Origin of the sequence: Curtobacterium flaccumfaciens UCD-AKU (assembly GCF_000349565.1) — a bacterium.
In the GTDB taxonomy this organism is placed as follows: domain Bacteria; phylum Actinomycetota; class Actinomycetes; order Actinomycetales; family Microbacteriaceae; genus Curtobacterium; species Curtobacterium poinsettiae.
Map to the genome: position 1 here is coordinate 145,648 of NZ_KB714607.1, position 57,157 is coordinate 202,804.

Here is a 57,157-nt window from a genome sequence, read left to right on the forward strand (position 1 = left end):
AGGTCGCCGACAGCCTCCGCCTGCACACCGAGATGCGTGCGGCCGAGCGCGTGGACGCCGTGCGTGCTGCCCTGGCCGCGGTGGGCCTCGACCCGGACACCGCGACCGACGGCCGGCTCGCCGGGACACTGTCCGGTGGGATGCGACAGCGTGCCCTCATCGCCGCGGCCACCGTCGGGTCCCCCGCGCTGCTGGTCGCCGACGAACCGACGACGGCGCTCGACGCCGGGGTCGCCGTCACCGTGATGGAGCAGTTGCGGGCAGCGCAGAGGCGGGGCGCCGGACTGCTCGTCATCACGCACGACCTGGGGCTCGTCGCGGGGTGGGCCGACCGGGTCGCCGTCGTGCACGAGGGCCGGATCGTCGAGCAGGGTGCGGTCACCGGGGTCTTCACGGCGCCGCAGCACCCCTCGACACGGGCGCTGGTGCGCGCTGCCGGTGCTGCCGGTGCTGCCGCGGCGGAGCCGGCGCCACCGCACGGTGCCGATCTTGCCGGGCGGTGCGAGGTCGATGGCTCCGTGCAGTCCTCTGACGATGCACCGAGCGGCCGACCTCGCACCGGCCGCACGACTCCGTACCGTGCGCCGATCGGCAACCGCGACACCGAGCGCGCATCCTCGCACGGTGCGAGGGACGTGCTCGCGGCGCAGGGGCTCTCGCGGGAGTACGGCGGGCTGCTCGCGGTGGATGACGTGTCGTTCGGGCTCGAGCGGGGCCGGGTGCTCGGGGTGATCGGCGCCTCGGGCTCGGGCAAGACGACGCTGGCGCGGATGCTCCTCGGCCTCGAGACGCCCGACGCCGGCACGGTCACGCTCGACGGCGAACCCTGGGTCCCGCTGCCCGAGCGCGAGCGACGCCCCCGACGGCACCGGCTCGCAGCCGTCGTGCAGGACCCCGGCGTGACGTTCGACGAACGGTGGAACGTCGAACGGGTCCTCGCGGACGCGTTCTCACGCGGTGACGAACGGCGGGCGCGCGGAGTGCTCGGCGAACGGGTCGACGCGGCACTGCGACGGGTCGACCTCGACCCCGTGCTGCGGTCCCGCTCCCCCCGCACCCTGTCCGGCGGGCAACGGCAGCGGCTCGCGATCGCCCGCACGCTGGCGACCGAGCCCGAGGTGATCGTGCTCGACGAGCCGGTGACCGCCCTCGACGCCACGGTGCAGCACGCCGTGCTCCGGTTGCTCGAACGGCTCCGCGACGAGACCGGGGTGGCGATGGTGTTCGTGTCGCACGACCTGCGGGCGGTCCGGCGGATGGCGGACGACGTGCTCGTGGTGCACGCCGGCGCGGTCGTCGAGCACGGCCCCGCCGCCGAGGTCTTCGCGCGCCCCGCCCACCCGGTGACCGCGCGGCTGCTGCACGCCGCGGAGCGGCTGGCAGCGGGTCCCGCCGCGGATCCAGCCACGGGGACCGCGGCCGACTCCACGGGCTGAGCGACGGTCCACACGGTGCCGCGCCCGCGGACTGTCACTGCGCGCGTGACGTCGCCAACGGCTCGGAACGGCCAGGAGGCCCGGCGCGCGTTCCGAGACGGAACGTGCGCCGGGCCTCCTGGCCGGGTTGCCGCGGGGCGGCTGGGTCCTCAGGAGCCGGAGGGCTCCTTCGATGCGGCCTCGGCCGAGATGATCGGGATCTCGCTCGTCGAGAACTCCTTCGCCCAGTCGGACTGCGCGAGCTCCGACGTCGGGTCGTTGTAGTCCTCGATCACGCCGGCGACCTCGTCCTCGGACCCGACCGTCGGACCGGAGCCCATCAGCGGGCTCGCGGCGGTCTCCTTGGTGAAGTACACCGCGACCAGGCCGATGACGGCGGCGAGCATCAGGTAGAACGCGGGGATGTCCTCGGCCCAGCCGTACCCGGCGTCCTTCGCGGCGTTGATGAGCGCGGCGGTGGCGAGCGGGGTGGTCCCACCGAAGAGCGACACCGACACGTTGAACGCGATCGCCAGGGCGCCGTAGCGGATGATCGTCGGGAACAGCGCGGGCAGCGTCGACGGCATGGTCGAGGTGAACGTGACGAGCACGACGCCGAGGATCAGCAGGCCGGCGAACACGCCGACGCCGGTGCCGGTCTGGACGAGTTTCAGGGCCGGCCAGGACAGCAGGATGAAGCCGATGCAGCCGGCGGCGAGCACCGGACGGCGCCCGAACTTGTCGGACAGGCGACCGCCGAAGGTGATGACGACCATCATGAGCAGCATGACGATGACGATGAGGATCAGGCCGAACGTGGCGTTCTGGCCGAGGTTCTGCTCGAGGTAGGTCGGCATGTACGAGAGCAGCATGTAGTCGGTCACGTTGAAGACCAGGACCAGGCCGATGCAGATGATGAGCGAGCGCCAGTTCTCGGCGAAGAGCTTGAGGAACGGGGTCTTCTGCCCCTCGCGCTCAGCGGCCTGCTCCTGCTGCTTCTGGAACGCCGGGGTCTCTTCCAGCTTGAGGCGCAGGTAGAGACCGATCAGGCCGAGCGGGCCCGCGACGATGAACGGGATGCGCCAGCCCCAGCTGAGCAGGGCGTCCTCGGACAGGCCGAACTGCAGGCCGGTGACGATCGAGGCGCCGAGCACGTAGCCGGCGAGCGTGCCGAACTCGAGCCACGAGCCCATGAACCCGCGGCGCTTGTCGGGCGAGTACTCGGCGATGAAGGTCGCGGCGCCGCCGTACTCACCACCGGTCGAGAAGCCCTGCACGAAGCGGGCGACGAGCAGCAGGACGGGAGCCCAGAAGCCGATCGTGTCGTACGACGGGATCAGGCCGATCATGAGCGTGCCGGCGGCCATCAGGATCATCGTCAGCGCGAGGACCTTCTGTCGGCCGATCTTGTCGCCGATCGGGCCGAACACGGCACCGCCGATCGGGCGCACGATGAACGCGGCGGCGAAGAAGCCGAACGTGGCGACGATGTTCGCGGCCGGGTCGCCCTGCGGCAGGAACACCTGCGAGATGGTGACCGTCAGGTACGCGAAGATGCCGAAGTCGAACCACTCCATGGCGTTGCCGAGCGCGGCAGCCGCGACGGCACGCTTGAGCAGCGACTCCTCGACGACGGTGACGTCGTCCTTCGTGAGATCGCGACGAGCGCGCTTCACGGCGCCCTTCGTGCGCAACGGCCGATCGCCGTGCGGTTGGGGTGCGTTGTTCGGTGCCAAGTCGTTCCTCCGGGGTGCGGTGCTTCCTTCGGGCGTCCGGCGGACGGCGACGTTGCAGCTCCTGCGAACCCTGCGTTCGCCGGACAAACTCCGACAGACTAGCAGGCTCTTGGCGTGTCCGACAGGTCGGTGTGGTAGGTACCGGTCGGCAGCGGGCCGCGGACGCCCCGCTGCTCGGCTCAGGACGCGTGCGCGGCCGCTACGATTGGGGCACCGCGCGTCAGGCGCGCAACACTCAGGCACCTCATCACGGACTCGGTGCCGCACACACGGACGGAAGGCGCACCATGACCAAACCCATGCCCGAGAAGCCCAGCGTCGACGGACTGGAGCAGGTCTGGGGGCCCGTCTGGGAGCAGGACGGCACGTACCGCTTCGACCGCGACGCCGCCGGTCACCGCGACGCCGTCTGGTCGATCGACACCCCGCCGCCGACCGCCTCCGGTTCGCTGCACATCGGGCACGTGTTCTCGTACACGCACACCGACCTCAAGGCCCGGTTCGAGCGGATGCGCGGCAAGCACGTCTTCTACCCGATGGGCTGGGACGACAACGGCCTGCCGACCGAGCGTCGCGTGCAGAACTACTACGGCGTCCGCTGCGACCCGACCCTGCCGTACGACCCCGACTTCACGCCGCCGTTCGAGGGCGGTGACGGCAAGTCCTCGAAGGCCGCCGACCAGCTGCCCGTGTCGCGCCGCAACTTCATCGAGCTGTGCGAGCGCCTGACCGTGCAGGACGAGCAGCAGTTCGAGGAGCTCTTCCGCACGCTCGGCCTGTCGGTCGACTGGACCCAGTCGTACCGCACCATCGACGACACCTCGCGGGCGAGCGCCCAGCGCGCCTTCCTGCGCAACCTCGAGCGCGGCGAGGCCTACCAGGCCGACGCCCCGACCCTGTGGGACGTCACGTTCCGCACCGCGGTCGCGCAGGCCGAGCTCGAGGACAAGGAGATGCCCGGCGCGTACCACGGCATCGCCTTCCACCGCACCGACGGTGGGGACGACGTCGTCATCCAGACCACCCGCCCGGAGCTCCTGCCGGCCTGCGTCGCCCTGGTGGCACACCCGGACGACGAGCGGTTCCAGGACCTCTTCGGCACCACGGTCCGCTCCCCCCTGTTCGACGTCGAGGTCCCGGTGCTCGCACACCACCTGGCGCAGAAGGACAAGGGCGCCGGCATCGCGATGGTCTGCACCTTCGGTGACACCACCGACGTCGTGTGGTGGCGCGAGCTGCAGCTGCCGAACCGCGCGATCATCGGCTTCGACGGCCGCGTGCGCTCCGACGAGCCCGCATGGATCGAGTCCGCGGAGGGCCAGGAGCTCTACGCCGAGATGGCCGGCAAGACCGTGTTCTCGGCCAAGAAGGTCGTCGTCGACGCGCTCACCGAGTCGGGCGAGCTGATCGGTGACGTCAAGACCATCCAGCACCCGGTGAAGTTCTTCGAGAAGGGCGACAAGCCCCTCGAGATCGTGTCGACCCGCCAGTGGTACATCGTCAACGGTGCGCGCGACGAGCAGCTGAAGAGCACGCTCCGCCAGCGCGGCGAGGAGATCGCGTTCCACCCGGACTTCATGCGCGTCCGCTACGACAACTGGGTCGGTGGCCTGTCCGGTGACTGGCTCATCTCGCGCCAGCGTTTCTTCGGTGTGCCGCTGCCGGTCTGGTACCCGCTCGACGCCGACGGCAACCCGGTGTTCGACCAGCCGATCGTGCCGACCGAGGCGCAGCTGCCCGTCGACCCGGCCTCCGAGCCCGCCCCCGGCTTCACCGAGGACCAGCGCGGCGTCGCCGGCGGGTTCCAGGGTGAGCTCGACGTCATGGACACCTGGGCGACCTCGTCGCTGACCCCGCAGCTCGCGGGCAAGTGGGAGACCGACCCGGCGCTCTACGACCTGGTGTACCCGTACGACGTCCGCCCGCAGGCGCAGGACATCATCCGCACGTGGCTGTTCACGACCGTGCTCCGCAGCCAGCTCGAGGCCGACGTGGTGCCGTGGAAGCACGCCAGCATCTCCGGCTTCATCGTCGACCCCGACCGCAAGAAGATGTCGAAGTCGAAGGGCAACGTCGTCACGCCGCTGTCCATCCTCGAGCAGCACGGTGCCGACGCGGTCCGCTACTGGGCGGCCTCGTCCAAGCTCGGCACCGACGCGGCGTTCGACCCGCAGAACCCGAAGCAGATCAAGGTCGGTCGTCGTCTGGCGATCAAGGTGCTCAACGCGGCGAAGTTCGTCTACGGCTTCCCGCTGCCCGAGGGCGCCACGAGCGTCACCGAGGCCCTCGACGTCGACATGCTCGCCGAGCTCGGCGCGGTCGTCGAGCAGGCCACCGCCGCGTTCGACGGGTTCGACCACGCCCGTGCCCTCGAGATCACCGAGCGCTTCTTCTGGACGTTCTGCGACGACTACCTCGAGCTCGTGAAGGAGCGCGCCTACGGCACCGCGTCCGACGCGACGCACGAGACGCAGGCGAGCGCGGTGCTGGCGCTGCGCGGCGCGATCGACGTGCTGCTCCGACTGCTGGCACCGTTCCTGCCGTACGCGACGGAAGAGGTGTGGGCCTGGACCCACGACACCAGCGTGCACCGGGCCTCCTGGCCGACCGCTGCCGACCTGCCCACCGACGCGGCCCCCACCGGGCTGCTCGCGGCCGTCGGACAGGCGCTCATCGGGATCCGCGGTGCGAAGACGGCGGCGAAGGCGTCCCAGAAGACGCCCGTGACGCGTGCGGTCGTCGCGGCGCCCGCCGAGACGCGGGTGCTCATCGAGCGCGCAGCGGTCGACCTGGCGGCCGTCGGCCGCATCGAGAACCTGTCGTTCGTCGACGGCGACGAGCTCGCCGTCACTGAGATCGAGCTCGCGGAGCAGCAGGCGTAACGTCGGTCATCCGGGTCGGGTCGCCTCGGCGACCCGGCCCGTCCACCACCGGACAGGAGGCACGGATGCAGTTGGGCACACGCTGGAACGTGGGTGGGGAGCCGCCTGCGCGACTGCCCGAGGCGATGGTCGTCGCCGTGCGGGGCGTCGAGGACGAGCTGGCGGCGGAGTCCGTCGACACGGCGACGTGGGGGTGGACCCTGACGTTCCTGGAGGGCAACCCGATCGTCGAGCTCGACGACGGCACCTCGATCCACCTCGACGACGCCGGGCACGCCCAGGTCACGAACCCCGACGACGCGGGCGAAGAGGACTAGCGCGGCCGCGTGCTGCGCGGCGCCGCAGTTCGCTTGGTGAGCAGGAATGGTCGGGTCCCCACCGGGGACCCGACCATTTCTGCTCACGATGCGGGCGCCCCCACCGGGGAGCGCCCGCGTGATCGCCGAGGGATCAGGACTCGGCGAGCCAGGTGGCGAGGACCTCGTTCACCTCGGCGGTGTGCGTGGTGAGCAGGCCGTGCGGGGCGCCCTCGATCTCGACGTACTCCGCAGCGGGCAGGGCCTTCGTGAAGCGTCGGCCGGTGGCGTCGATCGGGAGGATGTTGTCCGACGTGCCGTGCACGATCAGGGCGGGGACGGTGACCTTCGGGATGTCCTGGCGGAAGTCGGTCGGCCAGGTCAGGGGTGCCGCCGCGGACGCGGTCGAACCGGAACCGGCCGCGACGTTCCAGGCGTTCCGCACCTGCTCCTCGGAGATGCGGGTGCCGAGGTTCTCCGACAGGTTGAAGAAGTCCTGGTAGAAGTTCGTGAAGTAGGCGTAGCGGTCCTTCGTCACGTCGGCGGCGATGCCCTCGAAGAACGACATCGGGCCGGCGCCGTCGGGGTTGTCGTCGGTGATGGCGAGGAACGGCTCGAGCGAGGCGAGGAACGCGACCTTGGCGATCCGGTCCTCACCGTGGCGGCCGATGTAGCGGGCGATCTCGCCCGTGCCCATCGAGAAGCCGACCAGGATCACGTCGCGCAGGTCGAGGGTCTCGAGGACGGTGTGCAGGTCGTCGGCGAAGGTGTCGTAGTCGTAGCCGGTGGACGGCTGCGAGGACCGGCCGAAGCCACGGCGGTCGTACGTGATGACGCGGTAGCCGGCCTCGAGGAGCATCGGGACCTGCCCCTCCCACGAGTTGCCGTCGAGGGGGAACCCGTGGATCAGCACGATCGGCTGCCCCTGGCCCTTGTCCTCGTAGTGGAGCTCGATGTCGACGCTGTTCTCGGTTCCGACGGTGATGGCACCCATGGTCGTTCCTTCCCTGAACTTCGCAGAGAACGATCGTTCTCTGCCGATGTGGACTACAGTAGAGAACGCCCGTTCCCGCCGCAACTCGAGAACGGTGAACACTCAGGGAACGGGGTACACATGGCCGCCAGCACCGTCGAACCGGACGTCCGAGCGCACATCGTCGAGGTCGCGGACGAGCTGTTCTACACGCGCGGGATCCAGTCGGTGGGGATGGACGAGATCCGCACGGGCGCAGGCGTCTCGCTGAAGAAGCTCTACGCGGCGTTCCCCGGCAAGGAGCAGCTCATCGCCGCGGTGCTCGCCGGTCGGCACGACATGTGGGAGCAGGGCGTGCACGGTGCGGTCGAGGCCGCCGCCAGCCCGCGCGACAAGCTGCTCGCGGTCTACGACTTCCTGGAGTCGTGGTTCGGCGACGACACCTTCCGCGGCTGCGGGTTCATCAACGCCTTCGGTGAACTCGGCGCGACCTCGCCCGCGGTCGCCGAGATCGCGCGTGAGCACAAGGACTCGTTCCAGCGGTTCGTGCAGCAGCTCACCACCGAGGTCGTCGCCGACCCCGAGCACGCCGAGGAACTCGCCGCCCAGCTCGCGCTGCTCGCCGAGGGCGCGCAGACCACCGCCGCCATCGCGGGCACCACGGTGCCCGCCGCGCACGCGCGCCGCGCCGCGGTGACCCTGATCGACGCCGCGATGCGCTGACACGCGACCGCACCGACACGGCGGACGGGAGGCACGGGGCCAGCCCGCCACGGGCCTCCCGTCCGCCCCGTTGCGGCGCGACGTCCGTAGGGTGGTTGCCATGGCAACCCCGTTCGACGTCCCGAGCACCCTCCCCTACGCCCTGCCGCCCTTCGGCGACGTGCGACTCGAGCACTACCGACCGGCGTTCGAAGCCGGCATGGCCGAGCAGCGCGCCGAGGTCGAGGCCATCGCCACCGACCCCCACGCCCCGACGGTCGAGAACACCCTGATCGCACTCGAGCGGTCGGGGCAGCTGCTGGCCCGCGTCAGCCACGTGTTCTTCACGCTGTCGTCGGCCGACTCGACCCCGGAGCTGCACGACCTCGAGGCCGAGATCTCACCGCTCCTCGCCGCCCACCGCGACGCGATCACGCTCGACGCACGCCTGTACGCACGGGTGCAGGAGGTGCTCGACGGTGCCGTGGCCGCCGGACTGACCGGTGAGGCGCTCCGCCTGGTCGAGCGGACCCACGCCGAGATGACCCTGGCGGGCGCCGGGCTCGACGACGCGGGCAAGGCACGTCTGACCACGATAAACCAGGAACTCTCGACCCTCACGACGACCTTCGAGCGGAACCTGCTCGAGGACACCAACGAGTCCGCCGTGCACGTGACGAGCGAGGACGAGCTCGAGGGGCTCGACGACGGCGCGAAGTCAGCCGCTGCCGGAGCCGCCGCCGACCGTGGCCTGGACGGCTGGCTCATCACGCTGCCGCTGTACACCGGACACCCGTGGCTGTCGTCGCTGGCGAACCGTGCCCTGCGCGAGCGGATCATGCGGGCCTCACTCGCCCGCGGTCGTCGGGGCAACCAGTACGACAACCGCGACGTGCTGCTCCGGATCGTCCGGCTCCGTGCCGAACGCGCCGAGCTGCTCGGGTTCCCGAACCACGCCGCCGTCGTCACCGCTGACGAGACCGCCAAGACCCCCGAAGCCGTCGACGGCCTGCTGTCCTCGCTCGTCGGTGCCGCCGCCCGGAACGCCGACGACGAACGGGCCGTCCGTTCCCGCACGGTCGGCTTCGACGTCGAGTCGTGGGACTGGGCGTACGCGACCGAGATCCTGCGCGGGGAGCAGTTCGCCGCGGACAGCACCGCACTCCGCCCGTACTTCGAGGCGGACCGGGTCCTGCACGACGGGGTCTTCCACGCCGCCGGCGCCCTGTACGGCCTGACCTTCACGGAGCGCCCGGACCTGCACGGCTACAACGACGAGGTCCGGGTCTTCGAGGTCACCGGCGACGACGACGAGCCCGTCGGCCTGTACCTGCTCGACCTGTACACACGCGACGGCAAGCGCGGCGGCGCGTGGATGAACCCGGTCGTCGAGCAGTCCGAGCTCCTCGGCACCCTGCCCGTCGTGGTGAACAACCTCAACGTCGCGAAGCCCGCTGCCGGCTCCCCCACGCTGCTCATCCAGGACGAGGTGCAGACGCTCTTCCACGAGTTCGGGCACGCCCTGCACGGCCTCATCGCCCGCACCACCTACCCGCGGTTCTCCGGCACCAACGTCGAGCGGGACTTCGTCGAGTTCCCGAGCCAGGTGAACGAGATGTGGGTGTCGTGGCCGTCGGTGCTGGCGAACTACGCGAAGCACCACGAGACCGGGGCTCCCCTGCCGCCCGAGCTGGTCCTGGGGCTCAGCGAGTCCGAGGGGTTCAACGAGGGATTCGGCACGACCGAGTACCTGGCCGCCGCGCTGCTCGACCAGGCGTGGCACCGACTGTCGGCTGCCGAGGCGGCCGCGGTGACGGACGTCGAGGCGTTCGAGCGGGACGCCTTGGCAGCCGCCGGCATCGCCGTCGAGGCCGTGCCACCGCGGTACTCCTCGACGTACTTCGCCCACACGTTCTCGGGTGGGTACGACGCCGGCTACTACGGGTACATCTGGTCCGAGGTGCTCGACGCCGACACGGTGGAGTGGTTCCGCGACAACGGCGGGTTGGACCGTGCGGCCGGTCGACGCTTCGCGGAACGGCTGCTCGGGGTCGGCGGCGCGAAGGACCCGCTCGAGGCCTACCGGGACTTCCGCGGCCGCGACGCCGAGGTCGGCCCGCTGCTGCGGCGCCGCGGGCTCGAGTAGGGCGCTGCGGGACCGAGCGCTTCCGGGCGTACCGCGACGAATCGGGCGTACCCGGTCGGAACTCCCGACCAGGTACGCCCGATCTCGCTTTCCATCGCAGCCGTCATGGGAAGAACCAGACGTCGATCCGGGGGCCGCGCCGACCGGCAGACCACGACGAAGCCCCGCACCGATCCGGTGCGGGGCTTCGTTGCGAACGGAGCGCTACGCCGACTTCTCGACGCGCTTGGCCCGGGGCCGCGGCACGATCGTCGGGGCGGCGTTCTCGAGCACGGACTCGCGGGTGATGACCACGCGGGCGACGTCGTCGTCGGACGGGACGTCGAACATCACCGGGCCGAGGACCTCTTCGAGGATCGCGCGGAGCCCGCGGGCACCCGTCTGGCGCAGCACCGCGAGGTCCGCGATGGCCTCGAGCGCACCCTGGTCGAACTCGAGCTCGACGCCGTCGATCTGGAACATCCGCTGGTACTGCTTGACCAGCGCGTTCTTCGGCTCGGTCAGGATCTGCATGAGCGCCGCCTGGTCGAGCTGCGACACCGTGGTGACGACGGGAAGACGACCGATGAACTCGGGGATCAGGCCGAACTTGTGCAGGTCTTCCGGCAGGACCTCGGAGTACAGGTCCTGGTGGTCGGTCGCACTGTGCAGAGGCGCCCCGAAGCCGATCCCGCGCTTGCCGACGCGCGAGGACACGATGTCCTCGAGCCCGGCGAAGGCACCGGCCACGATGAACAGCACGTTCGTCGTGTCGATCTGGATGAACTCCTGGTGCGGGTGCTTGCGACCGCCCTGCGGCGGGACCGAGGCGACCGTCCCCTCGAGGATCTTGAGCAGCGCCTGCTGCACGCCTTCGCCCGAGACGTCGCGGGTGATCGACGGGTTCTCGGCCTTGCGGGCGATCTTGTCGACCTCGTCGATGTAGATGATGCCGGTCTCGGCACGCTTCACGTCGTAGTCGGCGGCCTGGATCAGCTTGAGGAGGATGTTCTCGACGTCTTCACCGACGTAGCCGGCCTCGGTCAGGGCGGTGGCGTCGGCGACGGCGAACGGCACGTTGAGGCGCTTGGCCAGGGTCTGCGCCAGGTACGTCTTGCCACAGCCGGTCGGGCCGATGAGCAGGATGTTCGACTTGGCGATCTCGATGTCGTCGCGGTCTTCGGCGGCGGTGATCTGCCCCTGCGCCCGGATGCGCTTGTAGTGGTTGTAGACGGCCACGGCGAGGGCGCGCTTCGCCGGGTCCTGCCCGATGACGTACTCCTGCAGGAAGTCGAAGATCTCCCGCGGCTTGGGCAGTTCGAAGTCCCCGCTCGAGGTGTCCTCGCCGGCTTCGGCCAGACGTTCCTCGATGATCTCGTTGCAGAGCTCGACGCACTCGTCGCAGATGTAGACGCCCGGTCCGGCGATGAGCTGCTGGACCTGCTTCTGGCTCTTGCCGCAGAACGAGCACTTGAGGAGATCGCCGCTCTCTCCGATGCGTGCCATTCCCGTGCCTCCCTGATTGGACATGCCGGCCGCGCTGTCGCACCACCGCTGGTGCACCGCTGCTGGTGGGCACCTCGTCGTGGACACGAGCCTAACCGCAACCGGTGACACCGACCGCGATGCCCCTCCGCAATCGCGCAGCGCGTTCGCCCAGGGCGTGCGAGCCTGCTACGGTGATCCGGACTTCTCTACAACTTGTAGAACAGCACGTGCAGAACCACCCCGGAAGGAACCCCATGCAGAAGCGTCTCGCCGCCGGCGGCGCCGTCACCCTCGGCGTCGCAGCCGTCATCGTCCTCGGCAGTGCCACGGCGGCCAGCGCGCACGTGTCCGCGACGGCCACGTCGACCGCCGCGAACTCGTACACCACGGCGACCTTCTCGGTCCCGCACGGCTGCGACGGCTCCCCCACCACGAAGATCGAGTTCCAGGTGCCGGAGTCCGTCATCGAGGTCACGCCCACCGTGAACCCGAACTGGAAGATCACGAAGGCGACCGAGCCCTACACCGACCCGTCGGCCTCGGCTTCGGCCTCCGACGAGGACCACGCCGAGACGGCCGCCGAGCGCGTCACGAGCGTCACGTACACCGCGAAGACCCCGCTGCCCGCCGACGAGCGCGACACCTTCGCGCTCTCGTTCTCGCTGCCGGACGGCAAGGCCGGCGACCTGGTCGAGTTCCCCGCGATCCAGACCTGCGAGAAGGGCAGCGTCGAGTGGAACCAGGAGCAGCAGGCCGGCGAAGCCGAGCCCGAGCACCCGGCGCCCTCGATCACCCTGACCGCCGCCGAGCCGACGGACGACGACGGCGACCCGATCGCCGCGACCCCGACGACCGAGGCTGCCAGCACGACCGCCTCGAGCGACCCCGACCTGGTCGGTCGCTTCCTCGGCCTCGGCGGCCTGGTGCTCGGCGCCGTCGCCCTGGTCGTCGCCGTCGCCGGCACGCGTCGTCGGAGCTCCACCAAGTGACGCAGCGCGGCCCGCGTCGGTCCCGCCAGCGGTCCTCTGCCCGGAGGCTCGTGGCCGGGACCGCCGCGGCCGTCGCGATCGCCGGTGGTGCGGTCCTCGGGCTCGCCGGTCCCGCCAGCGCGCACAACTACCTGATCTCGTCCGACCCGGAGGTCCGCGGCACGCTCACCGAGCTGCCCGAGAACTTCGACATCACGACGAACGACAAGCTGCTCGACATCGGCGGATCGGGGTCGGGCTTCGCGTTCCGCATCGTCGGGCCCGACGGCCGGTACTACGAGGACGGCTGCGTCGACGTCGAGGGGCCGTCGATGACCACGGCCGCCGCACTCGGCGACTCCGGCAAGTACACCGTCGAGTGGCAGATCGTCTCCGCCGACGGCCACACCGTGTCCGACGAGTACCCCTTCACGTGGAAGGCACCGTCGGGCTTCACCCCGGCGTCGGGCGCGGCGAAACCCCCGACCTGCGCCACCGCGGGTGACGACGACGGCGGATCGGACACCACGACCGGTACGGCCTCGGGGTCGAGCGACTCGGCCGCGTCCGACGCGATCTGGATCGGCGCGGGTGGCATCGTGCTCGTCGGCGTGGTCGTCGCGGTGTTGCTGCTCCTGCGCCGCAAGCCGGCCCCGGAGTCCGACGACACCGACGACTAGACACGACGCAACGACCAGCCCCGTCGCACGACGAAGGCCCCGCACCGATCGGTGCGGGGCCTTCGTCGTTCCTGCTGGAGCTACTTGACGAGCGCCGGCAGGTTCTTGCGGCTGGTGAGGACCTGGTCGATCAGGCCGTACTCCACGGCTTCCTGCGCGGACATGATCTTGTCGCGCTCGATGTCGTGGTTGATCTCCGCCGGCGTCTTGTTGGAGTGCTTCGACAGCGTCTCCTCGAGCCAGGTGCGCATGCGGAGGATCTCCGCCGCCTGGATCTCGATGTCGGACGCCTGACCGCCACCCTGCTGGGTCGCGGGCTGGTGGATCAGCACACGGGCGTTCGGCAGCGCGAGGCGCTTGCCGGGGGTGCCACCGGCGAGCAGCACCGACGCAGCCGAGGCAGCCTGGCCGAGGCAGACCGTCTGGATCTGCGGACGGATGTACTGCATCGTGTCGTAGATCGCCGTCATCGCGGTGAACGAGCCACCGGGCGAGTTGATGTACATCACGATGTCGCGGTCGGGGTCCATCGACTCGAGCACGAGCAGCTGGGCCATGACGTCGTCAGCCGACGCGTCGTCGACCTGCACGCCGAGGAACACGATGCGGTCCTCGAAGAGCTTGGCGTACGGGTCCTGGCGCTTGTAGCCGTAGGCCGTGCGCTCTTCGAAGCTCGGCAGGATGTACCGATTGGACGGAGCCGGGACGTTCTGCGCGCCACCGAGCATGGGGAGATGCATTCTCGTTTCCTTTTCTTCGGTGGTGATCAGGACTGGGCGTCGGGCTCGGCTGCGCTGGTGGGCGTCTCGCCGTCGCCGACGGTGCCACCACCGCCGATGACCTCGGCGCTCGAGGCGCGGAGGTGGTCGACGAAGCCGTACTCGAGCGCTTCCTGGGCCGTGAACCAGTTGTCGCGGTCGTTGTCCTTGAGGATCTGCTCGACCGACTTGCCGGTCTGCTCGGCCGTGAGCTCCGCCATGCGCTGCTTCATGTCGAGGATGACCTTGGCCTGCGTCTGGATGTCGGCAGCGGTGCCGCCGAAGCCACCGGACGGCTGGTGGAGCAGCACGCGCGCGTTCGGCGTGATGTAGCGCTTGCCGGGCGTGCCGGAGGACAGCAGGAACTGTCCCATCGACGCGGCGAGGCCGATGCCCACGGTGACGATGTCGTTCGGGACGAACTGCATCGTGTCGTAGATCGCCATGCCGGCGGTGATCGAACCACCGGGCGAGTTGATGTAGAGGTAGATGTCCTTCTCAGGGTCCTCGGCGGCGAGCAGCAGCAGCTTGGCTGCGATCTCGTTCGAGTTGTCGTCGCGGACCTCGGAGCCGAGCCACACGATCCGGTCTCTCAGAAGGCGGTCAAAAACACTGGGGTTCAGTGTTGCTTCGGCCATGGAAAAGCTCCCGTTCAGTTGTCGCTTGTTGTCGAACTTATCGGGTGCAACGCACCAGTTCTCGTCTGTTCGCCGACAGCAATGCGGTGGTGCGGAAATACGGACGGGAGGCGCGGTGCCNGCTGGCACCGCGCCTCCCGTCTGTCGTACTGGTGGCGTCGAGATCGTTACTCGGCGTCCCCTGCCGGCTCCTGCGCGACGCCCGCCGTGAAGGCGGAAAGGTCGACGGCGTCGCCGTTGGTGTCCTTGACGGTCACCTTGGACAGGACGGTCGCGACCGCCTTCGAGCGGGCGACCTCGCCGACCATGCCGGGGATCTGGCCGTTCTGGTCGATGACCTTGATGAACTCGGCCGGCTCCATGCCGTACTGCGCGGCGGCCTGGATGAGGTACTGGGTCAGTTCCTCCTGCGAGACCTGGATCTCTTCCTTCTCGGCGATCGCGTCGAGGAGGATCTGCGAGCGGAAGGCGGTCTCGCTGGACTCGGAGACCTCCTTGCGGTGCTCCTCGTCCTCGAGGCGGTTCTCCTGCTCGAGGTGACGGTGCACCTCGTCGGCGATGAGCTGCTCCGAGATCGGGATGTTGACGTCCTCGGTGAGCTTCTCGACGAGCTTGTCGCGAGCCGCGGCGCCCTGACCGAAGGTCTTGGACTTCGCGATCTGCTCCTTCAGGTCCGCCTTGAGCTCGTCGATGGTGTCGAACTGGCTGGCGATCTGGGCGAACTCGTCGTCGGCCTCGGGGAGCTCGCGCTCCTTGACGGCGGTGACGGTGACGGCGATCTGGGCGGTCTCGCCCTCGCGGTCGCCACCGACGAGCTTCGACTCGAAGTTCGTCGACTCGCCGGCGGTCAGGGACTCGAGCGCCTCGTCGATGCCCTCGAGCAGGTCGCCGGAGCCGATCTCGTAGGAGACGCCGGTGGCCGAGTCGACCTCGTCGTCGCCGATGCTGGCGGTGAGGTCGATCTGCGCGAAGTCGCCGGTCTTCGCCGGACGGTCCACCGTCACGAGCGTGCCGAAGCGGGTGCGCAGGTTCTGCAGCTCCTCTTCGATCTCGTCGTCCGACACCTCGACGGCGTCGACGGTGAGCTCGTACGAGGAGTAGTCCGGCAGGTCGAACTCGGGGCGGACGTCGACCTCGAAGGTGAGGACGAGGTCGCCGGTGAAGTCCGCGACGTTCGGCAGCTCGGCGACGTCGGCCTCGGCACGGCCGAGGATGCGCAGCTCCTGCTCTTCGACCGCCTGGCGGTAGAAGTTGTCGATGGCGTCACCGACGGCGTGGTTCAGGACCTCGCCGCGGCCGACACGCTGGTCGACGATCGCGGGCGGGACCTTGCCCTTGCGGAAGCCGGGGATGTTGATCTGCTCGGCGATGTGCTTGTAGGCGTGGTCGATGCTCGGCTTGAGATCGTCCGGCGTCACGTTCACGGTGAGCTTGACGCGGGTGTCGCTCACCTTGTCGACGGTGCTGGTGGCCAAGGGATGTTCTCCTGTTGGTTGACGTTCGTGTGGTCGGTGGTGCTCGGAGGACCTGGTCGGGGCGACAGGATTTGAACCTGCGACCTCCCGCTCCCAAAGCGGGCGCTCTACCAAGCTGAGCTACGCCCCGTTGGTTCGTGCCAGGGATCAGCCGCACACACCGAGGGGCGCATGCGACCCCGGTGAGTCTAGCGGTCCGACGGCGCACTGTTCCCGGGGGTTGCCCAGTCGTCCTCCGCGGCGCGTCGGAGACCCCGCCGCCACCGGATCCCGACGACCACCTGGACCCCCAGGGCGGCCACCGCGAGCAGCAGCCCGACGACGATCCGCCAGACGTGCAGCAGTGCGTGCGCGGGCTGCGACTGCGGGTCGCCGAACAGGTCGGGGCGCAGGGACAGGACCGCGGCGGCGAAGACCACCAGCACGTACGAGACCACTCGCGACCAGCGGATGGTGCGCTCGGCACCGGCGTCCGGCTTCGGGATGACGCGCGTCGGCATGTCGGTGCTCGTTCGTCCGCTACGATGGTCGGGCTGCGCCTGGTGCGCAGGCGCGGGGATGTAGCTCAATGGTAGAGCCCCAGTCTTCCAAACTGGCTACGCGGGTTCGATTCCCGTCATCCCCTCTCTGCGTCCCTTTCTGCCGTCGCCGCACGGTGCGGTGTTGTTCGGCCCGTGCGCGGTGGGTCGCTCTGTGCGATGTCGTTCCGGCACACCGAGCGACCAACTCCGCACGGTGTGGACACGTGCGCACCGTGCATCTCGCCACCATCCAGAACCCGCCAGACCACAAGCCAGCGCGCGCAACGTACCCGTCGTCGGGTACCGATCATCACATGGGTGGGCATCGTGGGAACAGCATCGTACGGCCGCGGCGTCGAGTGCGCCGGGATGGGATTCGTTCTCGGTGGATGACGGTTCCGGTTCACGATCCCCGAGGTCAGCGAACCGGAACCGTCAAGGGCGAGGAAGAACTGGGGCCTCCCCCGGAACAGCGGGACCCGGACGACGGACGCGCCCCGCGCCTCCAGGCCGGAGCCGGGGAACACGGGGCGCGAGCCGCCGTCAGGACGGACGCGTCAGCGGTACGACGCGTCCTGTCCGTAGAGCACCTTGGTGAAGGAGGAGACGTACGCAGACTCGTCGCCTCCCGGCAGGTTGTACGTCATGAAGACGCCGTACCCGTCGGCCTTCGTGCGCTGTGCGAGCGACACCGCGGTGGCCTGCGGGGTGTTCTGGATGTCGACCGCGGCGGCGGACAGCTTCGACTTCGGCAGGCCCGGGATCGTCGGCGCCGTGTAGGTGCCGTAGTACGGGTTCCAGGCGTAGTCGAGCTGCTTGCCGATCGACGGGCTCGCGGTCGTCAGGGCGTCGGACGACGGGCCGATGTCGTAGAACGAGATGATCTTGCCCGGCATGTCCGCACGCAGGGCACTGATGAGCCAGCCGATGGACTGCTGGTTCGGCTGCGGGGTGCCGTTCACGCCGTAGTCCGAGTACTCGTCGTCCAGGTCGACGCCGTCGAGTCCGTACTTCTTCACCGTCGCCGAGACCTGCGCTGCGAAGTCCCGTGCCGCGGCCTTCGTCGGGAAGTTCGCCAGGCCGGCGCCCTGGTGGTTGCCGAGCACCGACAGCGTCACCTTGATGCCCTTGGCCTGCAGCGGGCGGACCTGCGTGGCGGCCTGGTCGAGGGTCCGCTGCACGTTCTCGTTGTTGTACAGGACCGCCTTGCCGTCCTCGTAGTTGATGTTCGCGGCGAAGATGATCGCCACGTCGAACGCGTTCGCGCCGTTCTCCAGCGTGTACCGGCCGACGTTGGCGAGCTCGTCGTTGTTCACCTCGACGTAGGCGATGCTCGTCGGCCCCGACTTGGTGGGCGCAGTGTAGTGCCCGTGACCGTGACCGCCGCCGTGGGACGCACCGTGGCCGTGCCCGTGGCTCGATCCGGACGAGGAGGGCGCCGCGGACGCTGCGGCGGGCACCAGTGGCGCCGCGAGCATGGCGACCAGTGCGGTCGCGATGCTGAACTTGGTGGACTGCTTCATGACACTCCTCAGCGAGTGACGAACCGGTCGGCGGTCGCCGACCGGGGGCCGCCGCCGGGACACCCGAAGTCCCGGCGGCGGAGTCTCAGGCGCGGGTGCGCGGGAACCGGAAGGTGCGGACCTCGTAGGCGTCGACGGCGAACGAGGAAGCGTCGACCGCCGCGCCCGAGGTCAGCGGCTCTTCGAGCAGCGTCACCTCGGCAGCCGGCCCGAACGCAGCCGCGTCGGCCTCGGACACCGCGATGCCCCCGGTCCCCCGCTGCCCGGACGGCTCGTAGACGCGCACGACCAGGTCACCGGACCGGTCGTCGGCGAGCTTGACGCTCGACAGCACGACGTCGCCGGAGACCTGCACCAGCGGGTCGAAGCCGTGCGCCCCGGTGATCGTCCGCGCGCCCGCGTTCATCCGCACGCCGGCCGACGTGGCGCCGAGCTGGTCGGTGCCGATGACGATGCCGTAGCGGTGCGTCTGCACGCCCTGGTCGGTCTCGGGGTCCGGGAACCGGGGTGCCCGCAGCAGCGACAGCCGCACGGTGGTGGTGACGTGCCCGTCGACGGCGTCGCGCGTGGTGTCGAAGCCGTGGATCGAGTCGTTCACGAGCGCGACCCCGAAGCCCGGTTCGGACACCAGCACGTAGCGGTGCATGGAGGTCTCGAACTTGGCGGCCTCCCACGAGGTGTTCGTGTGCGTCACCCGCTTCTGCGCGCCGAACTGCGTCTCGGCGACGGTGTGCTCGGCGCGGACGTCGAGCGGGAACGCCACCTTGAGGAACTTCTCGGTCTCGTGCCAGTCGGTCACCTGGTCGAACTCCAGGGTGCGGGACCCGGGCGCCAGGACGATCTCCTGCGTCACCGTCGAGTCGCCGAACGCCCGGGACACGACGACCCGTGCGACCCCGGACTCGTCGACCGACGCGGTCAGCCCGGTGGTCGCCACGAGGTCCTCGACGCGGTTGCGGTAGTACCGGTCGACGTCCCATGCGTCCCACATGTTCGGGAAGTCCTGGTGCAGCTGCAGCAGGTTCGCCGCCTGGCCGGCCGCGATCGCCTCGCGTCCGCTCGCCAGGTCGACGGCACTCGTCACGAGCCCCTGCGCGTCGACGACGACCCGCACCAGCTCGTTCGCCAGCACGTACCCGCCGTCCTGCTCGGTCAGGGACACGGCGGTCGCCGCCGCCACGTCGGTCGCCACGACGGCACCCTGCGCGGGTGCACCGGCCTGGAGGAACGGGGCCGGGTTCACGACGACGGCCGCGTCCCCGGTGCCGGCGAGCGCCGAGAGCGCCCGGTCGATGATCGCGGTCAGCGCCGCGGCCGTCTCGGCGTAGCGCTCGACCGCTTCGCGGTGCACCCATGCGATCGAGGTGCCCGGCAGGATGTCGTGGAACTGCTGGAGCAGGACCTGCTGCCACAGGGCGTCGAGTTCGTCGTACGGGTGGGTGAAGTCGGTGCGGGCGGCGGCGGTCGCGGCCCAGAGCTCGGCCTCGATGAGCAGCTGCTCGCACCGGCGGTTGCCCTGCTTCGTGCCGTGCTGGCTGGTCAGTGTGGCGCGGTGCAGCTCGAGGTACAGCTCCCCCACCCACACGGGCGGGTCGGTCAGCTCGGACTTCGCCCGGTCGAAGAACGTGTCGGGGTGCTCCCAGCGGACCTTCGCGCTGCCCTCGAGGTCGGCCAACCGTGCTGCGGTGCCGGTCATCTCGCGGGTGGTGCCACCGCCGCCGTCGCCCCAGCCCACCGGGGCGATCGAGCCGGTGGCGAGCCGGTTCTCACGGAACTGGCGGGAAGCCTTGGCGACCTCGCTGCCGGACAACCGCGAGTTGTAGGTGTCCATCGACGGGAAGTGCGAGAACACCCGCGACCCGTCGATGCCCTCCCACAGGAACGTGTGGTGCGGGAACTTGTTCACCTGGTTCCACGAGATCTTCTGCGTGAAGAACCACTCGAAGCCCGCGCGGCGCATGAGCTGCGGCAGCGCCGGCGAGTACCCGAAGCTGTCCGGCAGCCAGACGCCCTTGGGTCGGATGCCGAACTCGCGCTCGAAGAACCGCTGGCCCTGCGAGAACTGGCGGACGATGCTCTCGCCGGTCGGCATCACGGTGTCGGACTCGACCCACATGCCGCCGATCGGCAGGAACCGGCCGGCCTCGACCGCGGCCTTGACCCGGGCGTAGACCTCGGGGCGGTGCTCCTTGATCCACGCGTACTGCTGCGCGCTCGACATGCCGTACAGGAAGTCGTCGGTCTGGTCGATGAGCTCGGTCATGGTCGACGTGGTGCGCGCGACCTTGCGGATGGTCTCGCGCACGGGCCAGAGCCACGCGGAGTCGATGTGGGCGTGCCCGATGGCCGAGATGGTGTGCGCCGAGGCCTCGGCGGGAGCGGCGAGCGCGTCGGCGAGCGCCGCGCGGGCGTCTCCGGCGGTCTCCGGGATGTGCTGCAGGTCGAGCGCGTCGAGGGCGTCGTCGAGGGCCTGCAGGATCCGCATGCGTCGGGGTCCGGCGGGCAGCTCGGCCTGCAGCTCGAGCAGGACGTCGATGTCGAGGGCGAGTTCGTGCACCTCGGACTCGAAGACGGCGAGCTCCATCCGGCGGGTGGCGTAGAGGCGCTTCGAGGACGAGGTCTGCACGTCGCCCTCCTGCGTCGGCAGGAAGGGGTGGTAGTCGAGCAGGACGGGGTTCGACGCGGCCTCGACGAACAGTTCGACGGTCTCGCCACCCTCGGCCCGTTCGGTGACCAGGACCCACTGGTTGCGCGGGTTGATCGACTTCACGGGGGTGCCGTCGGCCAGGTACACGAGCCCCTCGCACTGGAACCCGGGCATGTTCTTGTCGAAGCCCAGGTCGATCACGGCCTCCACCCGGCGCCCGGCCCACTCGGTCGGCACGGTCCCGGTCAGCCGGAACCACGTCGTGCCCCAGGCCGCGCCCCACGGGGTGCCGACCTCGTAGGGCTCGAACGTGAGCGCGAGTCCCTCGGCGGGGGCGATCGGCTCACCGGGGAGCTCGTGCCAGGCAACGTCGAGCGGCGTCGCCGTGGCGTGCACCGCGGGGGTGATCCGCTCGTCGAGCACCCGTCGGGCGCGTCCGGTGGTGAGGGGGATGTCGTCGTGCATGGGGCCTTCCGGGGTCAGGGCGTGGTCGCGGGGTGGGCGACGCGGACGGTGGTGGTGTCGAGGTCAGACGGCACGTCGACGCAGCGGTCGATGCCACGGTCGGCCAGCAGTGCCGTGTCGGACAGTCGGGAGCGCAGGACGACCTGGGGGCCGCGGCCGTCCGGCGCGGCCTCGGCCAGCGCGAGCCAGGCGGCGGCGAACCGCCCGCCGGGGGCGCAGTCGGCGCGGGTGCCGTGGTGGTCGGTGCCGTCGGTCAGCACGTCGTCGAGGACGAGTGCGGTGGCCGGCGGTGCTGCGGGGGCGTCGCGGGTGTGCTCGGCACGGGCGAGGGCGGCGAACGCCTCGCCGACGGGCTTCAGGCGTCCGTCGTTCGTGAACAGCCCGAGGTCGTACTCGAGCTCGGGGAAGTCGGCGAGGGACCGCGCGACGTCGTGGGAGCACCACCACGTCACCCCGAGCACGTGCTGCGCGTCGAGGACGTGCCGGATGGTCTGCTCGGTGAACGCGGCGGCGTCGGCGGGGTCGACGACGTTGGTGGGGGCGCCGACCTCCTGCAGCCAGTTCGGCCGGGCGGCGTCGCGGTTCCAGGCCGCGGCGAGCTGGAGCAGGTACTCCCCGTGCCGCACCGACCCGGGCCCGAGGGCGCCGTGCAGGGCCGCCGAGCCGTTGAACACCCACGAGTGCGTGACCGTGGCGTCGCCGTGGTCCGCCGCGTGCTCGGGGCCGAAGGGCTGGGCGTCGTCGTACCAGGCCGCGTCGTACTGCGCGACGGTGACCAGCGGCCCAGGGCGCGACCCGGTGGCGGACGCGACCGACGAGGCGGAGGCGAGCCGCGCCTCCAGACCAGATGCCAGCCCCGCTCGCGCCGCCGCGACCATCGCCGCCGCCCACGCGTGCCCCTGCTCCGCCGTGACGGCGTGCGGTGCGGGGTGCGGCGCGTGCGCGAACTGGTTGACCTCGTTGCCGATGGTGATGCCGAGCAGGTTCGGCTTGTCGGCGACCGCTCCGGCGAGCGCCCGGACGTACGCGGCTGTCGAGGCGACCACGTCCGGGTCGGTGAACATGTTGCGGCGGTGCCAGCTGTCCAGCCACGACGGCACGAAGTCGAAGCTCGACAGGTGCCCCTGCAGCGCGTCCACGTTGACGTCGAGCCCGAACGAGCCGGCGAGGTCGACGACCGTCGCGACGTCGTCGAGGGCCTGCTGCCGGATGAGGGTCCGGTTGGGCTGGACGACCGGCCAGAGCGGGAAGATCCGCACGTGGTCGGCGCCGATCGACGCGATGGCCTCGAGGTCCCTGGCGGTGTCCGACGGCGAGAAGTCCAGCCACGAGTGGAACCAGCCGACCGAGGGCGTGTAGTTGACCCCGAAGCGCATCAGCCCTTCACACCGCCCTCTTCGACGCCCTTGAAGAAGAAGCGCTGCAGGACGGCGAAGATCACGGCGATCGGGATGAAGGCGATCATGGTGCCGGCCGCGATCATCCGCTGGTCGGTGGCGAACGTGCCCTGCAGGTACTGCAACCCGACGGTCAGGGTGAGGTTCTCGGGCGACTGCAGCACGATGAGCGGCCAGAGGAAGTCGTCCCACGCGCCGATGAACGAGAAGATCGCGATGACGGCGATCGTCCCCTGCACGGCGGGCAGCGAGATGTAGCGCAGACGTTGCATCGCGTTCGCGCCGTCCATCACCGCGGCCTGGTCGATCTCCTCGGGGATCTGCCGGAACGCGTTGAACATGAGCAAGACGTTGAGCGCCGCGATCATGCCGGGCAGGGCGACGCCGACCAGGTTGTCGGCGAGGCCGAGGTCCTTCACGGTGACGAACTGCGAGATGATCGTCGCCTCGCCGGGCAGCACCAGGGTGCCGAGGAACAGGCCGAGCACGAGCTTCCGGTGCCGCCATTGCAGACGAGCGAGGGCGAAGCCGGCCAGGGTCGCGAACACGATGTTGCCGAGCACGTCGATCGCGGCGACGAGCAGCGAGTTGCCGATGTACCGCCACACCGGGATCGCGGCTGCGACCTTCAGGTAGTTCTCGATGGTCGGTTCGGACGGGATGAACGACGGGTTCGCCGTGTAGATGTCCTCACCGGCGCCCTTGAGCGACGTGGACAGCTGCCACAGGAACGGGCCGATCGTGATGAAGAGCACCACGATGAGCAGGACGTAGCGGACCACCTTCTCGCGGGTGGACATGACGCCCCAGACCGCGCGGCGCCGCTTGCGTCCGTCGCGTCCGCCCCGTCCGTTCCGCCTGGAGGCCCGTCCAGCGCCCGTCGCGCCCGTCGCGCCGGTCACGTCCGGCGTCGGGCTGGCTGCGCCCTGCGCGCCGCCGATGACGGGTTCGGTCGTGCTGGTGGTGTTCGTCACTTGTCCGCCTTGCTGTTCATCCGGGCGAGGGCGAGCATCGGCACGAGCGTCACGACGAAGAGCAGGAGGCTCAGTGCGGACGCGTAGCCGAGGTTGCCGGTGAAGCCGCGGGCGTACTGCTGGATGAGCATGACGAGCGAGTTGTCCTGCCCGCCGGGCCCGCCGGTGCCGTTGGTGAGGATGTAGAGCTCGCTGAACACCCGGAGCGCGGAGACGCACACCAGGATCCCGACGAGCGTCATGGTGCCGCGGACCCCGGGCATCGTGACCGACCAGAAACGTCGGACCGCGCCGGCGCCGTCGAGGGCGGCGGCTTCGTGCAGGTCCTTGCCGACGTTCCCGAGGGCGGCCAGGAAGATGATCATGTAGTAGCCGAGCCCCTTCCACACCGTCAGGCTGATGGCGCTGAGGAGCAGCAGCCACCGGTCGGTCAGGAACGGGACGCTGCCCTGCACGACGCCGAGGGCCTGCGCCATCTCGTTGATGACACCGCGGTCGTCGAGGATCCACGTCCAGATGAGCCCGACGACCACCGCGGACGCGATGACCGGCGTGTAGAACGCGGTGCGGAAGAACGCGATCCCGGGCAGCTTCTGCTGCACGAGCACCGCGATGAGGAGCGGGAGGACCGTCAGCAGCGGCAGGCACACCGCCATGTAGATGACGCTGTTGAGCAGCGCCTCCCACACCTGCGGGTCGGCGAGCAGGGTCTCGAAGTTCTTGACCCCCACCCACTGGCTGACGCCGCCGAGCGGGCTGGCGTTCGTGAACGACAACCGGACCGTGTTGATCGATGGCCACAGGCTGAACGCGACGAGCCAGATCAGTGCCGGCAGGACGAGTAACCAGGGTGTGTACCAGCGGTTGGCGCGCATGGCGATCCTCCCTCTTCCTTCGTCGGGGCCGGATCAGCCGTTGGCCAGCAGGCTGTTCATCTTGGTCTGGGCGGTCTCGAGCGCCTGCTTCGGCGCCACCTGCCCCTTCATCGCGAGCGCGATCTGCTGGTCGAGGAAGTCCGTCATCGCGGAGTTCGCCTCGACCGGGTTGATGACCTTCGCCGACTTCAGGGCCTCGTTCGCCAGGACCCGGGCCTCGCCGTTCACGGTGCCGTCGTCCTTCGAGAAGTACGGGTCGGACTGCGACGACGTGGTGGACGGGAAGATGTTCACCTTGTGGGCGAACGCCTCCTGGTTCTCCGCGTTCGTCATGAACTTCGCGAAGGCCTCGGCGGTGGCGAGGTGCTTCGACTTGCTCGAGACCGACAGGCCCTGCACGTAGAGCGGCGGGGTGTCGAGTGCGGGGCTGACGGTGACCTTGCCCTTGAGCGACGGGTTGTTCTTCTCGAAGTCGGCGAGCGAGGTGGCACCACCGGTGGTCCAGGCGACCTTGGCCTGTGTGAACAGGGTGGAGTTGCCGAGGTAGTCGCTGTTCAGCACGTTGGAGGGCATGTAGCCGTCCTGGTACGCGTCCTTGTAGCGGTCGATCAGGTCGGCGGCCTTCGACGAATCGGCGAAGGTGAACTTCGTGCCGTCGGCGTTGAGCACCTTGACGCCGGCGAGCGTGAAGTCGCCGAGGCCGGGCTTCCGGCTCATCAGGTACTCGGTCGGGCAGTTGTCGTGCATGGTCTTCGCCTGCGTGAACAGCTCGTCGGTGGTCTTCGGCGGGTTCTCCGCGTCGAGGCCGCACTTGGCGAACATCGTCGAGTTCCAGTAGTTCACGTCGGTGTTGAGGTACCAGGGGTACCCGAACGTGCCGTTGACGCCCTTGTACTCGTAGGAGTCCACCGCACCGGCGACGTACGTGCTGGCGAGCTTCGAGTCGTCCTTCGCGACGTCCTGCAGGAACCCGCGCTTCGCGAGCGGCAGGGCGATGTCCGGCGGCAGGTTGATCACGTCGGGCAGGCTGTTCGACGAGGCCTGGCTGAGCACCTTGTCGGCGTACCCGTCGCCCGGCTGGTCCTGCAGCTTGACCTTCGCGTCCGGGTGAGCCTGCTCGAAGTCCTTGATGACCCCGTTGAGGTACCCCGTGTAGGTAGGCGTAAGCGCCCAGGTCTGCAGGGTGATGGTGCCGCTGATCTCGCCGCCGCCGTTGTCGGCCGCGTTCCCGCCGCTCGAGCAGCCGGTCAGGACGAGCGCCGTGGCGGCGGCCGTCGCGAGCAGCGCGGTGGCGCGGCCCCTCGTCATGCGTGTGGTGGTCCTCATGGCGTCTGACTCCCTCGTCATAACTGAACCGGTTCAGCAGCAGTCACCGAACCCGTGTGTGGCAGCCACTGTGAATGACTAAAGCGCTATAGTCAACCCCGTGGCCACCAAGCGTCGAACGACGATCGCCGACATCGCCGCGCGGGCCGGCGTGTCCATCAGCGCGGTGTCGTTCGCGTTGAACGACCGCCCCGGCGTCTCCGACGAGACCCGTCGCCGCGTGCGCGAGATCGCCCGCGAGCTCGATTGGCAGCCGCACACCGCTGCCCGGGCGCTCGGCGGCGCGAAGGCCGGTTCCATCGGGTTCGTGCTGAACCGCCCGGCCCGGACCCTGGGCACGGAGTCGTTCTTCGGCGACCTGATCTCCGGCATCCAACTCGGACTCGCCGGCACGCACGTCGGCATGAACCTGCTCGTCGCGCGCGACGCCGAGGAGGAACTCGAGACCTACCGGGACTGGTGGCGAGGCCACCGTGTCGACGGCGTGATCGTGATCGACCCCCGTCGCGACGATGCCCGGCTCGCCCTGCTCGCCGACCTCGGCATGCCCACCGTCGTCGTCGGCTCGCACCCTTCCCCCGACGGCGCCGCCCCCACGGTCTGGATCGACGACTCGGACGCCACCGACACCGTCCTGCGGTACCTGCACGCGCTCGGGCACCGGCGCATCGCCCACGTCGCCGGGCGGCCCGAGTTCGAGCACACCGCGATGCGCATGGACCGGCTGCGCGCCTTCGCCGCAGACGAAGGGCTCGACGACACGGTGTCCGTACCGACCGACTACTCCGCCGAGGCCGGCGCGAGCGCCACCCGGACCCTGCTGCCCCGGAGCGTCCGACCGACCGCGATCGTCTACGACAACGACGTGCTCGCCGTCGCCGGGCTGGGCGTGGCGAGCGAGATGGGCGTCGCGGTGCCCGGGGACGTCTCGATCGTGTCCTTCGACGACTCGGCGATGATCCGGCTCGTCCGCCCCGCGATCACCTCGCTCACCCGCGACACCGTCGAGCTCGGACAGCGTGCGGCGACCCTGCTGCGCGCGCAGATCGACGCGAGCACCCCGCTCCCCTCACGCCCGGGTCCCTCGCTCACCCTGAGCGTCCGCGAGTCCACCGGCCGCGCCCCCGCCTGACCCGCACCGGACGTCGGCGCCGACGACTCGCTCCCGCCGCCGCCGCGCCCCCACCTGACCCGCTCCCGCTGCCGCCGCGCCCGCCGCAGCTCCCGAAGCGCGGCGCGGCTGCCTGCACCTGGCGCGCACGCACCGCACTGCGCCGACGCGGGACGACGTGGTCTTCTCCGCGCCGTGACGGTTCTGGTTCACGAAACCCGAGGATCGCGAACCAGAACCGTCATCGACGCGGAGCGGAATCTCCTTCTCCCACGGGCAACGGTCACCGGCGGTTCGTCGGGGGCCGGACCCGGTCGAGGGCCCGCCGCATGGACGACGTCGTGCTGAAGCCGAAGCGGGTCGCGACGTCGTCCGGGCGGTCGCCCCGCGTGAGCGCGCTCCGGACGGCGAGACTGCGGTACCAGCGGCCGAGCTGCGCGGGCGAGCGTCCCGTCGCTGCGGCGCACCGGCGCTCGAGGGTGCGCTCCGACATGTCGATGTCGGCGAGGAGCGTCCGCACGGATGGTTGACCGGCCGGATCGAACAGGCGGTCGAGGATCCGCGCGAGACCGTTGTCGCCGAGCATCGGGGGCGGGTTGTCGCGGAGCACCGTCGTGACGACGAGCCGGGCGAGGGCCTGCTGCTGCGCGCCGTGCCACCTGCCGCCGTCGAGGTGCCCGACGTGGCGCAGCGCGAGGCCGACGTCGGGCGAGGGAGCGCCGGGCGGGCCGGTCGTCGCGACGGGTGGGAGCGCGAGGACCTCGTCGGCGAGCGGGCCGAGCGTTGCGGTGCCGACGTCGACGATCGCGATGTCGTCTCCGCGCCGGATCCAGACGGAGCGGGACCGCGTCGCCACCCAGACGTGCGTGCCCGTCGGTTCGACGTCGAGCGTCCATGCCTCGTCGTCGGAGCGGACCTCGGCGCCCGGCCCGATCTGGAGCCCGACGGCGTCGATCAGTGCTCGGAGCGCATCACCCATCCGACGAGCGTGATCCACGGGCAGGACGCGCGGACGTGGAGCGGGCAACCTGTGGAAGAGGGGGGATAACCCCACCCGGGGTTGGGGAGAGGGCAGGATGGGGGAACGGCTCCGCGATCGCGAGGCTGGATGCATGACCGACACCGACCGCCTCGACCAGGCGCGAACCGTCCCGCTGGACGACGTCACGCCTTCGCCCGACCAGGCCCAGACCGTCCCACTGGGCGAGTCCGTGCCCCCTGGAGCCACCAAGCCGATGCCCCAGTACCCGCGCCAGCACCAGCACGACACCGGGGACACTCAGGGTGCCCGGCAGTCCCCGCCGGCGTCGTGGAGCGCCACCCCGCGCGTCGGGTCCGGCCCGGTCGGCGACCCCGGTTCGGGTCGTGGGTCCGGCATGACCGCTGGACAGTTCTACCGTGACGCGTGGAGGCGCCTGCCGCGGGACTTCGGCTACATGGCACTCACCGCCGTACTGCTCTGCACGCTGTACTTCGCGTTCCCGGCGGCGGTCTTCGGCGGCGGCTTCCGCGACCTGTTCAACCCGTTCGTCCTGCTCATGTTCTTCATCGCGCTGTTCGTGGCGCGGTGGCTCGGACAGTTCGAGAAGCTCCGCATGAGCTGGGCCGACCGACGCCCGATCCGCCCGGTGGACTGGACGCCCCGCTGGCAGCAGAACTGGTGGACCCGCACCGGCTCGGCAGTCGCCAACCCGCACTACTGGCTCTACCTGCTGCACGCCGCGGTCGTCTACCCGCTCGTCGCGGTCGCGACCGTCGGGACCGGTGCACTGCTGCTCGTCGGCTTCGCCTGGCCGATCGTCGTGGGCGGACTGTACTTCGCGAACAACGTCCGGGTCGGCTACTTCACGGACAGCGTCGGGTTCGTGACCGGCGTCGGTGCCCTCGGCCTGCTGTCGATGACCGCTTCGGTCGTGCTCTTCCCGCTCTGGGCCCGCGGGTCCGTCCTCGCGCACTACTGGGTCGACTTCGGCCTGCTGGGTGGCTTCCGGGCCGAGCAGCTCGAGCAGCGCGTCGCCGGCCTGCAGGCCTCCCGTGCCGGTGCCGTCACCGCCGAGGGGCAGGCGCTCCGCCAGATCGAGCGCGACCTGCACGACGGCCCACAGCAGCGGCTGGTGCGACTCCGCATGGACCTGTCCGCCGCCGAGCGCGCCTTCGAGAAGGACCCCGAGAAGGCCAAGCAGCTCATCGGTGAGGCATCCGAGCACGCCCAGGACGCCCTCGACGAACTGCGCGCACTGTCCCGCGGCTTCGCCCCGCCGATCCTGCTCGACCGCGGACTCGTCGCGGCGCTCGAGGCACTGGTCGCCCGCACCCCGATCCCGGTGGGCCTGGACGTCCGGCTGCCCGAGGGCCTGGAGCTCGCCACGGAGATCCAGCGCAACGTGTACTTCACGGTGAGCGAACTCCTGACGAACACGATGAAGCACGCCGGCGCCACCACCGCCGGGGTGTACCTCGGCCTGGTCGTCGACGCCTCGGGTCTCTGGTACCTGACGGTCAGCGTCACCGACGACGGCCGGGGTGGCGCACGACCGCAGCAGGGCCACGGGATCGAGGGCCTGATCGGCCGCATGCGGGCCCTCGACGGCGACCTGGTCGTCTCGAGCCCCGAGGGCGGCCCGACCGAGGCCACCGCCCGGATCCCCCTCGGAGCCCTGAACGGCGTGCCGACGGCGGCGAACCAGCGGTCGTGACCCCACGGGGGCGCCCGCGCTCCCACTAGGCTGGTCGGCATGACAGACGGCCTGGATGCAGCACGCATCCGGGCCGTCGTCGTCGACGACGCCGTCCTGCTGCGCGAGGGCCTGGCCCGCGTGCTCGACGAGGCCGGCATCGACGTCATCGGGCAGTACTCCGACGCCCGGGCCTTCCTGGCGACCCTGCCCGAGGGTGCGCCGGACGTCGTGGTGATGGACGTGCGGATGCCGCCGACCTTCACCGACGAAGGGGTCCGCGCCGCCGTCGAGACCCGCCGGATCGCGCCACGGACGGGTGTGCTCCTGCTCTCCCAGTACGTCGAGGCCACCTACGCCGAGGACGTCCTGGCCGCCGGTGCGACCGGCATCGGCTACCTGCTCAAGGACCGTGTCACCCGGCTCGAGGAGATCGACGACGCCGTCCGCCGCATCGCCGCCGGGGGCACCGTGCTCGACCCCGAGGTCGTCACGCAGCTGATGAGCCGCCGCCGCGACCCGCTCGCCGCGCTCACCCCGCGCGAGCGTGACGTGCTCGGGCTGATGGCCGAGGGCCGCACGAACGCCGCGATCGCCCGCGCCCTGGTGATCGGCACCGGCGCCGTCGAGAAGCACGTGTCGAGCATCTTCGGCAAGCTCGCGCTCGAGGACACCGGAGAGGACCACCGCCGTGTCCTCGCCGTCCTCGCCTACCTCGGATGAGCCGAGCCCTGTGATGAACCGGGTCCCCGCGCCCCTGCTGGCCCTCACCGCGATGGTGTCCGTCCAACTCGGCGCCGCGATCGCGAAGACCCACTTCGACGAGGTCGGTGCGGTCGGGGCCGCCACGCTCCGGCTCGTCATCGGTGCCGTCGTCCTCGCCCTGGTGGTCCGTCCACGCGTCCGGCACTGGACGCGGGCGCAGTGGCTCGGTGCGGTCGGCCTCGGCCTGGCGCTCGGCGGCATGAACGTCTTCATCTACCTGTCGTTCGCGAGCATCCCGATCGGTGTCGCCGTGACGATCGAGTTCCTCGGGCCGCTCGCCCTGTCGCTCGTGCACACCCGGCGCTGGCGTGATGCCCTGTGGGCCGTGCTGGCGCTCGCGGGGGTCGTGCTGCTCGGCGTCGGCCCGACCGCGGTGACCGAGGTGGGCGGGGTCGTCTGGGCGGTCCTCGCGGCCGGCTGCTGGGCGGGCTACATCGTGATGAACCGGCACGTCGGCGCCGCGATCCCCGGCGTCGACGGGCTCGTCGTGTCGATGGTGGTCGCGATGCTCGTGTCGCTGCCGTTCGGGCTCCGGTCCGCGGTCGACGGCGTCGTGCACGAACCGGCGCTCCTGCTCGTCTTCGGTGCCGTCGCCGTGCTGTCCAGCGTGCTGCCGTACGCCCTCGAGATGCTCGCGCTCCGCCGGATGCCGACACGGGTGTTCGGGGTGCTGCAGAGCCTCGGCCCGGCGATCGCCGCCCTGGCCGGCCTGGTGGTGCTGGCCGAAGGGCTGTCGGTGCTCGAGACGGTCGCCCTGGCGTGCGTCACCGCCGCGAGCGTCGGCGTGACGCTGTCGGCGCGTCGCCGACGTGGCGGACCGGTGGGGTGAACGAAGAGGAGGCCCGGATCACGTCCGCCGACGGCGGTGCGTGATCCGGGCCTCCTGAGAAGTCCGTCTACTCGTCGCGCAGGAAGTCTGCGTACGTGGGTTCCGACTGCTCACCCGACAGCAGGGCCGGATCGTTGATCCGACGCTCGACGTAGGCGCTGATGACCTCGGGCGGGGTGAGCACGTGGGCGACCCAGGACGGCACCGCTGCGTTCTTCATGGTGCCTCCTTCGTGAGCACGGGTCCGGACCGAATGCCTCGATCAGTGAGTTACTTGCTGAACCCGTGTTCGCTAAACCATCCTCGGGGTGTGGGCGGAAGTCAACGCAGTGCGTTCTGCGGACTCCGGTTCGCGCTGTCCCGGTCGGCACGGAGCGTGCGGTGCTTCACCGCGGAACGCCACACCCACGCCTCGGCCTGCTGCCCGAACTGCGCCCACTCCACGAGCACGGCGTCGCGGGTCCAGCTCTTCGCGAAGGCCTTCACCCGAACGTGGAAGGTCGGGAACTGGATCCACGCCCAGACCGGCTTCGGGGTGACGGCGTGGCAGACGTCGTCGCCGCGGGCGTCCTCGGACAGGGAGTAGGCGCGCGGACGCTCGACCTCCGGGTGTTCCGGGGGCTGCCACCGGTTCTCGCGACGCCGTCCCACGACGGTATTCGAACGTGTGTTCGAACAGCCGTCAAGTCGACCGCGCCGTCTGGACGACGACCCGGTGCCCGACGGGCGTGTCGCAAGGGGCGCCGAACCGCGGGGAACGTGTTCCGCTGGCGCCGCCCCGGGGCATAGGGTGCGGGCATGCAGAGCAGCACGGGGGTACGGGTGGTGTCGGCGGCCGCGGTGGTGGCGGCGCTGGTGTTCGGAGCGGCCGGACTGGTCGGGACGGTCTGGTTGGCGCCCTGGGACCTGCCCCGCGGGCTGCTCCTCGGCGCCACGGTCGTCGGGGGCATCGCCGGCGTCGTCGTGCTCGTCGCCGCGGTGCGTGCTCGGGACCGCCGGGCGCTCACGTTCGCGGTGTCCGTGCTCGCGTTCGCGCTCGTGTCGCTGGTTCCCGGACTGTTGATCGACGTGTTCCTCGTCGTCGCGCAGGCGGCGCTCGTGGCCTTCGGCGTCGTCACGGTCCGGAGCGAACCGGGTGCGCAGCGGGCCTTCGGCTGGATCGTCACGGTGGCGGCCGCGGCGTGGTTCGTCACCGCACTGCTGTCGAACACCGTGCTCCTCACGGCACTCCCGCAGGAGTCCCTCGGCGTGGCCTTCGCGGTCCCGGGCCTGCTGCAGACCGTCGCGTACCTGGCCGCCGCGGTGCTCGTCGCCGTGCCGCTGCTGCGCCCGGTGGGCCGCGGCGTCGGCGTGCTGTGGGCCTCGGCCGAGGTGCGCTGACCCGGACTCCCGCCCGCCTCAGCCCACGCGGGCAGCCAGACGCTCGGAACGCCGTCGTGCCTGCTCCCCGGGGTCCGGCACCGGGGCAGCCTGGATGAGCCGTCGTGTGTACGGGTCCTGCGGCGAGCGCAGGACGGCGTCGCGCGTCCCCTGTTCGGCGACCCGGCCCCCGTGCAGCACGACGACCCGGTCGCACAGCGTGTCGACCACGGCCAGGTCGTGGGTGACGAACAGGCACGCGAACCCGAGGCGCTCCTGCAGCTCGCGGAACACGTCGAGCACGCGGGCCTGCACCGACACGTCGAGTGCGCTCGTCGGCTCGTCGGCGATCAGGAGCGCGGGGTCGAGCGCCACCGCGCGGGCGATCGCGACGCGTTGCCGTTGGCCGCCGGAGAGTTCGTGCGGGTAGCGCTCGGCGTACACGCCGTCGAGACCGACGTCGGCGAGGAGCCGCTCGACCCGTTCCTCGACCTGCACCGCCGGCAGCCGGAGGATCTGGCGGAGCGGCTCGGCGACGGTCTGCCCGACGGTGTACCGGGGGTTGAGCGACCGGAGCGGGTTCTGGAACACCACGCCGACGTGCTGGCGCATCTGCCGTCGGGCGGCTCGTCGTGCGCCGGCGACGTCGGTGCCCTCGACGACCACCGAGCCCGAGGTGATCGGCGCGAGGCCGACCGCGGCCCGGCCGATGGTGGTCTTGCCGCTGCCGGACTCCCCCACCAGGCCGACGATCTCGCCACGGCCGACGGTGAACGACACGTCGTCGACGGCACGGAACCGGCCCCGCAGGGCGCCGCCGTACTCGACCACGAGGTGCCGGACGTCCAGGACGGCGGCCGGGGGCTCCGTGGCGGAGCCGAGCCGGGCCTCCAGACCGGACCCGGTGCCCATGCGCGGGACCGCAGCGAGGAGTTCCCGCGTGTACTCGGCGGACGGTGCGGCGAAGACCGCCTCGGCGGTGCCGGTCTCGACGACGCGGCCGCGGCGCATCACGACCACGCGGTCGGCGAGGTCCGCGACGACACCCATGTCGTGGGTGATGAGCAGGATCGCGGTGCCGGTGCGTTCACGCAGCGCGCGGAGGACGTCGAGCACCTCGGCCTGCACGGTGACGTCGAGGGCGGTCGTCGGCTCGTCCGCGATGAGCAGGTCCGGGCCCGCGGCGAGCGCCATCGCGATCATCACGCGCTGGGCCTGCCCGCCGGAGAGTTCGTGCGGGTACTGGCCCAGGCGGCGTTCGGGTTCGGGGACCTCCACGGCGCGGAGCAGCTCGAGCGAGCGTTCCCGGACGGCGGCGCGGTCGTGCGGGCCGCCGGTGCGTCGGACCGCCTCGGCGAGCTGGAACCCGATGGTGAACACCGGGTTCAGGGCCGCGGACGGGTCCTGGAAGACCATCGACACGCTGCGGCCCCGGACCGACCGGAGGGTGCGCTCGTCGGCGCCGATGACCTCGAGGTCGCCGAGCCGGATGCTCCCCGAGGCACGGGCGCCGTCGGGGGCGATGCCCATCGCGGTCATCGCCGTCATGCTCTTGCCGGAGCCGGACTCCCCCACGACGGCGACGACCTCGCCCCGGGCGACGGTGAACGAGGCGTCGTCGACGGCACGGACGACCTCGCCGTCGACGTCGAAGGTGACGGTGAGGTGCTCGACGGTCAGGACGTCGGTGGTGCCGCTCATGGGGTCTCCGGGGGGTCGGTGTCGTCGCGGGCGGCCTTGAAGGCCTCCCACTCCTCGAGCATCTTGCGGTGGTAGCCCTGCAGCCACTGCATGTAGTCGCGGCCGTTGAGCAGACGTTCGCGGACCTCGGCGTCCACGTCGCCCGTGCCGGTGCGGCCGGCCCCCTCGACGACGGCGAGCCCGCGGCCGATGATGTCGCGCTGCCGGTCGAGGTACTTCCGTTCGCTGGCGAGCCAGGAGCCCCAGACGTCGGCCTCGGCACGGAAGTAGTGGCTGCGCTCGCCGGGGACGATGTGGCGCTTCACGAAGCCGGAGTCGACGAGCCGTCGGGTGGCCATCGACACCGACCCCGAGCTGGCGCCGAGCGCTGCCTGCAGGTCGGACGACGACGAGTGCGGTGCGCGGGTCATCATCAGGTAGCCGAGCACCCGGGCGTCGGTGAGGGGCATGCCCGCGCCGTCGTTGAGCATCAGGGCGAACTCCTCGACGAAGGCCTGGCGCTCCGGTCCGAGCAGCCGGTCGTCGTCGGCGTCGGTGCCGACACCGTCGGTGCCGCCGGGCTGGCCCCGGTCGTCGGTCACGAGGCCAGCCCGGCGGCCACCTCGGGTCGCTCGTCCGGGATCGACCACGGCTCCTGGGACATGCCGCCACCGCCACGGATCGCCCGCACGGTGCCGTCGTCGTCGCGGGTGTAGGTGATGTCCTCGTCGACGGAGCCGAAGCGGTTGCCGTGGGTCATCCGCAGGGTGTCGGCGTCGACGACCTCGAGCCGGGTGGGTGTGTCCATCGGCTCGGGGCCGGACGGGTCGACCTCGAGGAGCCGGTCACCGATCCGGGCGACGTCGGTGACACCCCACGGGTTCGCGAAGCGTCCGGTGAAGGTGGTGGTGTCGACGTCGTCGGGCACCGGGGTCCCCGGGGCGTCGGTGTCGGCCGCGGCGTCGAGCATGGCGATGACCGCGGTGGCGATGACCGTCGCGGGTCCGGCGGCGGCGCTGGTCAGCACGGACACGACGAGCCCGGACGCCGGGTCGAACATCGACTGGGTGATGTGGCCGGGGAACCCGCCGGAGTGGCCGCGGATCTCGCGTCCGCCGATCCGGTCGACGATGAACCCGGCGCCGTAGCCGCGGGCCGCGGGGTCGTCGGTGGCGCTCCAGGCCTTCCGCTGTGCGAGGCGCTTGGAGTGGTCGTCGAGCAGGGTGCCCTGCCCGATCACGTGCTGCGAGAAGTAGCGGACCAGGTCGGACGCGGTGCCGTGGAACCCGGTGGCGGCGGCCATCGCGCGGGTGTCGACGTGGTCGATGCGCTGCCGGTGCCGCGCGGTGTGGAACCCGGTGTACCCGACCACGAAGTCGTCGGCGCGTGCGGGGTCCCAGTCGGGGCCGGTGTTCCGCAGGCCCAGGGGTTCGGTGATCGACTCGCGCACGAAGTCGTTGTACGACTGCCCGGACACCGCGGCGATGACGAGGCCGAGCAGGGAGTAGCCGAGGTTCGAGTAGTTGAACGACGAGCCGGTCGGTACCTTCTGGCCCCGGTCGAGCACGAGCGCCAGGAGTTCCTGCCCGTCGGGGAACGGGCGGAGCAGGGACCAGTAGTCGCCGTCGTGTCCGTCGCGGATGACGCCGGCCCCCATCTCCATCAGCTCGCGCAGGGTGGCGTCGGCGAGCGGGGAGCCACCGTCGACCAGCGCCGGGACGTACGTGCCGACGGTGTCGTCGAGCCGGAGCGACCCGCGCTCGGCGAGCTGCAGCACGGCCGTCGCGGTGAACGTCTTCGAGTGCGAGGCGATGCGGAACAGGTCGGTGGTGGTCAGGCGGCGCCCGGCCTCGACGTCGGCGTAGCCCCAGGCCTCGTCGAACAGGACCTCGCCGCCGAAGCCGACGGCGACCTGCACGCCGGGCACCCGCAGCTGCCACACCTTGTACGACACCCACTCACGGATGTAGGGCAGGGTCTTCCGGTAGGCGGAGAGGGTGTCGGTCACGGTGGTCCTTTCGAGGGGCGGTGGTTCGAGTCTGGCGCGTCGATCGCTGCGGCGTCCGCCGCGACGCACGTCAGCGCCGACGTGGGTCGAGCGCGGCGCGCAGCGTGTCGCCGAGCGCGATGACGGCGAGCACGGTCACGGCGAGGAACGCCGCCGGCGCGATGAGCATGTGCGGGGCCCGGAGGAACTGCGACGTCGCCGCGGACAGCTGCAGCCCCCACGAGATCGCCGGACGCTCCAGCCCGATGCCGAGGTAGGTCAGCGACGACTCGGACACGATGACCCCGCCGACGGTGATGGTGGCGAGCACGAGCAGCGGCGAGATCGACGACGGCAGCACGTACCGGGTGGTGATCCGCCACGTCGACAGCCCCATCGTCCGGGCGGCGAGCACGAACTCGGCGCCCCGGACGCTGCGGACGCTCGACCGCACGAGCCGCGCCATCGTCGGCCACCCGAACAGGGCGAGCACGAGCGACACGGTGAGCACCGACCGCTCCCCCACGCTGTTCAGCACGACGACGGCGCCGAGCAGGAACGGGAACCCGAGGAACACGTCGGTGAGCCGGGCGAGGACGGCGTCGACCCACCCGCCGACCATGCCCGCGACGGTCCCGACGACGACCGCGACCATGCCGGCGAGCAGGGTCGTGAGCACCGCGACGGCGATCGACGACCGGGTGCCCCAGATGACGTTCGCGTACACGTCGCAGCCCTGCAGGTCGAAGCCGAACGGGTGCCCGGCGCTCGCTGACGCCCCGCTCCGGCCGAGGTCGCACACCCGCGGGTCGCCGTGGCCGAACAGTCCGGCGAAGAGCTGCGGGAACGCCGCGATGAGCAGGACCACCACGAGCACCGACGCGGGCACCCAGAACCCCGGCGTCCGTGCGGCGGCGAGCAGTGGCCGACGCCGGACCCCGACGACGGGTTCGACGGTGGCGCCGAGGGCTTCGGTGGTCATCGGGAGGCTCCTGTCCGGACGCGCGGGTCGAGGGCGGCGTGCAGCAGGTCGACGAGCACGCTCGTGACGAGGAACACCAGGATGAGGGCGGTCGAGATGCCGACGACGACGGCACCCTCGTGCGAGCGGATGCCCTGGAACAGCAGGTTCCCGACGCCCGGCAGGTTGAAGATGCCCTCGATGATGACGGTGCCGCCCATCAGGTACCCGAGGTCGGTCGCCAGGTAGGTGGCGGTGGGGATGAGCGAGTTCCGCAGCACGTGCACACCGACGATCCGGCCCGGCGCGAGCCCCTTCGCGCGGGCCGTCCGCACGTAGTCGGCGTCGAGCGTCTCGATCATCGACGTCCGGGTGAGCCGGGACACCGCGGCCAGGCCGAACAGGGCGATCACGAACGCCGGCAGGACGTACGCGGTCGGCCACCCGGCGGTGACGCCCGCGACCGGGAACCAGTCCAGCCGCACCGAGAACACCAGCTGCAGGGCCACGCCGAGCACGAACACGGGGACCGCCCCGACGACGATGGTACCGACGAGCACCGTCTTGTCGAGCACCGTGCCGCGCTTGAGCGCCGAGACCACGCCGAGTCCGATGCCCAGGACGATCTCGAGCGCCCACGCGCTGAGCGCCAGCGTGATCGTCACCGGCCAGCGCGAGGCCATCTGCTCGCCGACGGACTGCCCGTTGAAGTCGGTGCCGAAGTCACCCCGGAACAGGCCGCCCAGGTACTGCACGTACTGCAGCCACAGCGGCTGGTCCAGGTGGTACTCCGCCCGCAGCGCCCGCACGACCGAGTCGGTCAGGGGGCGCTCGCCGCCGAGGGCCTTGATCGGGTCGCCGGGCAGCACGAACGTCATCGCGTAGATGAGGAAGGTCACCCCGAGGAACACGATGACCAGGCCGCCGAGCCGGCGACCGACGGCGAGCGTCGGACGCATCACGCGCCTCCCGACACGGCCGCCGACACCGGACGGGAGGCACGGGTCGGGTCCGCCACGTGGCTCGCGCAGGCGAGGATCGCCCCGTACTGCACGCCCACGAGCTTCCCCACCGGGATCGGCTCGGCACCCGTCGACGCGTCCGCCTGCCAGTGCGCGTACCGCTCGGCCAGGCGGTCGCGGAGCCGCCGGAGCGGCGCGGACGCCGTGCCGGCGGTCGTCTCCGCCTCGACGGCGCGCAGGAGCATGCCGCCGTAGCGCAGGCGGAAGCAGCGGACCAGGTCCTCGCAGCCGAAGCGCTCCGCGACGGTGGCCGTCCGGTCCGCCGGTTCCCGTTCGGCGCGGCGGCGGTCGGTGTCCGCCATCCCGGCGAGCAACGGCACGAACGCCCGGGAGGCCTCGACGAACGGCGACGGGATCGAGAGCATCGGCGACGCCTCGTCGAGGAACGCCTGCAGTTCCGCACCCGAGGCGCCGAGCTCGTCCGCGCACCGGCGCAGCAGGTCGGCGTACGACTCGTCGGTCGCGGTCTGGTCGTCGGCGTCGGGGTGGCTCCAGTACGGCAGCTCGGCCACCATGCAGAGGGCCCCGTGCCGCATCGCCCACGCCGCGCTCGACCCGCCGTGGATGTGCTCACCCGGGTCGACACCGAGCTCCTCGAGGTAGGCGTACGCCGTCTCGATGCCATCCATCGCGAACACCGCCGGTGCGAGCTCCCGCAGGTACGGGGACTCCGGCTCCCCGGTGTCGAGCGGCAGCCCGAGGGCGGCCGGCACCGCGTGCAGGGTGTCGACGACGTCGGGCAGGTCCTCGGACAGGTAGTAGTAGACGCCGCCCATCTCGCCGTTGTGCAGGCTCACGAGCAGCTCCGGCTCGGTGTCGTCGATGAGCCGCATGAACGCGAGCGTCTCGGGCAGCACCTGGTCGAAGTACACCGACCTGTAGCTGTTCGGGAACGTCCACTCGACCTGGCTGTCCGGGGCCGGCCGGTAGAAGTGGCGCGAGTAGAACACCCGGTCGTGCGGGTCGTGGAACCACGCCTCGTTGAGCCGCATGCCGTCCGGGTCGATCGTCGGGACGATGTGCCAGGTGACGTCGAGCGCCTGCACCCGCTCGTCACCGAGGGCCGTCTCGGCGAGGTGCAGCGCCGTCCACGAACCGATCGGCTCGTTCGGGTGCACCCCGCCGACCACGACGGCCGCGTGCGACCCGGTGCCGATGCGGTAGCTGTGCAGGGGTTCGCCGAGGCGGCTCGTGCCGATCCGGGTGACCGTGACCCGGTCGGGGTGCGCCGCGGCGAGCGCGGCGAACCGGGCCTGCAGGTCGTCGACGAGCGGGAAGCCGTCGTGGTCGGGGACGTCGCGGACCAGGTCGAGGACGGTGTGCTGCTCCATGCTCCGCCCTACTTCACGGCGATCTGCGCGATCACGGGGCTGCCCGCCACCGCCGGCAGCTTCGCGATCTTGTCGCTCGTGACGTACGAGTACTTGTCGAAGAAGGTCGGGACGATCGGGAAGTCCTCGAGGACGGCCTGCTGCGTCTTCGTGTAGTACCCGTTCGCCTCGTCCTGGGACCCGGCGGAGTCGGCCTTCGCGAGCAGCGAGTCGACGTCGTCGGACTGGTAGTACCCGGTGCACGGGGAGCACCCGCCGGCCGTGGTGAACAAGGCGCGGAGCGTGTTCTGCTGGCTGATGTAGAGCGCGCCCCAGTGCCCGAAGTGCGGGCCGGCGACCTTCTTGTCCGTGAGCTCCGAGTAGTACGACGCCCAGTCGGTGGTGGCCTTCGCCTCGGCGTCGACGCCCAGGTTCTGCCGGATCTGGTTGGCGTAGGCCTCGTACAGGGAGTCGAGGCCGGAACCGCCCGGGTAGACGAGCGTCATGGTGCCGTCGAACCCGCCGGCACCGGCGAGGAGCTTCTTCGCCGCCGCCGGGTCGAACTCGCAGGCGTCGCCGCAGATGCCCTCCTCGGTGCCGGACATCGACGGCGGGGTCAGTGCGGTGGCCGGTTCGTACAGGCCGCCGTAGATGGCGTCGTTCACCTGGTCACGGTCGATCGACATCGAGATCGCGCGGCGCACGTCGGGGTCGGAGTACCGGTCGTCCCACAGCGGGAAGCCGAGGTAGTCGATGCCGGGGGCGTCGAAGGAGTGCAGGCGGTCGCCGAAGTCGGCCTTCGCGCTCGTCATCTTGTCGGTCGGCAGGAACAGCACGTCGGCGTTGCCGGCAAGGACGTCGGTGTACGCGGTGTTCATGTCGGAGTAGCTGCGGAAGGTCACCTCGTCGGTGGCGGGCTTCGTGCCCTCGTAGTCCTTCCAGGCCGTGACGGTGAACTCCTGGTCCGCCTTCCATGCCTTCGTCATCTCGTACGGGCCGTTGCCGATCGGCTTCTCGTCGTACGCCTTCAGGTCGTCGTAGGCGGCCTCGGGCATCGGGTAGAACGCGGTCTGGGCCTGGCTGAGCTGCAGCGGGAACTGGCTGTCCGCGTGGGTGAGCGTGACCGTGAAGGTGTCCTTGCCGGTGACCTTGAGCCCCGACATCTCCTTGGTCTTCGGGGTGCCCTTCGCCGGGTTGAGGTCGGAGTACCCGACGATCCCGGCGAGCTGGCCGCTGTTCTCCCATGCGTTCGGGCCGTAGGCGACGTGGTTCCAGGCCTTCACGTAGCTCTCCGGCGTGACGGGCTCGCCGTTCTGGAACGTCCAGCCGTCCCGCAGCGTGATCGTCCACGTGGTGGCGTCGTCGCTCTCGACGCTCTTCGCCGCGACGTCGTGCAGGTCGCCGTCGGCGTCGGTCTGGGTCAGCGGTGCGAAGACGCTCATCACCTGGTCGAAGGCCACGGTCTGCCGGCCCGGGGTCAGGTGGTCGGGCTCGCCGGTCGCGTACACCAGGCTCGAGGGAGCGTCGTCGTCGGCCGTGCCGCCCGCCGAGCAGCCGGTCGCCACCAGGGCCAAGGTTGCCGCCGCGGCCAGCGCGGCGATCGTCCTGCGTCGCATGATCTCTCCTCGATCGGGTGCGGCCGGATCCCTGCCCGGTCGTCGTGGTGGGAAAGCTAGGACGGTTCGAATCCCGACCACAAGACTTCTTTCAATGCGCTCTGAGAGTTTTACCGCGCAGAAACACCAGCGAAACCACGCCCGTCGCAGGACCCGGCTCGTTGTGCCACGCTCGGAGGATGCGCCACACACCGCACTTCCTGCTGACCGACGTCGACGAGGTCCGACGCCTCATCACCGGGAACCCGTGGGCGACGATCGTGTCGCACACCGCGGACGGACTGGTCGCCTCGCACTACCCGGTGCTGCTCGAGACCCCCGGCCCCGACGACGACCCGGACGCCCTCGTCCTGGTGTCCCACGTCGGCCGACCCGACGAGGTCGCGCACGAACTCGGACAGCACGAGGTCCTCGTCGTGTTCCAGGGCCCGCACGGCTACGTCTCCCCCGCCTGGTACCCGCCGGAACAGTTCGTGCCCACCTGGAACCACGTCACCGCCCACGTCTGGGGCACCCCCGAGATCCTGTCCGACGACGAGAACTTCCGGGTGCTCGGCGAACTCGTCGACCACTTCGAGCACGTCATGCCCTCGCCCGTGTCGTTGCAGGTCGACGAGGAGACCGCCCGCCGGATCGCGAAGGGCACCGTCGGCATCCGGATCCGCGTCACCCGGTTCGACGCCCGCGCCAAGCTGTCGCAGAACAAGGCCCCCGAGGTGATCGACCGCATCGTCGCCGGCCTGCGGGGCGACGGCCCCTACGCGTCGCCGGCGCTCGCCGACGAGATGGCACGAGCGCACGCTGCGCGCGCTGACGACCGGGAGGCTCGATGAGCGAGATCCTGCTGCGCACCGTCCGGCGTGTGGGCACCTCCGGGGCCCCTGCCGACGTCCGCGTCGTCGACGGCCGGGTCACCGAGATCGCCCCGACCGGCACGCTCGACCCCACGAGCGTCGACACCGACGTGGTCGAGGCCGGCGGCGCCTGGCTCGGTCCGGGCCTGCGCGACCACCACACGCACTTCGACCAGTGGGCGATCGTCCGCCGCCGTGTCGACGTCACCGGCTGCGACTCCGCCGAGGCGACCGCCGACCTGCTCGCCGCCGTCGCGCGGGCGGGCGTGACGGACCGCGTCCTGGTCGGACACGGCTACCGCGACGGGATGTGGCCGCGCCCTGCGCGACGCGAGCTGCTCGACCGTGCCGCACCGGGCCTCCCGACCGTCGTCATCAGCGCGGACCTGCACGCGGTGTGGTGCAACGCCCTCGCGCTCGCGCACTTCTCGGCCGCTGTCGGCCGACCGCTCGAGGCGGGCGAGGACGGGGTCCTGCGCGAGCAGGACGCGTTCGACGTGACCGGTGCGTTGTCGCAGGTGCCGGACGATGCGCTCGACGCGTCCGTGGCGGACGCTGCCGAAGCAGCGGCGGCCCGCGGGGTGACGGGCGTGGTCGACCTCGAGATGCGCTTCGGGCTCGACCGCTGGCGCCGCCGGATCCACGCCGGCACCGACGCGATCCGGGTCGCGTCCGGGGTGTACCCGGCCGAGCTCGACGAGGCCATCGCCCGGGGGCTGCGCACCGGCGACGTGGTCGAGGGCACCCGTGGGCTGCTCACGATGGGGCCGTTCAAGGTGGTCACGGACGGGTCGCTCGGCACGCGGACCGCCGCGATGACCGACGGCTCCGGCGTGCTCGCCTGGCCGTTCGAGGACCTCGTCGCGATCACCCGGCGTGCCGTCGACGCCGGACTCGTCCCCGCGATCCACGCGATCGGCGACCGTGCGAACGCCCTGGCCCTCGACGTCTTCGAGACCGTCGGGACCCGCGGCACGATCGAGCACGCGCAGTTGCTCGTCGACACCGACGTCGACCGGTTCGCCCGGCTCGGGGTCGCCGCGTCGGTGCAGCCCGAACACGCCATGGACGACCGGGACATCGCCGACCGGCACTGGGCCGGGTACACCGACCGGGCGTTCGCCTTCGCCTCGCTCGCACGGGCCGGAGCGCGCCTGCTGCTCGGGTCGGACGCCCCGGTGGCGCCGCTCGACCCGTGGGTCTCGATGGCGGCGGCCGTCGGGCGGGACCGCGACGGCCGCGATCCGTGGCACCCGGCCGAACGGCTCTCGTCGCTCGTCGCGTGGCAGGGGTCGACCGACGGGCGGGTCGGGGTGTCCGTCGGCGACGTGGCGGACCTGGTGTTCGTCGAGTCCGACCCGCTGGCGGCGTCGTCCGCCGCTCTGCGCGGCATGCGGGTGCTCGGGACGGCCGTCGCCGGGCGGTTCACGTACCGGGAGCTGTGAGCAGGAGGACGGGCGGGTGCGTCCGTGTTCCGTGGGCTACTTCTGGTCCTTCGGGCACCAGTAGAGCTTCCGGCCGGCCATGTCGGCCATCCGGATCTCGGTGCCGCACACCCGGCAGGGCTCGCCCTGACGGTGGTAGACCCAGTGGCGGTCCTTGCGGGAGCGCAGGGCCTTCTTGTGGTCGGCCTCGGACAGGTCGTCCATCGTCATCATCAGACCGTCGCGGACGCCGTCGTGCAGCAGCTTCGACCAGTCCGCCCAGAGCGCCTTGGCCTGCTTGACGGTGATCTTCTTGCCCGGCTTGTACGGGTCGATGCGCTGCCGGAACAGCAGTTCGGCGCGGTAGATGTTGCCGATGCCGGCCACCACGGACTGGTCCATGAGCAGCTGCCCGATCGCGACGTTGCGCTTCCGGACGTTGTCGACGAAGGTCTTCTCGGCCTCGGGCCCGTCGTCGTTCATCGGGTCGGGGCCGAGCTTGTCGAGCGCGCGCTGCACCTCGGCCGGGGTCTCCACGACGCACGCGGTCGGGCCGCGCAGGTCGGCGACGGTGTCCTCGGTGAGGATCCGCACGCGCACCTGGCCGACCGGGTCCGGCGGGAACGACTCGATCGGGTCCTCCGCCTTCTCCTGCTCGGCCATCCGGTAGCGGGCGAGCCGCGGTGCGCCGATCGAGCTGAGCGACTCTTCGCGGTCGTCGTCGTCGGACAGCGCCTCGGCGGTGGAGATCACGCCCGCGAAGTCCCACGCGCCGTACAGGCCGAGGTGGACGCGGAGGAACAGGTCGTCCTCGAACTCCAGGAACATCTGCTTCGCGACCGCCCGGGCGGCGATCAGGCGCTTGCCGTCGAGCTGCGCGGCCCCGGCGGCGAAGCGGCCCTGGGGACTCGACACCTCGCAGCGCTTGCCGACGAAGTGCCGGGTGAACTGGTTGGCGATGCGGTGGACGGAGTGACCCTCGGGCATTGGTCTTGTCTACTCGGTGCTGCTCGGTGTTGCTGGACCGTGGGTCCGAGCCCTACGCGTCGATCTGGCGACCGGCGATCAGCCCGGTGGTCTCGTACTCGGCGAGCTGGGCGATGCGGCGGGCGTGGCGCTCCTCGCCCGAGAACGGCTCGGCGATGAACAGGTCGACGAACCGGATCGCCTCGTCCTCGGTGTGCTGGCGCGCGCCGATGGAGATGACGTTGGCGTCGTTGTGCTGACGGGCGAGCAGCGCGGTCGACTCGTTCCAGACGAGCGCGGCCCGGATGCCCTCGACCTTGTTCGCGGCGATCTGCTCGCCGTTGCCGGAACCGCCGAAGACGACACCGAGGGCCTGGACACCGTCGCGCTGGTCCTGCACCACGGCGTGCGCGGCGTTGATGCAGAACGAGGGGTAGTCGTCGAGCGCGTCGTACTCGGTCGGACCGTGGTCCACCACCTCGTGCCCGGCGTCGGTCAGGTGGGTTGCGAGGGTCTTGTTGAACTCGAGGCCGGCGTGGTCCGTTCCGAGGTGGATGCGCATGGAACCGATCCTATTCCTGCGGCTCCGGGGCCCGGACCACCACGGACTACGGTGCGCGGACCACCACGACGAGGTACCGGGTGGGGTCCTCGCCCGGGTTGCGGTACACGACGTCGGCGGGGTCGCCGAGCTCGATCCGGTCCCCCGACGCCAGCCGCGTCGGCTCGCCGCCGACGACGACCTCGAGCACGCCGTCGACGACCCAGATGCAGTGCCGCAGGAACGCGTAGGCGGACGCCGGGTAGGCCACTTCGCGGCCGGCCGGGAGGCGCACCTCGGTGACGTCGGCGGGGAACGCGGCGCTCGAGACCGGGCGGCGGCGGTACCCGGTGTCGGGATCGGTCCAGGAATCGGCGGTCGCGCCGCGTTGCACCCCGCGCGCCTCGTCGGGGTCCGTCGCCCTGGGCACCTCGTGCTCCAGGGCATCGTCGAGGAGCTGCGAGATCGTCAGGCCGAAGGCACCGGACAGGCGACCGAGGATCGTCGCGGTGGGGCTGGAGACCCCGCGCTCGACGCGGTTGATCATCGCCCGGGAGACGCCCGACTCCTCGGCGAGCTCGGTGAGGCTCCACCTGCGCTCGGTGCGGAGGCGCTGGAGCCGTTCGCCGAGCGCCCGCTGCTCGGCGACCGAGGTGTCGTCGGCGCCGGTTGCGGGATAGGCATGGGCGTCGTCTACGATGTGAGACATGACGACAGCATATGCGACGAACGGGGTCGTGATCCGCGACTGCACCCCGGCCGACCTCGACGTCGTGCACGCCCTGCACGTCGATGCCGTGCTGCACTCCACCGCCATCTGGCAGGACATCCCGCACCCGCGTCCGTACTTCGACGGGTGGCTCGCCGAGCGGCAGGGCGGCGGGTACCCGGTGGTCGTGGCCGAGGTCGACGGGGTCGTGGCTGGCTACGCGACGTACTCGCAGTGGCGGCAGCCGGACGGGTACCGGCAGACCGTCGAGCACAGCGTCTACGTGGTCGAGGCGTTCCGCGGCCGGGGCATCGCGACGACGTTGATGGCCGAGTTGGTCGCGCGGGCCACCGCCGAGGGCCGACACGTGATGATGGCCGGGATCTGCAGCACCAACACGGGGTCGATCGCCCTGCACGAACGCCTGGGCTTCGCCACGGTCGCGGTCGTGCCCGAGGTCGGACGCAAGTTCGACCGCTGGCTCGACCTGACGCTCATGCGGCTGCCGCTCGTCTGACGCGACGGGCGGGGCGGGCGCACCACGGGCCTTCCGGCCACCCGTCCCCCGCCGGTCGGCGCCGGATCAGTCGGTGGTGTCGAAGATCGGGCCGACGGTGCGCGAGCGCTTGAGCTCGAAGAACGCGGGGACCTTCGCGACGGCGACGACGCCGTCCCACAGGTCGAGCGCCTCCTGGCCCTTGGGGGCCGGGGAGATGACCGGTCCGAAGAACGCGGTGCCCTCGACGGCGATGACCGGCGTGCCGACGTCCTGCCCGACACGGTCGATGCCGTCCTGGTGGCTGGCGCGCACGGCGGCGTCGACCTCGTCGGTCCAGGCGTACTCGAGCAGGTCGGCGTCCAGGCCGAGCTCCGCGAGCACGGCGGGGACGACCTGCTCGGGGTCGGACTCCTGGCGGTGGTGGATGTGCTCGCCGAGGGCGTCGTACAGCGGCTTCACGACGTCCTGGCCGAGCCGGAGCTTCGCCGCCGCGACGATGCGCGGGTAGACCTGGCCGGCGTGCAGGCGCTCCTTGTAGCTGTCCGGCACGTCCTGGTCCTCGTTGAGGACGAACAGGCTCATCACCTTCCACGTCACGTCGAGGTCGCGGTGCTCGGCGACCTCACCCACCCAGCGGCTCGTCATCCAGGCCCAGGGGCAGTTCGGGTCGAACCAGAACTCCACGGCGGTGCGCTCGGTGGTGGGGTCGGTCGGGTTGTCCACAGTCGTCTCGGTCACGATCCGAGCGTACGCGGCGTCGCTAGGCTGGAGCCCATCGTCCCGCCGGCGCACGACGCCGTCCGGGGCCCCGTACGCGGACACCGATCGTCCGCGTCCCCAGCGAAGATGGAGCGTTGCGTGCCCGGAGAGAACCTCACCCGAATCGAAGCCCAGGAGCGCGCGGCCGTCGTCGCCGTGCAGACGTACGACGTCGAGCTCGACCTGACCCGCGGTGCAGAGAGCTTCGGCAGCACCACGCGGGTGCGCTTCACCGCCACCGCCGGCGCATCGACCTTCATCGACGCCATCACGAAGACCGTGCACTCGATCACGCTGAACGGCACGGCGCTCGACGTCGCCGCGGTGAACGACGGCGTCCGCATCCAGCTCGACGACCTGCAGGAGCAGAACGAGCTCGTGGTCGTCAGCGACGCGCTGTACACGAACACCGGTGAAGGCCTGCACCGCTTCGTCGACCCGGTGGACGACGAGGTGTACCTGTACTCCCAGTTCGAGGTCCCCGACTCGCGCCGCATGTTCGCGGTGTTCGAGCAGCCCGACCTGAAGGCCGAGTTCTCCTTCACCGTGACGGCGCCGTCACGGTGGCAGGTCGTCTCGAACTCCCCCACGCCGGAGCCGCACGTCGACGGCGACGTCGCGACGTGGGCGTTCCCGCCCACCGCGCGCATCTCGAGTTACATCACCGCGCTCGTCGCCGGCCCGTACGAGGTCGTGCGCGACGAGCTGACCAGCCGCGACGGCCGGACGATCCCGCTCGGCGTGTTCGCGCGCAAGTCGCTCGCCTCGTACCTCGACCCCGAGTACGTGTTCGAGACCACGAAGAAGGGCTTCGCGTACTTCGAGGAGAAGTTCGACGTCGCCTACCCCTTCGACAAGTACGACCAGCTGTTCGTGCCGGAGTTCAACGCCGGCGCGATGGAGAACGCCGGGGCCGTCACCTTCACCGAGACCTACGTGTTCCGGTCGAAGGTCACCGACGCCATCAAGGAGCGCCGGGTCGTCACGATCCTGCACGAGCTCGCCCACATGTGGTTCGGCGACCTGGTCACCATGAAGTGGTGGAACGACCTGTGGCTCAACGAGTCCTTCGCCGAGTGGGCGTCGACGATCGCCACGGCAGAGGCCACCGAGTGGACCGAGGCCTGGACCACGTTCCAGGCGATGGAGAAGTCCTGGGCCTACCGCCAGGACCAGCTCCCCTCGACGCACCCGATCGTCGCGACGATCAACGACCTCGAAGACGTCCAGGTCAACTTCGACGGCATCACCTACGCGAAGGGCGGCTCGGTCCTCAAGCAGCTCGTCGCGTGGGTCGGCATCGACGCGTTCTTCGCCGGTGTCTCCGCCTACTTCAAGAAGCACCACCACTCGAACACCGAGCTGCGCGACCTGCTCGTCGAGCTCGAGGCGACGAGCGGCCGTGAACTCACCGAGTGGTCGAAGCTCTGGCTCGAGACCGCGGGCGTCAACACCCTGCGCCCCGAGATCGAGACCGACGAGTCCGGCGTCATCACGTCGTTCACGGTCCTGCAGGAAGCCCCCGCCGACTACCCGACGCTGCGCCCGCACCGTCTGGCCATCGGCGTCTACGCGTTCCGGAACGACGAGTCCGCACCGTTCGGCGCGGACACTGCATCCGCCGGCGGCAAGCTCGAGCGGGTCCAGCGCGTCGAGATCGACGTCGACGGCGCCCGCACCGATGTGCCCGAGCTCGTCGGCGTGCACCGCGGCGACCTCGTGCTCCTGAACGACGACGACCTGGCCTACGCCAAGATCCGTCTCGACGAGCACTCCCGGCGCACCGCGATCGAGCACCTCGCGTCCATCGCGAACCCGCTCGCCCGCTCGATCGTCTGGGGTTCCGTGTGGGACGCCACGCGCGACGCCGAGTCCCCCGCCAGCGACTACGTCCGCCTGGTGCTCGGCAACATCGCGACCGAGACCGAGTCGACCACCATCCGCACGACGCTCTCGCAGCTGCTGCTCACCGCACGCAACTACGTGGCGCCGGGCTCGGTCGAGGCCACGGTCCGCACCGTCGGCGACACGCTCTGGCAGCTCGCGTCCTCGGCCGAAGCCGGTTCGGACGCGCAGTTCCAGTTCGTGAAGTTCTTCGCGCAGATCCCGTCCACGCCCGAGCACGTCGCGACCCTGCAGGGCCTTCGCGACGGTTCGGTCACGCTGCAGGGCCTCGAGATCGACACCGACCTGCGCTGGGAGCTGCTCGAGGGCCTCGTGCTCGCGGGCGCCGCGGGCAGCACCGAGATCGACGCCGAGCTCGCTGCGGACAAGACCGCGTCCGGCGAGCAGGCCGCGGCCCGCGCCCGGGCGACGATCCCGACGGCCGAGGGCAAGCTGGCGGCGTTCTCGTCGCTGGTCGACTCGTCCGAGCTGCCGAACGCGATCGTGCGGCAGACCACGGTCGGGTTCCAGCACGTGAACAGCCCGGTGCTGCTCGAGGGCCTCGTGCCGAAGTACTTCGAGGTGCTCACGCGCATCTGGGCCGAGCGCAGCTACCACATGGCGGACACCATCGTCTCGGGCCTCTACCCGGCGCCGCTCGCGTCGGCCGAGCTCCGTGACGCCGCCGCCGCGTGGCTCGCGGAGCACCCGGAGACGCCGGCGCTGCGCCGCATCGTGTCCGAGAGCCTCGCGGGCACCGAGCGGGCGCTCCGGGTCCAGGCCGCGGACGCCTGAACCCTGCGCTGATCCGGCGGGGTCTTGGTGTTCCTCCAGGGACGCCGAGGCCCCGCCGCTTAGCATCGACCGGATATGAACCTGGCTGCAGCAGACACCACCGACGTCCCGAAGTGGGCGTCCAACGCGTTCCTCCAGTTCGTCGACGCCTGGCAAGCACCGATCACGATCGTCATCACGATCCTCGCGGCGATCGTCCTCCGGCTGATCCTCCGTCGCATGATCAAGCAGGTCGTCGACCGGATCGTGAACGGCGTCAAGAAGCGTCAGGGGGCGGCCGACACCCAGGCCCTCATCGCCTCCCCCGTGCAGACCGCGCGTGTCGTGCAACGGACCCGGACGCTCGGCAGTGTCCTCGAGAACCTGGCCACCGTGGTCGTCGTCGTGATCGCGCTCGTGGTCATCGCCACGGCGTTGTGGAAGGGTGCCGCGGTCGGCATCGTCGGCGGTGCGTCCCTCGTCGCGGCCGGCCTCGCCGTCGGCGCCCAGTCCATCGTGAAGGACCTGTTGTCCGGCATCTTCATGATCCTCGAGGACCAGGCCGGCGTCGGTGACGTCGTCGACACCGGGCAGGCCACCGGCGTCGTCGAGAACGTCGGGCTGCGCGTCATGCAGATCCGCGACGTGAACGGCATCCTCTGGTTCGTCCCGAACGGGCAGATCCTGCGCGTCGGCAACCTTTCCCAGGGCTGGTCACGGGTGCTCGTCGACATCACCGTGCCGTACGACACCGACATCGACGCCGTGCAGGACGCCCTGCTCAAGGCCGCCGTGACGATGTCGCAGGAGCCGCGCTGGCGCCAGCGGATCGTCGAGAAGCCGGAGATCTGGGGCCTGCAGTCGATCACCGACGCCGGGATGGTCTTCCGCCTGGTCGTGAAGACCCGCGCCTCCGAGCTCGACGTCGTCGGCCGGGAGCTCCGCACCCGACTGAAGCACGCCGTCGACGAACTCGGCATCACCCTGCCCGCGATGGCGATGATCATGCCCGAGGGCTGGGAGAACGCCACCTCGATCAACGGGCTGCGCACCGTCCGCACCCAGCCGATGGCTGCGCCCACGAAGCCGCGGCGCACCAAGCGCAACATCCTCGGGCAGCCGATCCGCACGGACGACGAGCCCGACAGCGGGAAGGACCCCCGATGACCGACCTCACACCCCCGACCGGCCCGGGTGGGCCAGGAGCACGCGGTTCGCTCGGCATGCCCGGCGTCCCCGCGCAGCCGATCACCCTGCGCGTCGGTGAGCACGGCACCTCGGCCACCGGGTCGCTGTACGAGCGGATCGGCGGTGCCCCCACCTTCGACCGGCTCGTCCGGCGCTTCTACGAGGGCGTGCAGCAGGACGAGGTCATCTGGCCGATGTACCCGGCCGACGACCTCGAGGGCGCGATCTGGCGCCTGTCCGCCTTCCTGCAGCAGTACTGGGGCGGGCCGGGCACGTACAGCGAGCAGCGCGGGCACCCCCGTCTGCGGATGCGCCACAACCCGTTCCGCATCACGTCCGAGGCGCGGGAGCGCTGGCTCCACCACATGCACGAGGCGGTCGAGTCGCTCGAGCTCGCTCCCCTGGACGAAGCCGAGCTCTGGGGCTACCTCGACCGCGCTGCCCACGCGATGACGAACACCTTCGACTGACGCGCGTCCGGCGCGGACGCCGTCGTGTCGTCGAGACGCCGCCGGATCCGGCGGCGTCTCGACGCTCCCGCGGCGTCTTCCGCGGACGCCGGCGTGCAGTGATCGTCACGAGCGCCGGACGGGAGGCCCGTGGCGGCGTCGCCACGGGCCTCCCGTCCGGCGGTTCCCGCGTTCTCGTGCTGGCGAGACGCCGGCGTGTCCGTCCGACGCCGCCATGTGCGTTCCGCGCCTCCGAATACGGCGGCGTCTCGCGGAACCGGCGGCGTGCCCGCGGGACGCCGGCGTCTTCGGCCAGCGTGTCTCAGCGCGGTCAGCGCACGTACGAGCCGGAGGCGAGGTCGTCGACCAGCGACGGCCGTGACGGCCGCCAGCCGTGGGCCGACCGGGCGTGTGCGCCGGACGCCTCCTGGTGCAGCAGCAGCGCGTCGGCGAAGTCCTGCCCGAGCCGTTCGCGGCTCGCATCGACGCTCTCGGCGACGACCGGTGCACCGTGGGCCCCGGCCTCGGCGAGCTCGCGCACGGTCGGGTTGTCCCCGGTCGCCGCGACGATGTACCCGTCGAGCTCGCCGCGGTGCAGCGCGAGGACGTAGAGCTCGCCGAGGTCGTCCACGTGCACCGTCGTCCACCGCTGGGAGCCATCCCCGACCAGCCGCACCGGCTGCTCGCCGTCGCCGACGAACATCGCCGGGATGCCGGCGCCGCGTCCGTACACGATGCCGGGCGCGACGATGGTGCTCCGGACGTCGCTGGCGCGCAGCAGGGCCTCGTTCGGACCGCGCCACGCGGTCAGCGCCGGCGGGTCGATCGGCGACTGCTCCGAGATGTCCGTCGAGTCGCCGAAGGTGAAGATCCCGCCGGTGTGCACGAACGGCTTGGGGGTGCCGGCCAGTGCAGCGATCGCGGTGCGGATGAAGTCCGGGTCGACGTCCGGGGCCGATGCCGTGTGGACCACGCCGTCGCTCTCGTGCAGCAGCCGTTCGACGACCTCGGTGTCGGTGACGTCACCGACCAGGGCTCGGCCACCGGCGTCACGGACGTGCTGGGCCTTCTCGTCGGACCGGACGAGTGCGGTGACCTCGTCGCCGTGGGCGACCAGGGAGCGGAGGACGGAGGAGCCGATGTAGCCGGACGCACCGGTGAGGAAGACGTGCATGCGGCCAGCCAACCACGGCGGCCGGGCGGCGTGGTCCGCGGCGGTCATCGTCCTCGCCGTCTTCTTCGTCGTCGTCGTCGTTACGAGCTCAGGGTCCAGGCGCGCCGCTTCACGAGCACGTGGCCACGCGAGGTCGTGAGACGGCTCCACGGACCGGTCTCGAACAGGCGCACCGGGTCGTGCCCGAGGAAGCCGAGGCTCTCGCCGGCGAACCCCGCACCAGCCGGCAGGTGCTCGACGCCGGGGACCGGTCTGCCCCAGACCTCGGCACGGATCCGCCGGACGATGGCCTCACCCGAGTTGGACGGCACGGCGTCGGCGACCTCGGCGATGCCGTCACGGGTGGCCCGGCGGAGGAGTTCGGGCGAGACGTCCGGCAGCGGGACCCAGCCACCGCGGGGCGGCGAGATGGCCGCCCACGTGACCGTGTGGACTTCGTGCGGCAGCTCGACCTCGATCGGGGTGGCCCGCGTCGGGTCGGCGCCCTCGGCGTGCTCGGCGTCCTGCGTCTCTGCCAGCAGGCGGAGACGCTCGAGCAGCGACTGCAGCGGCACCACGGTGTCGATCGAGGCGGGCTCGGTGAGCGAGAACGTGCGGAGACCGAGCACCGTCGGCAGTTCGTCGAGCAACCCGAGCGGGTAGAGGATCGCCGTGTACACGGCCAGGACGCCCGAGTCGGCGATGAGCCGGACCGAGCCGTCCTCGATCCGAGCGGCACGGCCGAGGTACGTGCGGAGGTCACCGAGTGAGGCGGCGTCGGGAAGCGTGAACGAGTTGCCCATGTCGTCCACGATCCTACCGGCCGTCGACGCCACACAGCCTGGGCGTGGTGACCCTGCATCGAGGCCGGGCAGCCGTTCGTAGACTGCACAACGTGAACGGCGAACCCGACTTCCTGCGGACCCTGCGACTCGAGGACACCGGCGCGAGCACGGGCGAGACGATCCTGACCGGTGCCAGCCACTGGTCCCCCGGCGGACGGGTGTTCGGCGGGCAGGTCCTGGCCCAGTGCATCGTCGCCGCGCAGACCACGATCGACGGTCGCGACGTCCACTCGATGCACGGGTACTTCCTGCGGCCGGGCGACGTCGACGTGCCGATCACCTTCGCCGTCGAGCGCATCCACGACGGTCGTTCGTTCGCGACCCGCCGCGTGCAGGCGTACCAGCGCGGCGTCCCGATCTTCTCGATGATCGCGTCGTTCCAGGTGCCGGACACCGGTCTCGAACACCAGGACCCGTACCCGGTGGACACCCCGGACCCGGAGTCCCTGCCGTCGGCCGCGTCGATCCTGTCCGCCATCGACCACCCCGTCGCACGGGCGTGGGCCGCACGGTCCATCGACCTGCGGCACGTCGAGGGTCCGGTGTTCATCGACGTGCAGGGCGAGCACGTGCCGCACCAGGCGGTCTGGTTCCGGGTGCAGGGCGACCTGCCCGAGGACCCGGCGCTGCACCGTGCGGTGCTCGGCTACGCCAGCGACATGTCCATCCTCGAGCCGATCATGCGGCGGCACGGCGTCGCCTGGGGCACCCCCGGTGTGAAGAGCGCCAGCCTCGACCACGCGATGTGGTGGCACCGCGACGGTCGCGCGGACGAGTGGATCCTGTACACGCAGGAGTCCCCGAGCGCGCAGGGCGGACGGGGACTCGCGTTGGGGCGGATGTTCTCCCGCGACGGTCAGCTGCTGGCCACCGTCGCCCAGGAGGGCATGATGCGGGTGCCTACGGGCGGCTGAACTGCACCGGGTCTTCGAAGTAGCGCTCACACGCGGCACGCTCGGGGTCGGTCAGCCGACGCGGACGGTTCGTCGCCGCGTCGACCATCACGAGTGCGGTCGTGGCCCGGGTGTACAGGACCGCGGGGGACTGTCCCACGGGCGACCAGACCTCGTACGAGACGTCGATGCTCGCACCGCCCACCCGCCCGATCCACATCTGGATGTCGAGCGGCTGACGGAGGTACGGGATCGATGCCAGGTACTCGAGGCGTTGCCCGGCGATGATCGTCATGGTGCCCGAACCGGGCCGACCGTCGATGATCGGCTCGGGCAGGGCGCCGTCGGGGTCCTCACCGGGGTCGGCACCCCAGAACCCCACGATGCGCGCCTCTTCGAGGAGGCGCAGCATCGCGGAGTTGTTGACGTGGCCGTAGGCGTCGATGTCGCTCCACCGCATGCGGATGGGAGCGTGCAGTCTCGCCACGCGGGTCAGTCGCGGGTGAGCTTGCGGTAGGTCGCGCGCCCGGGCTTCGCGGCATCGGCGCCGAGGCGCTCGATCTTGTTCTCCTCGTACGCCTCGAAGTTGCCTTCGAACCAGTACCAGTTCGGCGTGCCGTCCTCGTTCAGGCCTTCCCACGCCAGGATGTGCGTGGCGATGCGGTCGAGGAACCACCGGTCGTGCGTGATGACCACGGCGCAACCGGGGTACTCGAGCAGGGCGTTCTCGAGGCTGCCGAGCGTCTCGACGTCCAGGTCGTTGGTCGGTTCGTCGAGGAGCAGCAGGTTGCCGCCCTGCTTGAGCGTCAGCGCGAGGTTCAGACGGTTGCGCTCACCACCGGACAGGATGCCGGCGCGCTTCTGCTGGTCCGGCCCCTTGAAGCCGAACTGCGACACGTAGGCGCGGGACGGGATCTCGGTCTTGCCGACCTGGATGTAGTCGAGTCCGTCGGACACGACCTCCCACAGGTTCTTGTTCGGGTCGATGCCACCACGGCTCTGGTCGACGTACGAGATGTCGACCGTGTCGCCGATCTTCAGCGTGCCGCCGTCGAGCGGTTCGAGGCCGACGATCGTCTTGAAGAGCGTGGTCTTGCCGACACCGTTCGGGCCGATGACGCCGACGATGCCGTTGCGGGGCAGCGTGAACGACAGGTCGCCGATGATGACGCGCTCACCGAACTGCTTGCGCAGGTGCTCGGCGTCGATGACCTGCGAGCCCAGACGCGGGCCGACCGGGATCACGATCTCCTCGAAGTCGAGCTTGCGGGTGCGCTCGGCCTCGGTGACCATCTCTTCGTAGCGAGCGAGACGGGCCTTGGACTTCGCCTGGCGGCCCTTGGTGTTGCTCCGGACCCAGTCGAGTTCCGAGGACAGGCGCTTCGCGAGCTTGGCGTCCTTCTTGCCCTGGACCTCGAGGCGGGCGCGCTTCTTCTCGAGGTAGGTCGAGTAGTTGCCCTCGTACGGGTACAGGCGACCGCGGTCGACCTCGGCGATCCACTCGGCGACGTGGTCGAGGAAGTACCGGTCGTGGGTCACGGCGAGGACGGCACCGTGGTACTGCTGCAGGTGCTGCTCGAGCCAGAGCACGCTCTCGGCGTCGAGGTGGTTGGTGGGCTCGTCGAGCAGGAGCAGGTCGGGCTTCTGGAGCAGGAGCTTGCAGAGCGCGACGCGGCGCTTCTCACCACCGGACAGGTGCGTGACGAGCTCGTCCCCCGGGGGGCACTGCAGCGCGGCCATCGCCTGGTCGAGCTGGGAGTCGAGGTCCCACGCGTCGGCGGCGTCGATGTCTTCCTGCAGCGTGCCCATCTCGGCCAGGAGCGCGTCGAAGTCGGCGTCCGGCTCGGCCATGAGCGCCGAGATCTCGTTGAAGCGCGCGAGCTTGCCGTGGATCTCGCCCACGCCTTCCTGCACGTTCTCGAGCACGGTCTTCGTCTCGTCGAGCTCCGGCTCCTGCATGAGGATGCCGACCGTGAAGCCGGGCGTGAGCTTCGCTTCACCGTTGGACGGCTGGTCGAGACCCGCCATGATCTTCAGGATCGTCGACTTGCCAGCACCGTTCGGTCCGACGACGCCGATCTTGGCACCGGGGAGGAACGACATCGTGACGTCGTCGAGGATCAGCTTGTCGCCGACCGCCTTGCGGGCGCGGACCATCTGGTAGATGTACTCAGCCATATCGGCCCCAAGTGTAGTGACACCGTCGGAGCAGCGCTCGCCCGACGCCGGATCGCCGCTTCCCGCACCTGTACGAACCGGCCTGTTGTTCGCGTCACGGACGACGTAGCTTTGCCTCACCCAGCAACTTGGGGCCCGTCGCCCACCACGACGAGGACCAGGATCAGGACCACGGACAGGACGAGGACCATGACCACGCACACGACAACGACCCCGTCGCGGCTCCGCCGCCTCGCGCTCCCCTTCGTCGGAGCGATCGCACTCACCGTCGGACTCATCGCTCCGGTGTCGCCGGCATCCGCCGTGGCCCTGCCGAAGGGCGCCCCGTACCTGCTGTACACCGCGAGCATCAGCGCGAACGGCTCGGGGACCGGCTACTCGTCGTACATCAACGTGCACGACGCCCACAACAACGCCTACGCCTTCGGGATCCAGTCGGACAAGGGCTCCACCGTGAGCAAGGGCAAGCCGCGGTACATCTGGGAGCGCGTGCAGAACGGCAAGTTCACGTACGGCTACCTCGGCCCGGCGACGAACAAGCTCACCCCGATCGGCATGCGCTGGTACAAGAACGACGTCGCGACGATGATCGTGAACCACAAGACCGTCGCCAACCTGAAGCTCAACCTGGACGGACGGCTGTTCTTCAACGCCGAGGCCAACGCCCGTCTGAACGGTGACGTCGTGCACTCGACGGTGCAGAACACCCGCATCACGGTCGGCGACCGCAAGTCGAACACCGGGCTGAACGGCAAGTGGAACACGGGCTTCTCGTTCCACGGGCTGAAGGCCACGCAGACCAACAGCCCGCGGGTGCAGGGTGCGAGCTTCAAGATCGACGGCCGTGTGACCGGGCTGCCCC

51 protein-coding genes and 2 tRNA genes (2 of these 53 running past the window's edge) are annotated in these 57,157 nt (G+C 70.6%); 21 read left to right on the plus strand and 32 right to left on the minus strand.

Features of this window, described 5'->3' with window-relative positions; genetic code table 11:
- A protein-coding gene (locus tag H489_RS22855; RefSeq protein ID WP_017885993.1) for an ATP-binding cassette domain-containing protein crosses the window boundary here: on the plus strand, positions 1-1,436 show its 3' portion. 322 nt of this gene lie to the left of the window's left edge; only the last 1,436 of its 1,758 coding nucleotides appear in the window; its start codon lies off the left edge, out of view; the stop codon is at positions 1,434-1,436.
- A 149-nt stretch (positions 1,437-1,585) separates the two neighbouring features.
- Here the strand turns inward: H489_RS22855 and proP are convergent, their stop codons facing one another.
- Entirely contained in the window at positions 1,586-3,091 is a 1,506-nt protein-coding gene (gene proP, locus H489_RS22860; protein ID WP_197068642.1) for a glycine betaine/L-proline transporter ProP, read from the minus strand.
- 347 nt (positions 3,092-3,438) lie between these two features.
- Here proP and valS point away from each other — a divergent pair, with 347 nt between their 5' ends.
- Both valS and H489_RS22870 read left to right on the plus strand, forming a co-directional pair.
- Positions 3,439-6,033, plus strand: coding sequence for a valine--tRNA ligase (valS, locus tag H489_RS22865; protein ID WP_040418889.1), 2,595 nt, complete (start codon positions 3,439-3,441; stop codon positions 6,031-6,033).
- A gap of 65 nt (positions 6,034-6,098) precedes the next feature.
- Positions 6,099-6,350 (plus strand): hypothetical protein, encoded by a 252-nt coding sequence (locus H489_RS22870; protein ID WP_031259230.1) that lies wholly within the window; start codon positions 6,099-6,101, stop codon positions 6,348-6,350.
- A gap of 133 nt (positions 6,351-6,483) precedes the next feature.
- On the opposite strand, the gene H489_RS22875 is transcribed toward H489_RS22870, so the two are convergent.
- Positions 6,484-7,323 (minus strand): alpha/beta fold hydrolase, encoded by an 840-nt coding sequence (locus tag H489_RS22875; protein ID WP_017885997.1) that lies wholly within the window; start codon positions 7,321-7,323, stop codon positions 6,484-6,486.
- Between the two features lie 120 nt (positions 7,324-7,443).
- On the opposite strand from H489_RS22875, the gene H489_RS22880 reads away from it, so the two are divergent.
- Complete coding sequence (locus H489_RS22880; RefSeq protein ID WP_017885998.1) at positions 7,444-8,025, plus strand: TetR/AcrR family transcriptional regulator; 582 nt, start codon at positions 7,444-7,446, stop codon at positions 8,023-8,025.
- A gap of 100 nt (positions 8,026-8,125) precedes the next feature.
- Positions 8,126-10,150, plus strand: a complete 2,025-nt coding sequence (locus H489_RS0118330; RefSeq protein ID WP_017885999.1) for a M3 family metallopeptidase — start codon at positions 8,126-8,128, stop codon at positions 10,148-10,150.
- Between the two features lie 204 nt (positions 10,151-10,354).
- Here H489_RS0118330 and clpX read toward each other — a convergent pair whose 3' ends face one another.
- Complete coding sequence (gene clpX / locus H489_RS22885; RefSeq protein ID WP_017886000.1) at positions 10,355-11,635, minus strand: ATP-dependent Clp protease ATP-binding subunit ClpX; 1,281 nt, start codon at positions 11,633-11,635, stop codon at positions 10,355-10,357.
- A gap of 236 nt (positions 11,636-11,871) precedes the next feature.
- Here clpX and H489_RS22890 point away from each other — a divergent pair, with 236 nt between their 5' ends.
- Entirely contained in the window at positions 11,872-12,606 is a 735-nt protein-coding gene (locus tag H489_RS22890; RefSeq protein ID WP_017886001.1) for a YcnI family protein, read from the plus strand.
- 50 nt (positions 12,607-12,656) lie between these two features.
- Positions 12,657-13,265, plus strand: coding sequence for a copper resistance protein CopC (locus tag H489_RS38010; RefSeq protein WP_017886002.1), 609 nt, complete (start codon positions 12,657-12,659; stop codon positions 13,263-13,265).
- A gap of 80 nt (positions 13,266-13,345) precedes the next feature.
- Here H489_RS38010 and H489_RS22900 read toward each other — a convergent pair whose 3' ends face one another.
- The 5 genes from H489_RS22900 to H489_RS22910 form a co-directional block, all read right to left on the minus strand.
- On the minus strand, positions 13,346-14,005 hold the full coding sequence (locus tag H489_RS22900) for an ATP-dependent Clp protease proteolytic subunit (protein WP_031259232.1): 660 nt from the start codon (positions 14,003-14,005) through the stop codon (positions 13,346-13,348).
- A gap of 26 nt (positions 14,006-14,031) precedes the next feature.
- Positions 14,032-14,661 carry an ATP-dependent Clp protease proteolytic subunit gene (locus tag H489_RS0118335; protein WP_035807635.1) on the minus strand — a complete coding sequence of 210 codons (630 nt, stop codon included), beginning with the start codon at positions 14,659-14,661 and terminating at the stop codon, positions 14,032-14,034.
- Positions 14,662-14,828: 167 nt separating this feature from the next.
- Entirely contained in the window at positions 14,829-16,136 is a 1,308-nt protein-coding gene (tig, locus tag H489_RS0118340; RefSeq protein ID WP_017886005.1) for a trigger factor, read from the minus strand.
- 53 nt (positions 16,137-16,189) lie between these two features.
- A tRNA-Pro gene (locus tag H489_RS22905) sits at positions 16,190-16,266 on the minus strand.
- Positions 16,267-16,324: 58 nt separating this feature from the next.
- On the minus strand, positions 16,325-16,636 hold the full coding sequence (locus H489_RS22910; protein WP_017886006.1) for a hypothetical protein: 312 nt from the start codon (positions 16,634-16,636) through the stop codon (positions 16,325-16,327).
- Between the two features lie 54 nt (positions 16,637-16,690).
- Between H489_RS22910 and H489_RS22915 the strand changes: the two genes are divergently transcribed.
- Positions 16,691-16,761: transfer RNA gene (locus tag H489_RS22915), tRNA-Gly, on the plus strand.
- Positions 16,762-17,214: 453 nt separating this feature from the next.
- Here H489_RS22915 and H489_RS22920 read toward each other — a convergent pair.
- From H489_RS22920 to H489_RS22945, 6 genes are all read right to left on the minus strand, one after another.
- Positions 17,215-18,180: an endo-beta-N-acetylglucosaminidase H gene (locus H489_RS22920; protein WP_017886007.1), complete on the minus strand. Its 966-nt coding sequence runs from the start codon at positions 18,178-18,180 to the stop codon at positions 17,215-17,217.
- Between the two features lie 85 nt (positions 18,181-18,265).
- Complete coding sequence (locus H489_RS22925) at positions 18,266-21,292, minus strand: alpha-mannosidase (RefSeq protein WP_017886008.1); 3,027 nt, start codon at positions 21,290-21,292, stop codon at positions 18,266-18,268.
- A gap of 14 nt (positions 21,293-21,306) precedes the next feature.
- Complete coding sequence (locus H489_RS22930; protein WP_017886009.1) at positions 21,307-22,668, minus strand: glycoside hydrolase 5 family protein; 1,362 nt, start codon at positions 22,666-22,668, stop codon at positions 21,307-21,309.
- Positions 22,668-23,663 carry a carbohydrate ABC transporter permease gene (locus H489_RS22935; RefSeq protein WP_017886010.1) on the minus strand — a complete coding sequence of 332 codons (996 nt, stop codon included), beginning with the start codon at positions 23,661-23,663 and terminating at the stop codon, positions 22,668-22,670. Before H489_RS22935 ends, H489_RS22930 begins: the two co-directional genes overlap by 1 nt.
- The gene (locus tag H489_RS22940; protein WP_017886011.1) at positions 23,660-24,538 is read right to left on the minus strand and encodes a carbohydrate ABC transporter permease; all 879 of its coding nucleotides are present in this window, start codon (positions 24,536-24,538) and stop codon (positions 23,660-23,662) included. Before H489_RS22940 ends, H489_RS22935 begins: the two co-directional genes overlap by 4 nt.
- A gap of 33 nt (positions 24,539-24,571) precedes the next feature.
- Positions 24,572-25,846 (minus strand): ABC transporter substrate-binding protein, encoded by a 1,275-nt coding sequence (locus H489_RS22945; protein WP_017886012.1) that lies wholly within the window; start codon positions 25,844-25,846, stop codon positions 24,572-24,574.
- Between the two features lie 118 nt (positions 25,847-25,964).
- Between H489_RS22945 and H489_RS22950 the strand changes: the two genes are divergently transcribed.
- On the plus strand, positions 25,965-26,996 hold the full coding sequence (locus H489_RS22950; RefSeq protein ID WP_017886013.1) for a LacI family DNA-binding transcriptional regulator: 1,032 nt from the start codon (positions 25,965-25,967) through the stop codon (positions 26,994-26,996).
- Positions 26,997-27,258: 262 nt separating this feature from the next.
- Here H489_RS22950 and H489_RS22955 read toward each other — a convergent pair whose 3' ends face one another.
- Positions 27,259-27,954 (minus strand): helix-turn-helix domain-containing protein, encoded by a 696-nt coding sequence (locus tag H489_RS22955; protein WP_017886014.1) that lies wholly within the window; start codon positions 27,952-27,954, stop codon positions 27,259-27,261.
- A gap of 133 nt (positions 27,955-28,087) precedes the next feature.
- Here H489_RS22955 and H489_RS22960 point away from each other — a divergent pair, with 133 nt between their 5' ends.
- From H489_RS22960 to H489_RS22970, 3 genes are read left to right on the plus strand one after another with little or no spacing between them, the layout of a single operon-like run.
- The gene (locus H489_RS22960) at positions 28,088-29,671 is read left to right on the plus strand and encodes a sensor histidine kinase (RefSeq protein WP_017886015.1); all 1,584 of its coding nucleotides are present in this window, start codon (positions 28,088-28,090) and stop codon (positions 29,669-29,671) included.
- Positions 29,672-29,710: 39 nt separating this feature from the next.
- A complete protein-coding gene (locus H489_RS22965; RefSeq protein WP_017886016.1) occupies positions 29,711-30,373 on the plus strand; it encodes a response regulator transcription factor in 663 nt (220 codons plus the stop codon).
- A 13-nt stretch (positions 30,374-30,386) separates the two neighbouring features.
- Entirely contained in the window at positions 30,387-31,244 is an 858-nt protein-coding gene (locus H489_RS22970; RefSeq protein ID WP_017886017.1) for an EamA family transporter, read from the plus strand.
- 67 nt (positions 31,245-31,311) lie between these two features.
- On the opposite strand, the gene H489_RS38015 is transcribed toward H489_RS22970, so the two are convergent.
- Together H489_RS38015 and H489_RS22975 are read right to left on the minus strand one after the other, a co-directional pair.
- Positions 31,312-31,464 (minus strand): hypothetical protein, encoded by a 153-nt coding sequence (locus H489_RS38015; protein ID WP_017886018.1) that lies wholly within the window; start codon positions 31,462-31,464, stop codon positions 31,312-31,314.
- A gap of 101 nt (positions 31,465-31,565) precedes the next feature.
- The gene (locus H489_RS22975) at positions 31,566-31,895 is read right to left on the minus strand and encodes a hypothetical protein (RefSeq protein WP_017886019.1); all 330 of its coding nucleotides are present in this window, start codon (positions 31,893-31,895) and stop codon (positions 31,566-31,568) included.
- Between the two features lie 147 nt (positions 31,896-32,042).
- On the opposite strand from H489_RS22975, the gene H489_RS22980 reads away from it, so the two are divergent.
- A complete protein-coding gene (locus tag H489_RS22980; RefSeq protein WP_139179879.1) occupies positions 32,043-32,624 on the plus strand; it encodes a hypothetical protein in 582 nt (193 codons plus the stop codon).
- 18 nt (positions 32,625-32,642) lie between these two features.
- On the opposite strand, the gene H489_RS22985 is transcribed toward H489_RS22980, so the two are convergent.
- From H489_RS22985 to H489_RS23015, 7 genes are all read right to left on the minus strand, one after another.
- Positions 32,643-34,304 carry a dipeptide ABC transporter ATP-binding protein gene (locus tag H489_RS22985; protein WP_017886021.1) on the minus strand — a complete coding sequence of 554 codons (1,662 nt, stop codon included), beginning with the start codon at positions 34,302-34,304 and terminating at the stop codon, positions 32,643-32,645.
- Positions 34,301-34,885, minus strand: a complete 585-nt coding sequence (locus tag H489_RS22990; protein ID WP_017886022.1) for a GbsR/MarR family transcriptional regulator — start codon at positions 34,883-34,885, stop codon at positions 34,301-34,303. The genes H489_RS22985 and H489_RS22990 overlap by 4 nt, the downstream gene beginning before the upstream one ends.
- Positions 34,882-36,291, minus strand: coding sequence for a serine hydrolase (locus H489_RS22995; protein WP_017886023.1), 1,410 nt, complete (start codon positions 36,289-36,291; stop codon positions 34,882-34,884). Before H489_RS22995 ends, H489_RS22990 begins: the two co-directional genes overlap by 4 nt.
- Positions 36,292-36,361: 70 nt before the next feature.
- Positions 36,362-37,252 (minus strand): ABC transporter permease, encoded by an 891-nt coding sequence (locus H489_RS23000; RefSeq protein WP_017886024.1) that lies wholly within the window; start codon positions 37,250-37,252, stop codon positions 36,362-36,364.
- On the minus strand, positions 37,249-38,190 hold the full coding sequence (locus tag H489_RS23005; RefSeq protein WP_017886025.1) for an ABC transporter permease: 942 nt from the start codon (positions 38,188-38,190) through the stop codon (positions 37,249-37,251). Before H489_RS23005 ends, H489_RS23000 begins: the two co-directional genes overlap by 4 nt.
- The gene (locus H489_RS23010) at positions 38,190-39,584 is read right to left on the minus strand and encodes a M14 family zinc carboxypeptidase (protein WP_017886026.1); all 1,395 of its coding nucleotides are present in this window, start codon (positions 39,582-39,584) and stop codon (positions 38,190-38,192) included. Before H489_RS23010 ends, H489_RS23005 begins: the two co-directional genes overlap by 1 nt.
- Positions 39,585-39,592: 8 nt before the next feature.
- Entirely contained in the window at positions 39,593-41,179 is a 1,587-nt protein-coding gene (locus H489_RS23015) for a peptide ABC transporter substrate-binding protein (RefSeq protein ID WP_040418899.1), read from the minus strand.
- 179 nt (positions 41,180-41,358) lie between these two features.
- Here H489_RS23015 and H489_RS23020 point away from each other — a divergent pair, with 179 nt between their 5' ends.
- Entirely contained in the window at positions 41,359-42,012 is a 654-nt protein-coding gene (locus tag H489_RS23020) for an FMN-binding negative transcriptional regulator (RefSeq protein ID WP_017886028.1), read from the plus strand.
- Positions 42,009-43,478, plus strand: a complete 1,470-nt coding sequence (locus tag H489_RS23025; protein WP_017886029.1) for an amidohydrolase — start codon at positions 42,009-42,011, stop codon at positions 43,476-43,478. Before H489_RS23020 ends, H489_RS23025 begins: the two co-directional genes overlap by 4 nt.
- A 36-nt stretch (positions 43,479-43,514) precedes the next feature.
- Here the strand turns inward: H489_RS23025 and H489_RS23030 are convergent, their stop codons facing one another.
- The 3 genes from H489_RS23030 to H489_RS23040 are packed head-to-tail and all read right to left on the minus strand — an operon-like array spanning position 43,515 to position 45,673.
- The gene (locus H489_RS23030; RefSeq protein WP_017886030.1) at positions 43,515-44,444 is read right to left on the minus strand and encodes an Fpg/Nei family DNA glycosylase; all 930 of its coding nucleotides are present in this window, start codon (positions 44,442-44,444) and stop codon (positions 43,515-43,517) included.
- Between the two features lie 52 nt (positions 44,445-44,496).
- Entirely contained in the window at positions 44,497-44,985 is a 489-nt protein-coding gene (locus H489_RS23035; RefSeq protein ID WP_017886031.1) for a ribose-5-phosphate isomerase, read from the minus strand.
- Positions 44,986-45,031: 46 nt separating this feature from the next.
- The gene (locus tag H489_RS23040) at positions 45,032-45,673 is read right to left on the minus strand and encodes a helix-turn-helix domain-containing protein (protein WP_040418901.1); all 642 of its coding nucleotides are present in this window, start codon (positions 45,671-45,673) and stop codon (positions 45,032-45,034) included.
- On the opposite strand from H489_RS23040, the gene H489_RS23045 reads away from it, so the two are divergent.
- Entirely contained in the window at positions 45,672-46,190 is a 519-nt protein-coding gene (locus H489_RS23045; RefSeq protein WP_031259239.1) for a GNAT family N-acetyltransferase, read from the plus strand. The two genes, H489_RS23040 and H489_RS23045, sit on opposite strands and share 2 nt — an antisense overlap.
- Before the next feature lie 66 nt (positions 46,191-46,256).
- Here H489_RS23045 and H489_RS23050 read toward each other — a convergent pair whose 3' ends face one another.
- A complete protein-coding gene (locus H489_RS23050) occupies positions 46,257-46,910 on the minus strand; it encodes a DsbA family protein (protein WP_259496435.1) in 654 nt (217 codons plus the stop codon).
- A gap of 120 nt (positions 46,911-47,030) precedes the next feature.
- Between H489_RS23050 and pepN the strand changes: the two genes are divergently transcribed.
- The 3 genes from pepN to H489_RS23065 all read left to right on the plus strand — a co-directional run bounded on the left by pepN (position 47,031) and on the right by H489_RS23065 (position 51,247).
- The gene (pepN, locus tag H489_RS23055; protein WP_017886035.1) at positions 47,031-49,610 is read left to right on the plus strand and encodes an aminopeptidase N; all 2,580 of its coding nucleotides are present in this window, start codon (positions 47,031-47,033) and stop codon (positions 49,608-49,610) included.
- A 75-nt stretch (positions 49,611-49,685) separates the two neighbouring features.
- Positions 49,686-50,756, plus strand: a complete 1,071-nt coding sequence (locus tag H489_RS23060) for a mechanosensitive ion channel family protein (RefSeq protein WP_017886036.1) — start codon at positions 49,686-49,688, stop codon at positions 50,754-50,756.
- Positions 50,753-51,247, plus strand: coding sequence for a globin (locus H489_RS23065; RefSeq protein ID WP_017886037.1), 495 nt, complete (start codon positions 50,753-50,755; stop codon positions 51,245-51,247). The genes H489_RS23060 and H489_RS23065 overlap by 4 nt, the downstream gene beginning before the upstream one ends.
- 310 nt (positions 51,248-51,557) lie before the next feature.
- On the opposite strand, the gene H489_RS23070 is transcribed toward H489_RS23065, so the two are convergent.
- Both H489_RS23070 and H489_RS23075 read right to left on the minus strand, forming a co-directional pair.
- The gene (locus H489_RS23070; RefSeq protein WP_031259241.1) at positions 51,558-52,400 is read right to left on the minus strand and encodes an NAD(P)H-binding protein; all 843 of its coding nucleotides are present in this window, start codon (positions 52,398-52,400) and stop codon (positions 51,558-51,560) included.
- A gap of 80 nt (positions 52,401-52,480) precedes the next feature.
- Entirely contained in the window at positions 52,481-53,182 is a 702-nt protein-coding gene (locus H489_RS23075) for a hypothetical protein (protein ID WP_031259242.1), read from the minus strand.
- Positions 53,183-53,274: 92 nt separating this feature from the next.
- On the opposite strand from H489_RS23075, the gene H489_RS23080 reads away from it, so the two are divergent.
- Positions 53,275-54,138: an acyl-CoA thioesterase gene (locus H489_RS23080; RefSeq protein WP_017886040.1), complete on the plus strand. Its 864-nt coding sequence runs from the start codon at positions 53,275-53,277 to the stop codon at positions 54,136-54,138.
- Here H489_RS23080 and H489_RS23085 read toward each other — a convergent pair.
- Positions 54,125-54,577: an acyl-CoA thioesterase gene (locus H489_RS23085; protein ID WP_017886041.1), complete on the minus strand. Its 453-nt coding sequence runs from the start codon at positions 54,575-54,577 to the stop codon at positions 54,125-54,127. The genes H489_RS23080 and H489_RS23085 overlap by 14 nt on opposite strands.
- 32 nt (positions 54,578-54,609) lie before the next feature.
- Positions 54,610-56,295, minus strand: a complete 1,686-nt coding sequence (ettA, locus tag H489_RS23090; protein ID WP_017886042.1) for an energy-dependent translational throttle protein EttA — start codon at positions 56,293-56,295, stop codon at positions 54,610-54,612.
- A gap of 189 nt (positions 56,296-56,484) precedes the next feature.
- Here ettA and H489_RS23095 point away from each other — a divergent pair, with 189 nt between their 5' ends.
- Positions 56,485-57,157 carry the 5' portion of a hypothetical protein gene (locus H489_RS23095; RefSeq protein ID WP_017886043.1) on the plus strand. It continues 62 nt past the right edge of the window, so 673 of the gene's 735 nt are visible here — the first part of the coding sequence; it begins with the start codon at positions 56,485-56,487; its stop codon lies beyond the right edge, outside the window.

Coding starts and splice junctions, on each gene's coding strand:
- valS (WP_040418889.1), top strand. CDS start 3,439: ATGACCAAACCCATGCCCGAGAAGCCCAGCGTCGACGGACTGGAGCAG.
- H489_RS22870 (WP_031259230.1), top strand. CDS start 6,099: ATGCAGTTGGGCACACGCTGGAACGTGGGTGGGGAGCCGCCTGCGCGA.
- H489_RS22875 (WP_017885997.1), bottom strand. CDS start 7,323: ATGGGTGCCATCACCGTCGGAACCGAGAACAGCGTCGACATCGAGCTC.
- H489_RS22880 (WP_017885998.1), top strand. CDS start 7,444: ATGGCCGCCAGCACCGTCGAACCGGACGTCCGAGCGCACATCGTCGAG.
- H489_RS0118330 (WP_017885999.1), top strand. CDS start 8,126: ATGGCAACCCCGTTCGACGTCCCGAGCACCCTCCCCTACGCCCTGCCG.
- clpX (WP_017886000.1), bottom strand. CDS start 11,635: ATGGCACGCATCGGAGAGAGCGGCGATCTCCTCAAGTGCTCGTTCTGC.
- H489_RS22890 (WP_017886001.1), top strand. CDS start 11,872: ATGCAGAAGCGTCTCGCCGCCGGCGGCGCCGTCACCCTCGGCGTCGCA.
- H489_RS22900 (WP_031259232.1), bottom strand. CDS start 14,005: ATGCATCTCCCCATGCTCGGTGGCGCGCAGAACGTCCCGGCTCCGTCC.
- H489_RS0118335 (WP_035807635.1), bottom strand. CDS start 14,661: ATGGCCGAAGCAACACTGAACCCCAGTGTTTTTGACCGCCTTCTGAGA.
- H489_RS22910 (WP_017886006.1), bottom strand. CDS start 16,636: ATGCCGACGCGCGTCATCCCGAAGCCGGACGCCGGTGCCGAGCGCACC.
- H489_RS22920 (WP_017886007.1), bottom strand. CDS start 18,180: ATGAAGCAGTCCACCAAGTTCAGCATCGCGACCGCACTGGTCGCCATG.
- H489_RS22925 (WP_017886008.1), bottom strand. CDS start 21,292: ATGCACGACGACATCCCCCTCACCACCGGACGCGCCCGACGGGTGCTC.
- H489_RS22930 (WP_017886009.1), bottom strand. CDS start 22,668: ATGCGCTTCGGGGTCAACTACACGCCCTCGGTCGGCTGGTTCCACTCG.
- H489_RS22940 (WP_017886011.1), bottom strand. CDS start 24,538: ATGCGCGCCAACCGCTGGTACACACCCTGGTTACTCGTCCTGCCGGCA.
- H489_RS22945 (WP_017886012.1), bottom strand. CDS start 25,846: ATGACGAGGGGCCGCGCCACCGCGCTGCTCGCGACGGCCGCCGCCACG.
- H489_RS22955 (WP_017886014.1), bottom strand. CDS start 27,954: ATGGGTGATGCGCTCCGAGCACTGATCGACGCCGTCGGGCTCCAGATC.
- H489_RS22960 (WP_017886015.1), top strand. CDS start 28,088: ATGACCGACACCGACCGCCTCGACCAGGCGCGAACCGTCCCGCTGGAC.
- H489_RS22965 (WP_017886016.1), top strand. CDS start 29,711: ATGACAGACGGCCTGGATGCAGCACGCATCCGGGCCGTCGTCGTCGAC.
- H489_RS22970 (WP_017886017.1), top strand. CDS start 30,387: ATGAACCGGGTCCCCGCGCCCCTGCTGGCCCTCACCGCGATGGTGTCC.
- H489_RS38015 (WP_017886018.1), bottom strand. CDS start 31,464: ATGAAGAACGCAGCGGTGCCGTCCTGGGTCGCCCACGTGCTCACCCCG.
- H489_RS22980 (WP_139179879.1), top strand. CDS start 32,043: ATGCAGAGCAGCACGGGGGTACGGGTGGTGTCGGCGGCCGCGGTGGTG.
- H489_RS22985 (WP_017886021.1), bottom strand. CDS start 34,304: ATGAGCGGCACCACCGACGTCCTGACCGTCGAGCACCTCACCGTCACC.
- H489_RS23000 (WP_017886024.1), bottom strand. CDS start 37,252: ATGACCACCGAAGCCCTCGGCGCCACCGTCGAACCCGTCGTCGGGGTC.
- H489_RS23005 (WP_017886025.1), bottom strand. CDS start 38,190: ATGCGTCCGACGCTCGCCGTCGGTCGCCGGCTCGGCGGCCTGGTCATC.
- H489_RS23010 (WP_017886026.1), bottom strand. CDS start 39,584: ATGGAGCAGCACACCGTCCTCGACCTGGTCCGCGACGTCCCCGACCAC.
- H489_RS23015 (WP_040418899.1), bottom strand. CDS start 41,179: ATGCGACGCAGGACGATCGCCGCGCTGGCCGCGGCGGCAACCTTGGCC.
- H489_RS23020 (WP_017886028.1), top strand. CDS start 41,359: ATGCGCCACACACCGCACTTCCTGCTGACCGACGTCGACGAGGTCCGA.
- H489_RS23025 (WP_017886029.1), top strand. CDS start 42,009: ATGAGCGAGATCCTGCTGCGCACCGTCCGGCGTGTGGGCACCTCCGGG.
- H489_RS23030 (WP_017886030.1), bottom strand. CDS start 44,444: ATGCCCGAGGGTCACTCCGTCCACCGCATCGCCAACCAGTTCACCCGG.
- H489_RS23035 (WP_017886031.1), bottom strand. CDS start 44,985: ATGCGCATCCACCTCGGAACGGACCACGCCGGCCTCGAGTTCAACAAG.
- H489_RS23045 (WP_031259239.1), top strand. CDS start 45,672: ATGACGACAGCATATGCGACGAACGGGGTCGTGATCCGCGACTGCACC.
- H489_RS23040 (WP_040418901.1), bottom strand. CDS start 45,673: ATGTCTCACATCGTAGACGACGCCCATGCCTATCCCGCAACCGGCGCC.
- H489_RS23060 (WP_017886036.1), top strand. CDS start 49,686: ATGAACCTGGCTGCAGCAGACACCACCGACGTCCCGAAGTGGGCGTCC.
- H489_RS23065 (WP_017886037.1), top strand. CDS start 50,753: ATGACCGACCTCACACCCCCGACCGGCCCGGGTGGGCCAGGAGCACGC.
- H489_RS23070 (WP_031259241.1), bottom strand. CDS start 52,400: ATGCACGTCTTCCTCACCGGTGCGTCCGGCTACATCGGCTCCTCCGTC.
- H489_RS23075 (WP_031259242.1), bottom strand. CDS start 53,182: ATGGGCAACTCGTTCACGCTTCCCGACGCCGCCTCACTCGGTGACCTC.
- H489_RS23085 (WP_017886041.1), bottom strand. CDS start 54,577: ATGCGGTGGAGCGACATCGACGCCTACGGCCACGTCAACAACTCCGCG.
- ettA (WP_017886042.1), bottom strand. CDS start 56,295: ATGGCTGAGTACATCTACCAGATGGTCCGCGCCCGCAAGGCGGTCGGC.